Origin of the sequence: Methanobrevibacter sp., from assembly GCF_017431965.1 — an archaeon.
In the GTDB taxonomy this organism is placed as follows: Archaea; Methanobacteriota; Methanobacteria; order Methanobacteriales; family Methanobacteriaceae; genus Methanocatella.
Map to the genome: position 1 here is coordinate 1 of NZ_JAFRKB010000050.1, position 56,076 is coordinate 56,076.

Below are 56,076 nucleotides of genomic sequence, written 5' to 3' on the forward strand. Positions count from 1 at the left end.
TGAGGAAACATTTGAATTTTTTGAAAAATTAGCAAAAGAGCAACCAGATTTAATCAAATGTATGAGTACTAATGGACTTTTACTTCCAAAATATGCTGATAAACTTGCAGAACTTGGAGTAAACTCCGTCACTGTAACAATCAATGCAATCGATCCGGATATTGCTGTAGATATTTATTCTTTCATTAAGTATGAAGGAAAAATCTACAAGGGTTATGAAGCGGTTGAAATTTTAATTAAAAACCAATTGGATGGTGTTGAGAAAGCTGCCGCTAATGGAATGGTTGTTAAAGTTAATTCCGTTTTAATTCCGGGATTGAACGATGAGCATATTGTTGACATAGCTCGGGAAGTTGAAAAACGTGGCGCTTCTATGATGAATATCTTGCCATTGATTCCGCTTGCTAAAATGAAACATTATTCACGTCCGGACTGTTCCATGATGGAAAGTGTCAGAGAGCAAGTTGAAGAGATTATTCCTGTATTTAGGGCATGTACTCAATGCAGGGCCGATGCTTATGGAATCCCGGGTAAAAAAAGTGAAGACCATCATTTAGGGATGACTCCACAAAGTCATTACTAAATTTCTAAACTTTTTTTCTTTTTTAATATTCTGGATTTTATAAATCAAAAGTAACTGACTTTTAGCTTATCACAAAATTTAAGTTTTTTAAAATACATATTTTATTTGATAGTTATGCCCCATATAATTTTTAAAAGAGTAATTGACTACTGCATGTATAATAAAGCATTTTTTGCATTAATTGTTATTATATTGTTTATTTCGTCATTGTTTCAAAATTATGTTGCACATAATTCAAGTTTTTCAGTTTGGTTTTTACTCCAGATAGTGGTTTTTGTTTCTGTATCGGGTTATGGAATGTTAATTACCCGAAGCAGAATAAGACATGGTGTAAGATTACCTAAAATTGAAATTAAAAAGATTATTGTATTTGGAATCAAATCATCTATTGTTATGGGGATTTATTTTGCTTTTCAATCATTAATCTTGGGCTATGTAAGTAATCTTTTGGATTTTCCACCATTTGATTTTAAAGATATGCTGTTGGAGTTGCCAGAAACGCTGAATATGTTATACACCCATAATCCTGTAGATACAATAATTTTTGTTGTTGTGGGTACTATTATATTTTACACAACTACATTTTTCATGGAAATTGCTTTAGCCAAATTGGCAGATACAAAAAATTTGTCATCTGCTTTTGATTTAAAATCAATTAAAAGGAGCATTGATGTTATAGGGTGGAGAAATTATGCAAAAGAGTATACTATGATTATTTTTGTTATAGTGGCACTTTCATATTTAATTTCTTTTGATTCAGCTTTCTTAATTTTAGATTCAATTGTTGGCATGATTTTATCATTTCTGATATTTGTAACTCAATACTTGGGCATTGGGGCAGTTTATTGTAAAATAAAGGATTTGGAATCTGAGATGTCTTAATGTAATCGATTGTATTACAACTTCTTTTAGATAATTGCATATGCATACAGAAACGGATTTTAAATCTTTTTAAAATTATTTAATAATTAAATAAATCCTTAATTTTTATTAGTTTGTGGTTTAAGGTGCAAGTTGGTGCTTACAATCGAAAAACCTTATATATTGCCTTTAACTGATTTATTAGTAAGTGAATATCTAATGCACGAAAAGTTGTAGGAGAATTTAAAATGAAAATGCATAAGATTTGTCCAAGATGTGGGTCTAGAAATGTTGACTGGATTATCCCTCAAAATTGGTCACAATGTGTATGCAGGGATTGTGATTATACCGGACCAATCATTGAAGGAAACGACGAATTGGCTGAAGAAATTCATGAAGCTTATATGGAATCTTTAAAAGATAATGATGAATAAATTAATAAGGGTTGAGTAAGATGTTAGGCATTAATAAAAATCAATATGATGAAAATATTAAAAATCCTCCTAGTGATGATTCATATCCTATGATTTCAATATTGTTTGCAAAAAATAATCAGGTAAGTGTAAATGCATTATCACTCACCATACTTGATTTAATAAATAAAGACCAAATAAAATGTGATGTTGATTTGGATGATTCATATGAAGTGTCCAAAAAATTAACTCATCAAGATATGGAAGTTATGAAAAAGATAACTCTCAGAATTTCAAATAAAGGAGAGCTGAAAACTTCCGAAACATTAGCAATTAACTTGCTTAAGAACATGAATAAAAATAAGAAATTCAACTTAAAATTCATGGCAAAACAAAGCAACATTACTTCAATTGCCAATAAATTCGAAGAGGATTTTAAGGAATTCGTTAAAGCTATTAAAAATGAAAATGGATATGATGGGGAGTATTATAAAGATATCCTACAAGGTGCTAAATTAACAAGCAAAGGAAAAGAAATCAAAAAAGAATGGAAAGGCTTCCAGAATTATTTGAAATCAAAAGATTTAACAGAAAAATATCTTCCGGTGTCTGTTGAAGAAAATTCAACACAAATAATCTATGGGGCATGCTTTGACATTGAAAAAGATGCATTGGATATAAGAGAAAATAATGCTCCTCTAACAGATTTCATTGATAAAGACGGATATAAATTATTGAATATAATATTCAACAACGCATTACTTAATGTAAACACAAAAAGAAAAGGCACTGGTATATTTTATGGTGTAAACGATAAATATACCATTCCTGGTGGAGGATAATCCCTCCAATTATTTTTTTATCTTATGGTGCAAGAATACCTCAACTTCTTTTGAGTTGAGGCAGTTAAATTTTAAAAAATTCTTTTAAAACAGCCAAGATCTTCCCATTATTTTCTCCAACTAAAAGATTATGTTTGACATCATCGAAAACAATCAGTTTGGAATTCTTAATTTTTCTGTGCAGGTCTTTTTGCATATCCAAATGGGATATATCATCATACTTTCCTGCCAAAATTAATGTGGGAATGTTAATTTCTGACAAATGTTCTTCAAAATTGCAGTTTAAACAAACGTCAACAGCTTTGATATAGGCTTCGACATTGGCATTTTGAGATGCCATGTTCTTAATTAATTTTAATTCCTTTTCATTTTCATCAATGACCTCAGGGCATAATACCATTGGCAGAATTACATCATAAAATTTCTCAAATCCCTCATTTAAAGCATCTTTAAATTGATATAATGTATTTCTTATGTTATCATCCACTTTGTAAAAAGCAGACATCAATACCAGCGAATCTACTTTTTGAGGGTATCTGATTGCAAAATCAAGTGCAACATCACCACCAAGAGAAAAACCAACCAAATTAACTTTTGATATATTCAATTCATCTAAAAGATCATTCAAATCGTTTACATAGGCATCAATTGTAATTTCTTCATTTCCTAACTCAGATTCTCCATGGCCCCGAAGGTCAATTCTTAAAACTTGATAATCATGCTTTAGATTGCTGGCCAAGAACTCCCAATATGACAAGTTATCTGAAAGGCCGTGAATGAAAACTAATGTTTTTCCATTTCCTTCAAGCTTATGATTCATGGGATACATTCTATTAAAGATACTTTAAATAATTAAGTGCGGTTGTTATATCACATCTGGACACTTGATAATAGATTATCTGAATATTTTAAGCCTAGTTATGTAGAACAAATCTGATTATTCCTTAATCAAGAGCATAGGCATAGGAAATATAGTATATACAAACGAAAATAGATTTTTTGTGCTTAAAGGGGATTAAAAGGATTAAAATACATATTCAGTCATTGTATAAAAAACGGCCGAAATATTGAATTATATTTATATGATTAAAAATATAATTAAAAATATGAATGAGTTTAACAGTACTGATAAAAAAATTATGAGGGCCACATTTAGAATTCTTCAAAAAGAGGGGTTTGCCAAAGCAACCACTAAAAAAATAGCTGCAGAAGCAGAGGTAAATGAAGTAACCATTTTCAGAAAGTTTCAAAATAAGAACAATTTGGTTGAGACTACAAAGGAGTACTATCTCCAGATACTTCTTAAGCAATTGGAAGAAATTTTTGATTTCAATGAGGATGATGAAATTGATGATTATTTCCAAAAAAATTTTATTGAGCTTTTAGACCGCTCAGATAAAGATTTTCGTATTGTTAAAATCGCTTTAGAAGAGGTTAGGGAAATTCCTGATAAAAAACAGCTGATTTCAAGAATTACTGATACAGTCATCAATAAATTGGAGGACTTTTTCAAATTACAAATTGAAAAAGGAAAGATCAGGGCTGTTGATTCAAGGGTATTGGCGGGAATGTGTTTTAGTTTAACATTTCAGTCTGTTATCTTATGGAAGATATATGACAAAAGTCAGGATGTCGAATCGGACCAAATTGCTAGAGAGTTCTTAGACATATTATATAATGGTATTAAGGCTTAAATATCATTATTTTTTAAAATAAACTTTTTTTATTCTTTTTTTCATTGTTTAAGAGTGTAAGTGAGCACTTACATTCGAAAAACTTTATATATTTGGGGTTTCATATAATTACTTGTGTTTCGTGTTGATTTTTGAAAAATCAGAAGCAAATTAAAAATTAACCAGAGGTGAAAATATGAACTTTAAAAATATATTTCTATTATTATTTATTTCTTTACTTCTATTTGGTACAGTCTGTGCACAAAAAAACGTAAATGACTTTCAGGTAGGCGAATCCTATAAACATGCATATGATGGAAATCAATATTCATTGTATCTAAACGAAAAACAAGACTCCGGAATTACCATCTACAAATATTTAGCTGGTGATGTCGATGATGATAATGATGCTTATGATAATTTAATCCATGATGAGGGCAGAGATTATTTGACTTCCGATGATGATTTCAAAATTGACAAAAACTCTGACAATACCGCTAATTTCACAGATTATGATCATGCTGAACATGGTGTTGTTGAAGTGGTAAGCATCGATGGTGAAGACTTCGTCGTTGTATTCTGGGCAAAAGACACCAGCAATACAAATAATTCAGATTTAATTTCTCTATTAAACGAATTTAACAAGGATAACAATGTAAAAGCTGTTGCATTCTAGTTATCTTTTCTTCTTTTTTTTAATATTTTTTTGATGATTTTTGTTGTTTAATAGAGTTCGTCAACATCGTATTCATTCAGTTCGGATACCTCGTAATGGCCAGCAATTCCTATTTTATAATTTGTTATGTCGAATAGATTAAATTTCAAATTCTCACTATCATTTTTAAGTCTAATTTCATCTTCAACTATTATTTCAAAGCTATCTAGTTCTAAATTCATTCCAAGACCGGTATATTTCATGTAGCTTTCCTTTAAAACCCAGTATTTAAAGAATTCATCTGGCTTGTTTTCAGCAGTCATGATATTCTCATATTCGCTGTTGTGGAAGTAATGTCTGGCTATGTTTAAATCAATTTCATGGTCGATATATTCAACATCCGCTCCAACTTCCATATCCGATATTGCACACAAAACAATTTTGCCGGAATGGCTTAAATTAAAGTGAATGTTTTCATGATTGGATATGTATGCCTTGCCATATTCTTTGGTTTTGAAGATTGGATTTGTCACGTTTTCCTCGGATAATAATTTTTTTAAAAGAAGATATGCTCCACAGCTTAGTTTTTTATCTTTCTCAAATCTGTAAAAATCGATTTTTTCTTGTCGATTTTTGGAAACTAAGCTGTAAGCCTTTTTTAAATCCAAGTTTTCTATGTTGCAGTAGGCTACTTTAGTCATTTTTGATCTTTAAGCATAATAATGTCATGTCATCATACTGTTCTGCATCTTTAGTGAAATTATGAATGTCATTTAATAATGGGCTGATTGGTTCGTCGTCACTTTCAAATTCATTAAGGAAGTTTAAAAGCCTGTCTTCACCGTACATATCGTTATCCTTATTGTTTGCATCGGTAATTCCATCTGTATACAACAGTAGTTCATTAGTTAAGTTGGTTTCTTCCTGAACATATTTGAAGTCTTCCATAATCCCTAAAACAAGTCCAGATTCAATGTCCATATATTTAAATTCATCATTTTCTTTTATTAATGGAGGATTGTGTCCTGCATTGGAAAATGTCAGTTTTTTAGTTGTTTTGTTATAGATTCCAAGCCATAATGTAAGAAACATTGATTCCGTGTTGTTTTCGCATAACTGATTATTGAGAAGGTATAAAACTGTTTCTGGTTTTTTAGTGTGTTTTAACATTTCTTTGATATTTACTTGTGTAATCATTGAAACTAACGCGGCCGGAACACCTTTGCCTGATGCATCTCCTATTACCATAGCTAAATTATCATCATCCAGCATATAATAATCGAAAAAGTCTCCTCCAACCTCTTTCGCCGGTTTGGAATAACCATCTACAATAAAATCCTCATTTTCAATTTCTTTGGTTGGAAGGTTTGCCGCCTGGATTCTTGTTGCAACATTAAGTTCTGCTTCAATGCGTTCTTTTTCACCTTCAATTTCATGAATATTTTCAATATAACTGTTATTGTGATTAATTAATTCCGTGTATGAACAGGCAAGAGTCCCTATTTCATTCTTTTCATCGATGTATTCGGAGTAAATTTCCAACAGTCCTTCACTTTCGATTTTTTCATTTTCATTAATGAACTCTTCAATTTCTGAAAATGAGGAAATTGGTTTGACTACTTTATTTTCAATAAATCTTAAAATAATAATTCCAGGAACAAGGAATAAAATTATAATAACGTCAGTAATTATAAGGGAAGGCATTAGAAATATAAACATATTAAGGTTATCTATATTTGTAACAAAGTTATAGCTTAATATAGAAATCAATACCCCTATAATGGCTATTGACAATGTTATTATGAGAAAATTTTTTATAATATTTTCAGTTATTGTGTTTTCATAATTTGGCTGTATTTTATATTCAAATGGCTTTGTCAGATAAGCGAATAATGGAATTCCAATCAATATCAGTTCGCCCATCATGATTTGTGTATTTTGTTCTAAGAAAATGGATATTGATGTGAGAATGACTACAATCAGTAATGAATAAAACAATATTCGATATAATTTTTTGTTAACTGGCCTTTTTGACATTTTTGGGGTTACTATAAAATCTATTTTTTTAGAAAGCCAAATGCCCAATATTCCAAAGATAAATGAAATATTAATAAAGTTCAAGAAATAAATCATGAAGTGAATTTCATTCACCTCAGGGCTGACCATAATTCCCATTAAATTTCCGTGAATTGTTGAATAAACCATTCCGCATATTAATATGATTGCTAGGAATAGGTTAAGATGGTAAATGTTATCCAATCTAGGTTTTGTGACTCTGTCAGTTTTAAAACCAGAGTACCAGAGCTTGTATGCGAGATAGGAAACTCCAAAACTAAGAATTGCGGAAGGAATTATGTCTATAGGATGATACCCATACACTAAATCTAAAACAATATTTCCCAACACTGCGCCAAAAGAACCATATGGGCCTAAAAGTAATCCTAAAACAAATAATAATCCTACATGAGGATTTTCTATTCCTAAATTCCAAAATAAGTTTTCAGAAAGTAAAACATCAATTAATATCATTAATGTAAAGGATATTGCGATTATTTTTATTTTAGATTTCATTATTCCACTTTTTTAATTATTTTTAAGTGATTTTTACCATCTTTATAATGGTAATAAAGTTCATCAGCCATTTCTTTAGTTAAAAAAATACCTAACCCTCCAATTTGGGCTTCATCAATATTATCGGGCAGAGTCGGGTCTTCTTTTAAAAGAGGATTGAATTCGATTCCGTTGTCAATAAATTCAAGGGTTAATGTTTGATTGGAATAGTCCACATTGACGGTAATGAATTCTGTTTTTGAGTAATTGACAATATTGACAAATATCTCTTCAACAATTAGATTAACTTGAAGATTTTCATCAGAAAGTCTATTTAAAATAAACTCATTTAAATGATACAATTCACTCAATTTGGGTTTTAGGGTTATTGAAATCATTCTATCTTTAAAATTTTATCAAAACCGGACATTCTAAATATTTCACCAACGGTGGCATTGACATTTTTAATAACAAATGGAATATCATCCGCTTTTAATTTCTTTTGTGTTGCAATTAACACTCTAAGTCCTGCACTTGAAATGTATTCCAAGCCATCAATGTCCAAGGTTAATGATTCGAAATTCCCATATTCATCATCAATCTCTTTTTCCAAATCTTGAGCAGTGATTGTATCAATGCGGCCTGAAATTGTTAATAATAAATTTTTTTTATCATAATCCTTTGTTATTTCCATTTTAAATCACCTGAAAATCTTAAAATTTGTTCAATTTAAAAAAGAATATATAGTAATCTGATTATATATATTTATATGAACGTTATAGTACAAAAATATTATGATGATTTGATAAATTCTTTTGATTTTCCCACATCCATATCTCCTGATGTTAAGGGTAATCAAGTTCATTATGAATTAATGTCAATTCCGTATAATGCTGAAATCAAAGAATTAAAAAGAAAATATGATTTTTCAAGAAATAACTTATTCTTATCAATTTTTTTATTTAATCTAGTTAAATTCTCATTTTCAAAAGACATATTGGTTGGGTATAATAAACAGGCTGCAGGATATCATTTTAACACTGATTTGTCTGTAGAAGATTATATCTATGATTTCAAATCCCAATTTAAGGATTTTCCTGAATATGATGATTTGGATTTTGAAAGTGAAATATTGTTTACAAATAATGATTATGATAAAGAGGATTATAAATTCATCTTTTCATACGATTCTGAGGAAATAACTGTTGAATATGATTCCTCATATTATTCCAGGGAAATAATTGATGCGTTTTTAAATGCGTTCAATGTTTTAATTGGCAAGTTCAATGATGCTCCTGAAGAGTTATTGAAGAATGTTTCCATTGTCGAAAACCTTGATTTTGATGAGGGTTTTGAAGTTGAGCTGGCAAATGAAGGAATAATCAATAAGATATTTGAAAATGCGGTTAGTGAAAATCCTGATAAGTTGATTCTCTATACTGAAGATGGGGAATTCACATACTCACAACTCAATAAAAAGGCTAATAGGATTGCTAATGCATTACTTAAAAGGGGTCTTAAAGTTGAAGACAGAGTAATGCTTATGATGAGGCGTAACAGTGATTTAATTGCCAGTGTGCTTGGAACCGTTAAAGCGGGTGGTGCATTCATTCCTATTGACCCGAATTATCCTAAGCACAGAATTGATCAAATGCTTGAAGACAGTGACTCACAATTTGTCATAACCAATAAGGATGTTACATATGAAGGCGAAAACGGAGTTCATGTATCTGAACTGCTTGAAGAAAATGATGAATCTAATCCGAACGTTGAATTAACTCCGGATAACTTATGTTTCTTGATTTATACCTCAGGGTCCACCGGAAAACCGAAGGGGGTAATGATTACTCATAGGGGTATTTCAAATTATATTGCAAATCATCCGGAAAATGTTCCAATCTATGAACTCAATAGGAAATGTTCCAAATTCGTATCAATTTCCATGATTTCATTCATTGTGTTCTTAAGAGAAATCTTCGGAACAATTCTCAATGGATTGCCTGTTGTATTTACAAACGATGAGCAACTTGTAAATCCTTTGGAATTTTATAAGCTATTTAAAAAACACAATGCTGATGCATTCGGTGGAACTCCAACAAGACTGATTGAATATTTAAGCATTAAAGAAATTCAGGAATTGGTAAATAAATGTAAGGTCATAGTTGTTGGGGGAGAGGGTTTCCCTCCAATATTATATGATAGATTAAGGGAGTTCACCGATGCGGATATTTACAACTCTTATGGACCGACAGAAGTTACAATTGCTTCCCACTATAAGTTAATTGACAGCAATGTGATTACCGCAGGATGGAAGATGCTGAATGTTGTTGATAAGATAATGGACATTGACGGCAATCAGCTGCCCCCACATGTTCCTGGTGAAGTCTATGTTGGTGGAGCGGGAATAGCCAGAGGATACATCAACAATCCGGAACAGACAGCAAAAGTGTTCATGACTCTAAATGGAATTCCGTATTACAATACTGGGGATTTATGTAAAAAGGATGAACATGGTGAACTGTATGTTATGGGCCGTAATGATGGTCAAATCAAGCTTAGAGGATTGAGAATTGAACCTTCTGAAATCGAAACATTGATTGCAAGATTTGAAAACGTTTTAATTACAAAGGTATTGATTAAGAAGGTAAACAATACTGACTATCTTTGCGCTTATTTCACAGCAACAGAAGAAATCAACATTGAAGATTTAAAACAGCACTTATTGGATAGCTTGCCGGCATATATGCTGCCGTCATTCTTCATACAAATGGATGAATTCCCAAAAACACCAAATGGCAAGACTGACTTTAAGAATTTGCCTGATCCTCACATTGATTTGGATGCATTCGTAGAGCCTTCAAATGATATTGAACAGGGAATATTCGATATAGTTTCTGATTTGTTAGGTACAAGCGAGTTTGGAGTAAATACAGATTTATTTAAGGTTGGTTTGACTTCATTGTCTGTAGTGCAGCTGGTTTCAGCGGTTTATGAGAAATTCAACACTCAATTGATGGTTACTGAAGTAATGAAATACAAAAGCATTGATAATATCGCTAAGCAGATTACTTTTGATGAGGAAGAATCAGATGAGTTGCAGGAATTGTACCCATTAACCCAAAATCAACTGGGAGTGTATTTCGACTGTTTGAAAAATCCTGAAAAAGTCTCTTATAACCTTCCTAAAAAGATGGAGTTTTCATCTGCGATTGATGCAGAGAAACTTAAGGAGTCAATCTGCAAAGCTATTGACAATCACCCATATCTGAAAACAAAAATCGTGATGAATGAAGGTGAAGTCTATCAACAAAGAAGAGATGTAAAAATCGATGATTTAATTGAAATTGTTGATGATGTGGATATCGATGACTTTTTAAGACCATTCAACCTTGAAGAGGATTTCTTATTCAGATTTAAGATAGTCGATAATTCCATTTTAATTGCAAATTTCCACCATATACTTGTGGACGGAACTTCATTGAATATACTATTTGATGAGATTGCAAAAAGTTATGATGGTGTCGATTATGAGATAGAGGAAATTGATGGTTTTGAATATTCATTAAATGAAGTAAAAATAGAGGAATCTTCATTATATAAGGAATCAGAGCTATTTTTCTTTAATAAAATTAAAGAATTTGATGAAGCTACCTTAATGACTCCTGATTTAAGCGGGGATGAGGATATTGGTGTTGGTTTGGCGGAAAGTCTTTATTTGGATAAGGATGAAATTGACGGATACTGTAATAAATTATCAATCAGTCAAAATAATCTATTCTTAGCAACAACCGCTTTTGTATTGTCTAAATTTGCTTATAATAAGGATTTGTTAATTGCAACAATTACCAATGGTAGATTCAATCCAAATCAACAAAAAACATTGGCAATGATGGTTAAAACATTGCCCTTGGCTTTAAATCTAAATTCTGATTTGACTATTGCCGAATTCTTTGAGTATATCAATAAAGAATGGTTTGATGTATTGGCTCATTCATCATATCCTTTGACAAAAATTTCAGACGAATACGGCATTCTTCCGGAATTCTTCTACGCATATCACGGTAAGATAATCAATGATATTGAAATTAATGGCGAGACTGTCAAAAGGGAATCCTTCAATGAGGACAATCTTAAATTTAAAGTTAATTTAAATGTAGTTGAACATGATGGAAAATACGATGTTTCTGTGAGGTATAATGATCAGTTATATTCTCCGGAATTAATTCAAACATTTTTAAACAGCTTTTCTGTTGTTGTAGATAAATTTGCAAGTTTGAATCCTGAAACTCAATTAAAGAACATTTCCATTGTTGAAGAAAGCATGGAATTATCTGCGGATGATTTGCAATATGATGAAATAGAAGAGCACAGACTAAATAAGATATTTGAAAAACAAGTTGAACTCCATCATGATAAGGTTATTCTATATGCAACTGATGGACAGTTTACATATGGTGAATTAAACGAAAAAGCCAACAGAATAGCCCATAGTCTCATTAAAAAAGGTGTTGGTCCTGAAGATAGGGTAATGTTCATTTTGAACAGGGACAGCAATGTGATGGCATCAGTATTCGGTATTTTAAAATCTGGTGCAGCATTCATTCCGGTCGATTCGGAATATCCTGCAGAAAGGATTGAACATGTTTTAACTGATAGTGAGTCAAAATTCATAATTGTTGATGATGTAATCGATAAAAAGGGTATTGACTTATCAGAATATGAAGATAACTTATTGGATGTAAATGAGTTGCTTGAGGAGACAGATGTGTCTAATCCGGATCCGGATGTAAGTGCTGATAATATGGCGTATCTCATTTACACATCAGGTTCAACAGGACTTCCAAAAGGAGTAATTCTGGAGCATGGAAACATAGCAAACTTTGTTTACCCTGATCCTAGAAATGTTTGTACATATGAATTGGTGCACAATCTTGAAAAAGAGGATTATAAGGTATTGTCCACAACAACTGTGGCTTTTGATGTGTTCCAGCAGGAATTGATGGGTTCGCTGCTTAACGGTGTTCCATTGGTATTTGCAAATGATACTGAATATAAAGACCCAATTGAAATGATGGACTTAATTCATAGAAGTGGTGCGAATGTTTATATAGCCACTCCTTCACGTTTGCTGCAATATTTGGAAATTGAAGCAATGCAGGAAACAATGTATGGATTTAAAGCTTATATTTGTGCGGGAGAGCCATTCTCACCAAGATTATATGAATTGCTTTCACAGAATTCAAAGGGTAAAATCTTTAATATGTATGGGCCAACCGAGACAACCGTTTACTGTAATGGTGCTCTGCTTGAAAGCCCAGATATTTCCATCGGTAAGGAACTGTTTAATGTACATGAGTTTATTATGGATGCGGATTCAAATCCTTTGCCTCCAAATGTCATTGGTGAATTATTCATTGCAGGAAAAGGCGTTTCAAGAGAATATCTAAACCGCCCTGAGAAAAATGCCGAAAGCTATGAAATTATTAATGGAATTAGATGCTATCATTCAGGGGACTTTGCTAAAGTTACTGAAAACAGGGAATTCTATGTATTCGGCAGAATGGATAACCAGATTAAACTCAGAGGTTTAAGAATAGAAATCGGTGAAATAGAGGCAGGCATAGCCAAGTATCCTGGAATTAAATCTGTAGCAGTTGTTGTTCGCGAAATCAAAGGAAATGACCATTTATGCGCTTACTTTACAGTTAATGATAAGTATAGGGATAGAAATCGTGAAGAAAATGGATATTCCATTGATATTGAGGATTTAAAAGCAACATTGGCTGAAAAATTAGTATATTATATGGTTCCAACGGTTTATATGGAATTGGATGATATGCCTCAAACATTGAATGGAAAAACCGACTTGAGGAATTTGCCGGATCCTGTATTAATCACAGAATATGTTGCTCCGGAAAATGAAGTTGAAGCATTCTTTGCAAACCTATTTGCAGAAATTTTAGGTCTGGATGAGGTAAGCGTCACTGATAATTTCTTTGAAATTGGTGGTACTTCGTTACTCGTAACTAAAATAACAATGGAAGCCTTAAATAAGGAATATGAATTAAGTTATGGTGATGTCTTTAAAAATCCAACTCCAAGACTGCTTTCAGAATTCATTTCAGCCAGTGACATGTCTGAATCCAGTGATGAAATCAAATATGATTATTCAAAAATCAATAATATGCTAAAGAAAAACAATCTTGAATCTATGGTTAATGGAAATCTGGATGATGATTTGGGCAATATTTTATTAACAGGAGCAACAGGATTTTTAGGTATTCATGTTTTAAAGACTCTTTTACAAAGCGAAAAGGGAAAAATCTATTGTTTTATAAGATCTAGAGGTGATTTATCTGGTTTGGATAGACTTAAATCTTTAGGATTCTATTATTTTGCGGATATATTTAATGATAAGGTATTTGATGAAAGAATTGAAGTGATTGAAGGAGATATCACTGACTTCAAGTACTTTGAGGATATTATTTCCATCAACATTGACACTGTCATAAATTGTGCCGCAAATGTAAAGCATTTCTCCTCAGGAACCGATATTGAGGATATCAATTTTGGCGGAGTGCTTAACGGATTGAAATTTGCCAAAATGAAAAACGCGAAATATGTTCAGGTTTCAACATACAGTGTTGCAGGTGAAAGTATTAATAATTTCCCACCATTGGATGTTGGTTTTACTGAAAATGATTTGTTCATTGGTCAAGGAATCGATAATCAATATCTCAACAGTAAATTTTTAGCAGAGCGAGCAGTACTTGAAGCAGCCATAAATGATGATTTGGATGTAAAGATAATGAGGGTAGGTAACCTGATGGCCAGAAGCTCAGACAGTGAATTCCAAATCAATTTCGAATCTAACGGTTTCATCAACCGTTTAAAAGCATTCGTTACAATGGGCAAAATGCCATATGCTATGCTATCAAATAATGTGGAATTCAGTCAAATTGACATAACTGCAAAATCAATTGTTGAATTGGCTAAAACACCAAAAGAATGTGTTGTTTTCCACCCGTATAATTCCCATAATATTACTTTTGCAGATATAATTGAAATCATAAGGCCTTTAGGTTTAAATATAGAGCCTTGTGAAGATGATGAATATGAAATCGCTTTAAAAGAAGCATTGGCTGATAAATCTAAACAGGAAGGAGTTTCTGGATTAATTACTTCAATCGGTTCAGGTAAAGTTAAAAAGCAATGGATTTCTGTTGAAAATAAATACACTACTCAGGTCCTATATCGTTTAGGCATTAACTGGCCTTTGATTTCTGAAAAATACATATATGACTTTGTTAAATATTTACTTGACTTAGATTTCTTTAGTTAAAGAATATGATGAAAAGGTGATTTGATGGTAAAAGGATTTTATTTAATCAGTTCAACTAATAATGATGAAGAACAATTAAAAAGGAAAGAAAATGAAGTTGGATACTTTAAAAGAATGTACAAGGATGTCGACATTGAATTGATGTGTTTTGAAGACATCATTCCAATTGCTAAAAGTGATTTCAATGGCAAAATACTTTTAACTGATGGGGAAGTTGACTGTCCTGATTTTGTTTATGTGCGTGCATATGATTTGGGAGATAAGCAATATCACCTCAATGCAGTTTTGAACATGTTCAAAAGTTTGGGGGTATTATGTGTTAATGATGCCGAAACAAAGGCAATCACCTCAGATAAATTGTTGACAATGCATAAGGCAATGTCAGTCTGTAAGTTTATTAAAATACCTAAAACCATTCTTGTCACTCCTGAAATAAGTGCTTCAAAAATAGGTGAAATCATTGGTTTTCCAGTGGTTATAAAGGTCATGCACGGAAGTAAAGCGCAGGGAGTTACATTAATTAACACAGAAGAGGAATTGGAAAATCTATTGAATATTGTTTTTGCCGCACCGTTTGATGATCAAATAATGGCGCAGGAAGCCATACTGTCCTCTAAAGGCAGAGATTTAAGGCTGATATTCGGTTTCGGTAAATTGATTGTTAGTTATGTCAGGATTAATGAAGGCAGTTTCACTTCAAATCTGGCCACCGGAGGATACGCTGAAGAAGTTGACATTCCTGATGAATTACTTGAAGACGCATTAAGATTTGTAGAAGCCATTGACTTAAAATTCGGTAGTGTTGATTTCCTATTCGGAGAAAACGAAAATGAATTCTATTTATGTGAAGCAAATTCCACAATCGGTTTGGGCGGTATTGTGAGCGCCTTTGAAAATGATGATGAAGAGGATGAGTATCTTTTAAAATTTAAGGATGCTCTGCCATTTTAGATATGGGTGAATGAATGTTATATGAAGAAATATTGTCTTTAAGCGATAAGGAAGCGTTAATAAAATGGATTGAGTTGGGTTCTAAATGCGGCCAAACTCAAGAAGAAGTGTTAATGAGTATTCTGGATTATGCAAAAGATACAGAATACGGGAAAAAGCACGATTTTGAAAACATCAAATCAATTGAGGACTTTCAAAATAAAATCCCCTTCAATGAATATGGCGATCTTGAGGAATATATAGAAAGAATGGCCGACGGCGAAAAGGATATTCTATTTCAGGGAGTAACAGAGTTTTTCATATCTACTTCAGGAACAACCGGAAAATCCAAAAAGATTCCTGAAAGCCATGAAAGTTCCTTAGCCAAAAAAGCAGTTTTAAAACTGAGAAATGCATTTTTGGGAAAAACCCTTTTAGGAAATATTAGGGAATCTAAAAAGTTCATGAAATTGGTAAAAGATAAGGGGATTGATTTAACTGAGGGCAATATTTCCAGTATAATGGGTCATGTCCATTATTATTCAGTAACTTCAGCTATTCCGAATAGAAAAACAAAGGGTGGCATAGATATAGGATTTGCATCTGGAAAAACTTTTGAGACTTCTGAATTTACAAATTATTTATCTTATCCTAAAGAATTGATGGGATTGGCTGATGGTGAAGCAACAATGTATTTGACAATGCTTTTTTCTTTAAGATATGATGATGTTGTTTTAGTAACTTCAAATAATGCAGGACGCTTTTATGCTCGTGTTAAATATGCTCAGGAACATGCAGAAGAAATAATCAACGATTTAAAAAACGGAACCATTTCAGAAAGACTAAACATAAGTTCCAGTGAAAGGGAATTGTTTGAAAATTACATGGAACCCCATGTCGAAAGAGCTAATGAATTGGAAGATTTGCTTAATAGGGGACGAGAATATTTCATTCCCAAATATTACTGGCCATATCTGTTCATTGCCCGTTTTTGGTTATCCGGTTCTGTAGGAGTAAACGTTGATAAGGTAAGGCCTTATTTTGATGATGATGTGTTTTATTTCGATATTGGGTATGGTGCAAGTGAAGGGAAACTCAATATCCCGATGTCTAATGAAATGACTTATGGAACATTGGCCACCAGCTCCATATTCTTTGAATTCATCCCAGTTGGCAGTGATGAAGTATTAACTGCCGATGAACTGGAAGATGGAGGAGAATACGAAATAATTCTAACAAATTATGCGGGACTCTACAGATATCCTTTGCATGACATTGTTAAAGTTAAGGGATTCTTTGGAAACACTCCAAATATAGAATTCTTATCCAAATCCAGAGAAATATTAAATATCGCTCAAGAAAAGCTTCCGGCTTCACAGGTTCTGGATAATCTAAATGAATTTTTAACAGAAAATGGATATCGCTTGCGTCAGGCTCAGATTTATCCTAATAACGAACAGTTACATTATGACATTTTCATTGAGATGGAGGATTTAAAAATTGATGATATCAGCTTAACTGAACTTTCAGCCGATTTTGACAATTTGCTTCGTGAAGATGCCGAATTATATGACAGAAATAGAAAATTCGAATCATTAAACCAATTGCAATTATATTTGATGAAAGAGGGATGGCAAAGTCATTTATATGATTTAAGGGAAGAAAAGGGAGCTCCAAGATCTCAAATTAAATTGGATGCTGTAATAAAAGAAAAGCCCGAAGAGGAATGGTTAATTTAAGGTGATAACTTGAAAAGAGGATTTTTGTTGGTAGGAGATTATTCCGCATATGAAAAAGAAATGGCGATGGCAAAACAATTATTCGCTAAGTTAAACATTGATGTTGATTTTGTTAATTTTAACGACGTTAGTGTTGTGGCTAGCGATAATCCTAATGGAAAAATTGTTATTAACGGTGAAGAGGTGGATTATCCTGATTTTGTTTTAGTCAGCACTGTCGATGAACGTGATGATTATAAATTCCGTGCGGTTTTAAGAATGTTTGAAACCTTAGGAATCAATTGTATAAATACTGTTGATTCAATTGAAAAGGCAGGGGATAAAATTTACTCATTCCAGATTGCAAAGCAATTTGTCCAGGACATTAAATTGCCAAAAACAATACTGATCAGTCCAGATGTTTCCCTGGATTTCATTGAAAAGGAAATTGGTTTTCCATTGGTCTTAAAAATAATGGACGGTAATCAGGGAAGGGGTATTAGTTTAATTCAAACAAAAGAGGAATTGGATAATATATTGAATGTTGTTACTGCAAGCGAATTTGGCCAGGAACTCATGGTTCAGGAAGCGATTCTTTCTTCAAAAGGAAGGGATATAAGAGTAATCGTTGTTGGCGGTGAAGTAATCCATTCATTTGCAAGATATAATGAGAATGATTTCAAATCAAATTTACATCAGGGAGGTTCACTTGAGACTTTCAACGCCCCTCAATCTCTAATTGACAATTCCATCAAATTAGCCGATGCATTTGGATTGAAATTAGGAAGTATTGATTACCTGTTTGGTGAGAGTGAAGATGAATTCTATTTATGTGAAGTAAATTCAGTTCCAGGAATTTCTTATATATTCAATGCCCAGTCTAAAGGTGATAATGAACTTATTCAAAAAGTGTTATCCGCAATTTTAAGAATCACATCTAAGTAATTAATTAAAAAAGTTAGGTATTTCTATGTTAAAATTTATGAGAGATTATGTAAAACCTTATTGGAAGTATATCCTGATAACTCTTGCAGTAACCATTTTGCAGGTATATTTCCAATTGAACATCATGAAGATGACAAAGACCATAATCGATAATGGAATTCGCAATAGTGATATTAGTTTCATATATAATGCAGGAATATTGATGATTGTTCTTACAGTATTATATGGAATAACCATGATCGCTTCATCTTATTTGAGTTCCTACATTAGTGCAAGCGTTACTTGTGATGTGCGTGAAGGTTTATTTAATAAAATCGTTTCTTTTTCATTATATGACTTCAATAAATTTGGGGGTTCAAGTCTAATGACCCGTGCAACAGCGGATACAACAAGAATTCAAATATTCATGATTAATTTCTTGAGAAATGCAATTCTAGTTCCTGTTGTGATTATTGCACTGATTATTGCTACCGCTCAGATTAATCTTACCTTATGTGGCATTCTTGTGGTTTCATTTGTACTTACTCTTATATTCATGTTTATAAAAAGTAGGCAGAGTATTCCCATATTTAATGAAGTTCAATCTAAATTAGACTATTTGAATTTAAAATTCAAGGAAAAAATTGAAGGTGTCAGATCAATTAGGGCATTTGGCAAACAGGAATATGAAATAAATACTTTTAAAGAGTTAAATGAAGAATTTAATGAAGAAGCATTGAACGCTGATTTGAAATTATATTATTTGACTCCATTGGCTTTAATAATAATGAATTTGGCAGTTTTACTCATTTATTTTGTTGGTTCTATGCAATTAAAAGCTAAAATCGTATCAATTTCTGATTTGATTTTATTTTTCCAGTATGTAACCTATTTCATTTCATGTCTGGCAATTCTGCCATTTATTGTAACAACTCTACCTAAAACAATTGTGGCAACAGACCGTCTTGAGGCTGTTCTGTATTTGGAGGATAGCGTAAGGAATAATCCAAGTGAGCATGACTTTATTGACGACGGTAATGTTCCATTGATTGAATATAAAAATGTCATCTTCGGATATACCGGTGCTAAAGATGTTATTGCAGACATCAATTTCAAAGCTTATGAAGGAACAACAACCGCTTTTATAGGGGCTACCGGTTCGGGTAAAAGTACTGTCATGTACCTTCTAAATAGGTTATATGACCCAACATTTGGTGAAATACTTTATAAGGGAGTAAATATTAAGCAGATGGATATTGTTGAACTCAGGGAAAAAATTGCATATGCAAATCAGAAAACCCTTGTCTTAAATGATACTGTTTATGCAAACATTGCCATGAATAATCCTGATCTGTCACGAGAGAAGGCTCAGGAAATCTGTGATTTGTCAAGATTTTCAGAAGTATTTGAATTTTTGCCGGACGGACTTGATAGTGTAATGGCTAAAGGAGGAATGAACGTTTCCGGTGGACAGAAACAAAGATTATCAATCGGAAGAACTTTAGCCAAAGATGCTGAAATATATGTCTTTGACGATTGTTTCTCAGCTTTGGATTCTAAAACAGAATTTGCAGTCAGGCAAAATGTAAAGGAGTATCTGGAAGGCAAAACAATTTTCATGATTGCACAAAAAATCAGTACAATCAAGGATGCTGATAATATAATCGTGCTGGATAAGGGCTATATTGTTGCACAAGGAAGACATGAAGAGCTCTTAGAAAGTTGCGAATTATATCAGGAAATTTATGCTACTCAATCTTATTTAAAGGAGGATGAATTAAATGGCTAAAAAGAGAAAATATTCATATTCCCATCTTTTTAAAAGATTGGGTGGTTATCTTAGAAAAGACAAGTCCAAATTCATTCTTGCAATTTTCTTATTGATTGTCGGGAACTTTGCCCTATCAATCGCGCCTAAATTGGTGGGTAATGTGGTTGATTATTTATCCAAATACGTTTCCAATGGATATGTGGGATTGGATGTAAATTATTTGGCCTTATACCTTTTAGGAATCGCGGCACTGTATGTGTTTGGAAATGGTGCGACCATTGTTGCAAACAGGTTCACATTAATTATTTCAAGAAAGGTTTCAAAAGTATTGAGGAACAGACTATACTCCAAGCTAAATAGGGTGCCTATAAATTATCTGGACACTCACCCTTCCGGTGATATAATGGCTCGCCTCACTAATGATTTGATAACGTTTGAAACATTCATATCTTCTGATTTAACAGATTTTATTGTTCAGATATTGCTTTTAATATTAGTATTTATAATGATGATTCTAGTAAATCCTTATTTAACTATTATTTATGCGGTATTGCTTCCAATAGCATTTTTGATTACTGCATTACTCACTAAAAAGACAAAAAAACAATTTAAAATGCAACAATCTTCTGTTGGTGAGCTAAATGGATTTATGGGGGATATTTTCTCCAATCATACTTTAATTAAATCTTACAATATGGAAGAGCAGTCTATTGAAACATTCGACAGCATCAATCAAAAATTCCATAAGGCTTATGTAAAGGCCAAGTTTGTTTCAGGATTCATCCTTCCTATCAGTTTAATAATTAATAATCTGGGTTATATCGGCCTTACAATAATCGGATCAACATTTATTATTAATGGGCAATTGACAATCGGTGGATTTTTAGCATTCTTATTGTATGGACAAATGTTGAATGCCCCATTATCAAAGTTCGCAAGTTCAATGAATCAGGTGCAATCAGATTTAGCCTCTTTGGAGAGAATTTTTGAAATCATAGATGAGGAAGAGGAGTCTGATGAGTCTCACCTTGCAACTGTCGATTTGAATGAAGTTAAAGGTGAAATCGAATTCCAAAATGTTGAATTTGGATATGTTCCTGAAAAACAATTGTTCTTTGATGTTTCACTAAAATCAGAACCGGGTATGGTGATGGCTATAGTAGGGCCGTCAGGTGCCGGAAAAACTACATTAATTAATTTATTGATGAGATTTTATGACATTGATGGAGGAAAAATATTATTGGATGGAAAAGATATTAATGAAATTAATAGAAATGAATTAAGAAATGCATTTGGTATGGTATTGCAGGATTCTTGGGTCTTTGATGGAACTGTGGCTGAAAATATAGCTTATGGTAAACAAGATGCAACTATGGATGAAATCATTGAAGTTTCAAAGTTAATAGGTTGCGATTCATTTATAGATACATTGCCTGAAGGCTATAATACAATAATTAGTGAAGAGAATTCACAATTGTCTGTTGGCGAAAAACAGTTGTTGGTATTGGCCCGGACAGTATTGTCAAATCCAAAAATATTAATCTTGGATGAGGCAACATCTAATATGGATACAAGAACTGAAAATATGGTCACAAAAGCTATGGAAAACATGATGGAAGGAAAAACAACTTTCATAATTGCTCATAGATTGTTTACCATTAAAAATGCGGATAAAATCATCTTCATGAAAGATGGTGACATAAAAGAAGTCGGTTCTCATGAAGAACTGTTAAAGTTAGATGGTTTATATGCAGAGATGTATAGAAAGGCATCTTCATAATTATTTAATAAAATATTGGTTTAACTGGTGATATAATGGATATTGAAAAACAAATGGATGGAAAAAAATTGGTTGTTAAATTGATTGGAAGATTGGATACAGAGACTTCTCCTTTACTTTCAGATTCTTTGGATGAGGATTTGGATAATGTGGAAGATTTAACCTTTGATTTGTCCGAGTTGATTTATATTTCAAGTGCAGGTCTTAGAGTAATTTTATCCACCCAAAAAATAATGAACAAACAGGGAACTATGAAATTAATTAATGTGCAGGACATTGTACAGGAAGTATTCGATGCAACAGGACTTTCAACTATTTTGACTATTGAATAATTAATTATATGAATGCAATATGGTGAAAAAATGGATTTAAGTAATATTGACCCTTCAAAATTATCTTTTTCAGAAAAATTTTATCTCAAATGTATTCAGATGGGAGATAAAGTTCATCAATCCTTGGATGTGATGACAAAAAACCCTATGAAATATAACACGGATTTGCTGATGAAAATTCTTGAGGACAATAAGGATACCGAGTATGGTCAAAAATATGACTTTGCTAACATCAAAACAGTTGAGGATTATCAGGAAAAAGTTCCAATAACTGATTATGATAGTTATGCGGACTATATTTATAGAATGACTGAAAACGGTGAAAAAAATCTTTTGACAGTTTATCCGGTTGAACACTATGCAAAATCTTCAGGAACAATGGGAAACCCTAAAAGGATTCCGACTTCTGCATTAAATCAGGAAATAAACATGAAATATAATTTTGCTCATCTATTTAATTTATTTGCTAAAAAATCAGGAATAGGTTGGATTAAATATCCATTCTTAAATCTCGCCGAAATTTCAATTTCTGTTTTGAAATCTGGAGATACTTACGGATCCATTTCCGGAAGAATGCTGGGAGGTTTTGGAGACCAATTATCTGAATTAGTCACATCCCCAATCGAAGCATTAATGCCAAATGTCGAAACCGACACCCGTTATGTCCATGCAAGATTTGCTTTAGTTGAGAAAAATATTCCGTTCACTCTTACCAGTTTTGTTAGTTTGTTTTTAGAATCTTTACGTTATATTAAAGGAAATTGGGAATTGTTAGTTGAAGATATAGAAAATGGAACCATCAATGAAACAATTAGGATGCCAAGCGATGTTCGCGAAAGTTTGCTCAATAAAATCGAACCTATGCCTGAGCGTGCTCAGGAGCTTAGAAAAATATTTGAGGAAGGTTTTGATGAGCCTATCGTCCCTAAAATATGGCCTAATATGACTCTTCTTGTAGGTATTGGAACTGGCGGATTTTCAAATTATCTTAAAAAAATTAAAGAATTCACTGGACCTGATTTTAACTTTGCTTTGGTTGGATTGACAGCTTCTGAGGGAATGTTCTCAATCCCTATCGAATTGAATAATCCTGATGCGGTTCTTATACCTGACAGTATGTTTTATGAATTTTTGCCTCTTGATGCGAAGGGAGATTACAGTCAGGTTATTACACTGGATAAAATGGAAGTGGGTAAGGAATATGAAGTGATTACCACCAATTTGTCCGGATTTTATCGTTACAGAATGAAAGATGTTGTCAGATGCATAGGAAAACATAATGAAACTCCAATGATTGAGTTTTTATATAGGTTGGACCAATGTTTATGTTTAACAGGTGAAAAAGTAAATGAAGAGAACTTGAGGGCGGCAGCTTATAAAACTGAAAACGAGTTAGGATTTGATTTAATTGATTTTTCAGTATATGCGGATTCCGATTCATCTCCGATGAAGTATGTTTATTTGATGGAGGTGGCTGATTTGCCGGAAGATGTGACAAAGGAAATCTTACAGGATAAGTTAAATGAAAACTTCTGTGCAACTGATCCTGTTTTGGCATATAAAATTGAAAAAGGATTGCTCGGCAAAACAGACCTGAAGTTCTTGCAGCCTGAAACATACCTGTTCTATAAGGAACTGAGAGTTGCAAGAGGAACATCATCAGCCCAGGTAAAACCTCCTAGAATCTTAAGGGATGAACCGGATATGAGATTCTTCATGGTTTTATTGGATGATAAATTAAATTAAGAAAATCAAAATTTTGATTGGTCATGTCTAATAAGAAATCACTTGTTGCAAAAATAGAGGAATCCATTTTAAGGTCTACCAAACTTAAGTTCATGGATTCAAAAGAGAATGCAGATGATTTCTTAAATGATAAATTGGGTTCTCCAGACAAGCCTCCCAAAAGCATTTTCAAAAGTGTTGACTTTAATGGAACTCAGGTCTTCACTTTTGGAGATAAAAATGCCAAAAATACTATTTTATACATACATGGAGGGGCTTACGTTATGGAAATAAATTATCAGCATCTGTTATATTGCTTTTTCCTATCAAGAAAAGCGGATGCTTATGTATTGGCGCCCGTTTATCCGCTCGCCCCTAATCATAAAGCTGATGAAACATATGAAATAGTCCGGCAGTTGTATGAAATGCTGATTTTAAGGGATAATTTGATTTTGATGGGCGATTCCGCAGGCGGAGGATTTGTCCACTCATTCTGCCAATATCTAAATGTTGTAGATTTGCCTCAACCGAAAAAGATAATAACATTTTCGCCATGGGTTGACCTTTCAATGAGCAATCCTCCATATGACAGTGAAAATGATCCTATTTTAGGTGAAATTGGGCTTAAGGAAATGGGAAAATCATGGGCCGGTGAGTTAGACACTCAAGATTGGAAGGTAAGCCCTTTGTTTGGGGACAATACCAACTTGGCTCAAACGTTAATATTTGCGGGAGAAGATGAGATATTCTACAAAGACATTAAGAAATATGTGGAGAATCTTAAAAAAGAAGGTGTTGATGTAAGATTAATAACTGGCAGTGGATTGTTTCATATCTACCCATTATTCCCCATACCTGAGGCAAGAAGTGCATTTAAAGAAATAAAAAAAGAGATAATGGATTAATTATCTCATGTACAATATGTATTTTCCAAATCTAGGGATTCTATAAATGATTACAACGGTAATATAACTGAAGATTATTAACAGAATCCAAAGGATTATGGCTTTAACAGGTTCTGAGAAAGGCAATTGCACAACTAATGGGAGCAATGGCAATCTGAATATGTTATGCACTAAAAATACTGCAAATGAATATTTGGACAGGAATGTAACAGCAGGATACGCTTTAACTGTTTCCATCCTTGAACACAACTCAAATAATGCAAATGACCCTGTTAAAATAAATGGGAATTCATACCATAAGAAAAAGTTATAGCTTTTTGTAAATGCATAATACTGGAATAAAATACAAATTGCAAATGATATGACTGCAAGCAATCCTAATTTGCCGCTTGAAATATTTTTGAATTGTTCTTTTTTAACAAGATATCCCAGAATTATGTAAATTCCATAAATTCCTCCACTGAATCCAAGGCAATATTGGATATTTACATTTTGAATGCCGTGCATGTCCAGCAATAATGTGATAAATGGCAGTAGGAACGCCAAAAGCGAAAACACTACTGTTGCCTGCCAGATGGTGTCTGAGTCAAAGTGTTTCAGGGCACTGGCAACAAAAGGCATTGAAAGATACATTCCGATAATCATTGGCATATACCACATGTGGCTAAAGAATAGGTTTCCCGCTTCGGAAAAGTTCACTTGCCCGCTTCCAACAGTAATAAACTGCAAACAGATTGCATAAATTACTGCCCAAATGACAGTGACAATTATCAGGCCTTTACAGCTACTTTGCCAAAATTTACGAACACGGTCATCATCGTAGGTTCTGTCCAGCAAAAGATAACCTGTAATCATTAAAAAGAATGGAACACCAATACGGCCAATAAATAGTGATGCAAAATTGAATATTCTTGAATAAATGGTATAATTCATAATTGCATCTGATGAGATGATGTAAATCCCGTCGGTTGCATGAATGTACAAGACAGTCAGGATAGCTATTGCCCGTACAAAATCAATCCATTCAACTCTAGTTTTACCCATTTTTACTCTCCGATAATACTTTTATGGTTATATATTTAATTTTACTTTAAGATAAATATTTTGAAAGATTCTGTTTTGAGTAGGTGGCATCAACTATTATTTTCTGATTATCGCAATATTAAATATAGATGAAAAAGATAATTTAATAAGTAATATTAATTTTTAAGGAAAGGATAATATGGTTGAAACTTATGTTTTTGGACATAAAAGTCCAGATAGTGACTCAATTACATCAAGTCTAGTAATGACTAACTTAGAAAAAGAATTAGGTAACAGTGAAGCTAAAGCTTACAGATTAGGTAACATTAACAAAGAAACAGAATTTATTTTAAACTATTTAGGCATTGAAGCACCTGAACTTTTGGAAAGTGTTGAAGATGGCGCCAACGTTATTTTGGTTGATCACAACTCTCCTGCAGAGTCTGTAGATAACTTGGAAAATGCAAACATTCTAAAAGTTGTTGACCACCATAAATTGGCCTTGGAAACTTCATACCCTTTATTCTTAAGATTTGAACCTGTTGGTTGTACAGAAACAATTTTATGCAAATTATATGAAGAGAATGGCGTGGAAATTACAAAAGAGATTGCAACTTTGATGTTGTCTGCAATCATTTCAGACACTTTGCTTTTAAAGTCACCTACCACAACTGAAGATGATAAAAAAGCAGTAGAAAAACTCGCTGAAATTGCTGAAATCGATGCTGAAGAATATGGTTTGGAAATGCTTAAGGCAGGTACAGATTTAAGTAGCTTTTCAATTGATGAGATTTTGGCATTGGATGCAAAACAAATTGACTTTAAAGATGTCAAATCAATTGTAAATCAGGTCAATACTGCTGATATATGCGATGTCATGGCAATGAAAGAAGATTTGGAAGCGGGCATGAACAAAATTATCGAAGAGGAAAGCTTGGATTTATTCATGCTTTTAATCACTGATATTGTTAACAGCAACTCTCAAGTAATTGCACTTGGGAAAAATGCAAGTTTAGTTGAAAAGGCATATGGTGTTAAATTAGAAGATAACACAGTTTTACTTGAGGGAGTCGTTTCCCGTAAAAAACAGGTAGTGCCTATAATGACTGAAAATGCATAATTTTTAGGTTTTTCTAAAATCAAGCATATATTGTGTTATTCATATAAAGATTTATAAAGTAGTTTAGTAAAAGATATAATTAGATGTATTTTTAATACATCTCTAATCAATCCGTTTTGGATATTATTAGGCGGAGAGCATAATTAAAAAAATTGTCTAAAAATTGGACTTAGAAACTAACAATTAATTATGCTTTTCAACTTTTTTTATAATATTTTTTTAATTATAAGGGTGTTATAATGAAAACACTTGAATGGGAAGAAAATAAATTAAAACTTATTGATCAAACAAAACTTCCTGATGAACTTACTTATGTGTATTGTGATAATTATCAGGATGTAATTGTGGCTATTCGTGACATGATTGTTCGGGGTGCTCCTGCCATTGGTGTTTCTGCAGCATTTGGTATGGCTCTTGCGGATATTGAAGGTGTTGATTTGGAAAAAGCAGCGGCAGAAATTAAGGCTGCAAGGCCAACAGCAGTCAATTTATTCTGGGCTGTTGACAGAGTATTAAATAGCGATAATCCACTCGATGAAGCTTTAAAAATGTATGAAGAGGATATGGCAACAAACAGGGCCATTGGAAAATATGGTGCTGAAGTCATTGATGAAGGAGATACGATTTTAACTCATTGTAATGCGGGAGCTCTTGCATGCGTTGATTATGGAACTGCGTTAGGAGTTATAAGGGCAGCACATGAACAGGGGAAAAATATTAATGTAATTTGTGATGAGACTCGTCCCCGTGGACAGGGTGCTAGTTTGAGTGTGTGGGAAATGCAGCAGGAAAACATTCCTGTCAAACTGATTCCTGATGTCGCTTCAGGATTTTTAATGTCTCAAGGCAAAATTGATAAAGTGGTTATCGGTGCAGATCGAATAGCTAAAGGCGGTGTTGTAAATAAGGTTGGTTCGTTTATGGTTGCATTGGCCGCTAAATATCATAATATTCCATTTTATGTTGCAGCTCCATACTCCACATTTGACAATGAAATATCCATCTTTGATACTGTTATTGAAGAGAGGGATGGTGATGAAGTAAGGTACTATGGAGGGGCCAGAATCTGTCCTGAAGGAACTGAAGTAATCAATCCTGCATTTGATATCACTCCGAAAGAGTTTATTACAGGTATAATTACTGAAAAGGGAATCATTGACCCTATCTAGTTGATGTTTTGTTATATTTCAAAACATTGCTTTTTTTTATTTTTTCAAGTATTGACGCGATTCAGGTATTTTTAATTTTACCGTCAATCGCTATGTGCCATTCACCCGGTGATGTTGATTTTACTTTGTGTGCATTGATGATTTCGACTTCCTTGTTTTTCCTTAAACAAGCATCTTTCAGTCGTTTTATTCCGGTTTCATATGAATCAGAAAATTCATAATAATTGATTATTCCATCATCTTCAATCAAATCAACAGCAAGGTCAAGGAAAGTATAGGCAAGTCCTGGCAAGTTCATGATTATCCTATCAAATTTGCATTTAAAGCCTTTGCTCACTTCATTAATATCTCCGGTGTATGTTTCAATATGTCCTTTTAATTTATTGAGCTTAATATTTTCATTTAAATATCTGATTGCGGATTCATTAATATCAACAGCAACAATATCAGCATCTTTATTTCTTGCAATAACTATTGGAAATGGTCCGATTCCGCAGAACATGTCAAGTATTTTTTCACCATCTCTAACGCTTTCCATTACACGTTTCCTTTCAGTTGCAAGTCTTGGTGAAAAATAAACTTCACGGACATCCAATTTCAATCTTGCGCCATGCTCCCTGTGAATTGTAACGGAATCGTCAACTCCGGATAAAAATTCCAAATCACGCACACGTGTTGTTCCTTTGATTGCACTTCTTTTCATATAAATTGATCTTCTTTTGGTAAACTTCAGTGCAGCATCCCCGATAATCTGTTTTTTTGATTCTAAATTTTCAGGAATTTCTAAAATGACGATATCGCCTATTGTGTCGAAAGATGTCCTGAGGGTTTCTATTTCATCTGATGTTAATTCATCTTCGAGCAATTCAGAAAAGCTATGGGGCACCTTTTTAATTGGCTCAAGGGCAATGTCAACAATTTCGAAGCCATCAACATCATCATTAATGGGAATAAATCCATAATCCTTTTCAGCCTTTATTCGAAAGTCCATGTTCATTAGACCTTCTTCCATTAATTTTATACGAATATCATTCAATTGCTTTAATGGAACTTTTACACATTTCATAAGTTTTTTTATGTTTAAATTATTATTTAAGATATGTGTTAAATGGTGATGAGTAGGTATAAGTTCAAACTAGATAATTTTTAAGTTTAACATATATCTCAGCAAGTACAACAGAAGCAATAATAATCAATAATAAAACTGCAATTGCAATAAACAAATTGGTTTCAATAAATAGATAAGGATACAGATATGTTAAAGAAAGAATCAGTATCCATTGGATAATATAGATTATTGTAACGTTTCCGCTTGTTCTTTTAACAAGATTATTGATTGTTGACGAACATTTTTTGGATATGAAGTAAAAAATAGAAGTAATAAAAAGGGCAATTATAATTAAAATAAAAATGTCCGGTATTGATATATGCAGATATGCTAATTTTTCAGGAACTGTGCCTCCTGTAACGGAAAACATGCCTCTTAAAGATAAAAATCCTATAATTACCATTATTAAGGCCATAAGGCCTGAGACTTCGAAAATCTTTTTATATAATTTTTCTTTATTGTTGCATCTGATTAAATTCTCACCAAACAGCATTCCGCAAACAGGCAAAACAAGCCAATTAAATAAAGGAAAACAACTAACGATATAGTCGCCAATGGTTTCAAAAAAGTGACCCAACAGCTGATTTAGGTACATGTTGGCTATGGTAAAATCGGGAGTATAAGTTGCTATTAAAGATAATAAAATACTTATTATGAATATTTCAATGGTTCTCATATTTAATTTTTTAAAAATCCCCATCAGAATGAAAGTTATGCCTGCAAATTGCAAGATGTCATTTGCTAAAAAAGACAATAGGGCATATTCCATTGGAACTCCGGCACCATAGTTGGAAAGGAAATATAGTGTATTGACTATTAAACCAAGTAATAATAATTTGATTCCCCTAATAATAAACTTCTCGGTGAGCTGTGTCGGGTATATGCCATTCCGATTCCCATTGCAAACATGAAAATGGGAGCGGAACATTGGCATAATATGAACACTATGAGTATCTCTGTATCGTAGTCAATGTCACCAAATGTACAAAAAGCAAAATAATGAGTAACAATCATCAATATAATTGCAAAAACTTTTGCAAAATCCCATTCCATCTGTCTTCCAGGGTTTACCCATTACTGAAAATGTTTTCCATGATGATATTATGTCATTTTTATTATTTTAAGTTTGGTTTTGATTTCTGCTTGTAGGTTTCGGCGAAACTTCTTTTCAATAGGGAGATATGTTTTTAAATAGTGGGATTCTAAAAGCTTTATATAATTTTTCAATATATATAATAATATGTTTTATTTAGTGGGTTTAGGATTATTTGATGAAAAGGATATATCTTTAAAAGGTTTAGAATGCTTAAGAAATGTTGACAAGATTTATGCCGAATTTTTCACATCTAGATTATTCGGTTCCAGTTTTGAAGCTATTGAACAGTTAATAGGAAAAGAAATAGAAGTTTTAGTCAGGGGTGAAGTTGAAGAGGAATCCAAATTTATTGAAGAGGCTAAGACTTCTGATGTTGCTTTAATTACTGGTGGAGATCCGTTAATTGCCACAACCCACAGTGATTTCATTGTTCAGTGCTCTAAAAAGGGAATTGATTATGAAATTATTCATGGATCTTCAATATTATCTTCTGCACCGGCCATTTCAGGTCTTCAGGGATACAAATTCGGCAAGGTTACTACAATTCCATTTCCGGATTATAATTTTTATCCAAAATCCCCTTATGAGGCTATTGAAGAGAATCTGAAAATGGATTTACATACCCTTGTTTTGCTGGATATTCAGGCTCATAAAGACAGGTACATGACTGTCAATGAAGGCTTGGAATATTTGATTAGCATTAAAAACGATTTGGACCGTGAAGGACTAATTACAGAAGATACTTTAGCTATGGGCATTGCACGTGTCGGGTCTAGGGACGTTGTTGTAAAAGCAGGTAAAATTGAAGAATTAATAGACTATGATTTTGGAGGGCCTCTCCATTGTATTGTAATTCCATCCAAACTCCACATTGTTGAAGCTGAATATTTGGTTGAGATAGCCGGAGCTAATCCAGAAATTCTCAATGAAAATTAGTTTAAAGGGGGGAGTGGAAGTAGTAGTGTTTCTTTCTACTTCCTTTTTTTTAATGAAACATATTCTAAACATTTTTTGGAGATTATAAAATGGTTGACTGATGTTCACATTAGACATGAAATTTTATTCACATCGATTATTAGTTATATTTTTATTATATATAAAGGTTTTTATTTTATTTTACACCTTTTTTGCAATATTTTTATTGATTTGTTCATCAATATTTTTCCATTAAAGTTTTTGAATAATAAAAAATCATTTTTAATGCTTTATTTTTATTTTTTTCAATAATTTTTATACACTTCATGTATTCCTCATTTAGGCATTGATTTTTGGGGGCTTTGTCTAGTTGGATATTGTTACTAATTTTTTTTTAATCGGAAATATTTAATATGTTAAAGTGATAAATAGTTAATATGTAAGGTGGTGAATAAAATATCCGTTCATGAACGTTTACTGCTTCTTGAAAAAAGGAACAACAAATTGAAATCTTTATTGTTACATAGTAAATTGAAATATGGCAGTTATTCATATAAGCACCTTGAAGATAAAATATTACTTATTTTAAATGAATATAAATTTAATAAATCAATTGTATTATCTGCTTTTAACAATGGAATCGATCCTAGTTTGGCTATTAAGTGGTTTGTAGAGGGTCAAAAGGGAAATCCTAATTTTGAAACATTCTATTCTGGAATAAAAAGAGTTAATAAGTGGCCGGATGTTGAAGAAGAAATTGTTTATGAGAAAAAATATGATCTTGAGCATACGGGCAATAGCTGGGTTTATACCACATATGTTGATGATAAGAAGTTATCAATAATTTCCTCTGATTTGAATCATTTAAGGGAAAAAGTTTTGGACAAGGGGCTTCCGTTATAAATAATAGTTTGTGGCTATTTTTTTTATAAATGTGGATAAGAATAAATTAATTAAAAAGCTTTTTTTATTTTATATAAAAGCTTGTAGTACTATACTCTCCGAAGAAATCATCATCACCATTAAATTCACACTCGATTCGATGGGTCTCGGGGGATAAATGATAATTGATAAATCCAATAATGACATTTCCATAATCAGGGTAAGCTGATAATTATAGAAATGCTTAATATTTTAATTTTATACAAATATGTAATGAGGAAAAGATATTTTTGGAGGAAAAACATTTATGCTAAATAAAAAGATTATGATGCTTGCATTAGTTATTTTGAGTTTATTGGCAATATCAAACGTCAGTGCAAGTGAAATAACTGACGGTACATCGGATTTACTCAGTAGTAATAATGATGAGGCAATAATTGATTTAAATGAGGATAAAGGATTGTTTGAAAGTAATTCTGATGGGACATTTACAGATTTAGCTAATGAAATAGTTAATGCAACTGGTGAGTTGAATTTAACTAGAAATTATGTTTATCGTGATGATGATTCCGATTATAAAGAGGGAATAGTTATTGATAAAAAAATAACTATTAACGGAAACGGGTTTACAATAAACGGAAATAATCAAACAAGGATTTTTAATGTTACCTCTTCAAATGTAATCTTTAACAATATTTGCTTTATGAATTCTTACAGTTCAGGTTCTGGTGGTGCTATTTATGGTAAGGGTTCTTCTGCTGTGAATTGTACTTTTATTGGTAATTCTGCTGCTTCTGGTGGTGCTATTTATGGTAGGGGTTCTTCTGCTTTGAATTGTACTTTTATTGGTAATTCTGCTCTTAATCAGGGTGGTGGTGCCATGTCCAGCGGGTCTGCTGTGAATTGTACTTTTATTGGTAATTCTGCTCTTAATCAGGGTGGTGGTGCCATGTCCAGCGGGTCTGCTGTGAATTGTACTTTTATTGGCAATTCTGCAAGGTATGGCGGGGCCATGGCAGGTTATTCTGCTATTAATAGTACTTTTATTAATAATTCTGCATGGGATTATGGGGGTGCTTTCTCTGGTAAGGGTTCTTCTGCTGTGAACTGTACTTTCATTGGTAATTCTGCTGGGGATTATGGTGGCGCTATGGCTTATGTTTCTTCTGCTGATGGCTGTACTTTTATTAATAATTCTGCAGTTAGGTATGGAGGTGCTATGTATGACGGTTCTGCTGTTAACTCTATTTTTATTAATAATTCTGCTGGGGATTATGGTGGTGGAGCTATATTTAGCGGTTCTGCTGTGAGATGTACTTTTGTTAATAATGATGTTAGTGGTGTTGATTGTGTAAATTGTACTTTTATTCCTGTGGCAACTGTAATCAATGCTCCGGATTTAACTACTGTTTATGGCGCTTGTGAAAAATTAGTTATAACATTAACAGACATTGAGGGAAATGTGTTAAGTGGAGCGCAAATTACAGTATTATTAAATAACAAATCTTATGAAGAGTGCACTGATTCTAAAGGTGAAGTTTCAATTGCCATTCCCAATAATTTAAATCCAAGCAACTATGCAGCAACTATATCCTATGCTGGGGATGACATATACTTGCCTTCAAACTCCACAGCATATGTAATAGTAAACAAGGCAAAAACTAATCTTTCAATTGCCTATAATGCCGGTGAACTTGTTGCTACTTTAATTAACAATGTCACTGGTCAGTATATTAAGGGTGCTAATGTAATATTCACTGTTAATGGTGAGAAATACACTGCTAAAACTGATTTAAATGGTAAAGCTAAAGTAAGTATCTCCGGTTTGGCTCCTGGCACTTACGAAGCTGCTGTTTCCTATAATGGTAATAGCAAGTATTGTGCATCAAGCGGAACTTTCAATGTTGTTGTAAATAAAATATCAACAAGCATTTCACTTTATTATGATTCTGAAACTAGGGAACTGGTCGCTACACTAATCAACGCCGAAACGGGTATTGGCATTACTGGCGCTAATGTTGTGTTTAACATAAATGGTGTAAAAACAGTTTTAAAAACAAAAAATGGAAAAGCAAGGTTTTCAATTGGTGATGTGAATCCAAACACTTTCAATGGAGGTGTTTCATATGGGGGTAACAGTAAATACTTCAAGTCAACCGCTTCAATAAAGATTGTTGAAGGCAAAATGCCGACTGTCATATCCAATGTATATGATAAGTATGCTGGTGAGGTTGTTGCAACATTAATCAATTTTGAAAATGGTAATGCAATTAAAGGTGCTAATGTCGTGTTTAATGTGAATGGTGTGAAAACTGTTTTAAAAACTGATAAGTTAGGCCAAGTTAAAATTTCAGTTGTCGATTTTGATTCAGGAGTTTTGTCTGTTGGGAGCTCTTATGGCGGAAACAGTAAATATGGCGGATCGACTGCAGGCATAAACATTGTTAAAAGTTAAGGGAATTAAATTTTTCCTTTAAATTTATCATTATTCCATTTTTTAAAACTTATTTTAATATTGATATTCTGCTGTAGCTACAAATAATTATGTATTGATGCATATTTTTAAAAATAACTGATTGATATTCATTATTTTATCATTTAAACATGCAAGTGAGTACTTACATTCGATTAGCTTTATATATGGTCTCTTATAAATTAATAATTAATTGAAATAAACTTATTTATTTAAAAACAGTTTATAGGAAGACAAAATATGAAAAAAATACTTTTATCATTATTATGTTTGTTTATTATATCCTGCGGGATAAGTTGCGTTTGCGCTTCAAGTGATCTTGCAAATGCAACACAGAACCAAGACTTTTTACAAAATGACACTCAAAACGTAACTGTTGACAACACTACAATAGTCATAGATCAAAATGCAACTGCATCTGCAATCGAAAACATTACTGCAGATGATAATGGCACAGTTCAAAGCAATGAAACTTCAAATAATGCTACCAACAATAGCACTATCAAATTAGACATTAAAGGTCCTAATTTAAACGGTACTGATTTAAAAATTAAGGGTCCTAACGTTAGTAGCTTAGTCTTCAAAGGACCGTCTGATCAGTTTTTTATAACTAATTATGCCAAACTGTTCATGAGTCATCCTGATTGGGAAATCGATGAAATTGTTAAGGCTGTAGCTATGCACCGTCCTTGGAATAAAGTTCCAATGTTTGTTTCAAAAGCGTATGCTCTCGCATTACAAGTTAAAGGGGATGAAATGCTTTATAAAGATGGTATAACTCAGGAAGAGGTAGGAATTTTAATGACAAAACATCCTGACCGTGTATATCCTGACTATGAGGATTATCCTTTTTAAACTTTTCATCATTTCAACCGATTACCTGTTAAATCGGTGATTTGATTTTTATTTTTTTTTACAATAAATGAAATGAACAATTTTTCATGTTATATAAAAATCTGCACCACCATATTCTATAAAGAAATTGTCATCACCATCAAATTCACATTCAACCCGATGTTTTCCGGGGGATAAATGATAATTGACAAATCCAATAACGACATTTCCGTCATCCGGATAAACTGTAGTTATATATTCCTTATCCAAATAAATATCTGGGGGGCCATGAAAGTTGGGATCAAATGTGATTTCAAAGTATATGTCGTCATTTTGAGAGTAGATTCCCTCTGGATTATTCACAAAAAACACGTGAAAACGGGGATATTTTTTATCGAGGTAATTATGGTTTCTTAAATCAGTTGTATTATTAGCAGTTAAGTCAGCAGCATCATTTTCATCTTCATTTATCTCAGCTGAAATAACTGGAGATAAGCAGCAGATTAAAATTATCATTGAAAAGCAGATTATTTTTAGATATCTCATATTCTTCACAACTCAATTTGCAATTCGGATGGTATTGTTTGATAAACAATGATTATTTTAATCAATGTTTTATTATATAAATATTTCTAAAAATTAGTTAAAATGTATACTATTATGCAAAATTTAAATGTTTAATTATTTATCTGTATAAAAATTAATAATTAACAATAAACATAATTTAATTTCTGCAAACATGTAAATATTTTTTTTTAATAGAAATGCTTAATATTTGACTTGTATAAATTATGCAATGATGACAAGATATTTTTGGAAGAAAAGCATTAATGCTAAATAAAGAATATTATTATGCTAGTATTGATTATTTTGAGTTTAATGACAATATCGTTTCTGTGCAAGTGAAATAACTGATGATACATAGGAGTTATTGTAAAAAGGAGATTGATTTCTCCTTTAACTTTTTTTTATTTCATAATTTTATTAAAAAAATCCAATATTCATTTTCACACCTTAAAATGACCTCAAAAGACACTAAAACATTTATTAACTATTGTGAACAATCTATTTCTATGTCTAAAAACAAACGTGTTACAATCAGCATCAATAATGACATTGACTTGAATTTTCGCAGATTGGCCTCCTCCAAGATGCTGTTCAAGACAGGCTGGTATTCGAGAGCTATTGAAGAGGCGATGTTGTTGTGGATTGAAAATGAAGATAAATGATTAAAATTATTTTTTTTCTTTTTTTCTTTTTTTAGTATCAATAATAATTAACTATTTAAATTAAACTAATCTATTTATTAATATAGAGTGGTGTTTTAAATGGAAAGTGATGAATTTCGTACTGTTAGAGTTTATACTAAAAAGTATACTAGTAAAGATAAAGATGGAAATACTGTAGAAAAAGAGTCTCAGCAAAAACAGGTCAGCCTTAAAAAAGAGGACCAATTCGAAGATAACGAATTGGTGAAAGTTTTAGCGCAAAAAGAATATGAAGACTTAATCAACAATCAGTTTTCAGAAGAAAAACTTCAGGAATTTGATGAGATTATTCAGGAAAAGGATGATGAAATAGCAATATTGCAGGACCAAATTCAAACCCTTAAAGGTTCATTTTTTGATGATGTTGATTCTTTAAAAGAACAATTGACAGATAAGGAAGAACTCCTAAAGGCTAAGGATGAAATTCATGAGTTAAACAAAAAGATTACCAGAATCGATGATGAAAGAGTAGCTATTTTTAAGGAACTTGATTATAAAAATAAAATGATTTTAGCTTATAATGTTGAGCTTAACAAATCAATTTTAAATGCCATCAATGTTGTGATTGATGAAGCCCGTGACAACATCAACAGAAGAAACGCTTTGCTTGTCAAGGATTTGGAAAAATCCATCGAAAAATCAAAACATGATGTAAATGAGAAGAATAAAGCTATAGCATATGATATAAAAAGTACTGTCGAAGACATGAATGAGCAAATTAGAAACACAAGCACTCTTAAAATGATATTAAATAAACATAAGATTAATTTAAGGGTACCAACTGATGATTTGCTTAAACCGTTTGACTTTGACTTTGATGTTGAACAATTGCTTTCAGGACAGGCCTTAGAACTTGATGCAGCTGAAATTTTAAAAGAAGTAATGCCAAAACTTCCGGAACCATTTTCAAAATACATTGACACCATTGATGAAGCTCCTGAAACTATTGATATTGAATCAAAAAATGAGGACTAGTTCATGAGGACCTTCAACACAGGCAAAATCACTTTCGAATATCCTAATGAATGGGAAGTTGAAAAGGCAGATATCTTATCCAATCCTGACTGTATCGCTACTCTATCTAAAGGTCAGGATAATCTAATTAATGCAGTAATGTTTCCAACTGCAACCAATCTTGATGATTACAAAATATTTATGGAAGATGCTATTTCGGATGATGGTGGAGTCATTATCGCTTCTGACTTTGTCCAAATTGCAGGAAAGGATGCAATAAAGCTGCATGCAAATATGGATACTCCTGAAATCAACTTTGATATTCATACGTATGTCTTTATTGAAAAAGGGGATATCTTTATTTTTGAATTAAGAACATTGGATGTATCTGGTGAGTCTGAAAGACAATTTAAAAATATTATAGAATCATTTGAGATTTTAAAATAATTGTGAATATTCAAGCAGATAATCCATTTGTGTTCTATCGAGAATTTTTAGAGTTGAGATATTCTGAGGTGTTGTTCCAGATCTCTCTTCTACCAGATTTCTCAATGAATTGTTTTTCATGTGTGCATGGATTTCTTTAATTACAAACTCCATATTTTCTATATTTTTTTTCTCCAGTTCCTCTTGTGTGATATTTTCATAAATAGGATATTTGTTTAAGTCATAAGCTTTTGTTGGAGTTTGAAGGACATTTAAGTGGCTGTAATAGTTTGCTGAATCAGCCAAAAATCCATCGATTCCTATATATGTCAGGATAGGCATAAATGAAAGTTCTGTAAAGGAAAATATGAAGTAACTACTTTTTTGAGCTTCTTTTTTAAGAGAAACAACAATTTCAACTAGTTCTTTTGGATTGGTCAATAGTGCATCGCCATTGGCAATTATAAATCCATTATATCCAATCTCTTCGAGCTGTTTTAGGCATTCAATTCTTAAATCAGTATATTTGGAGCCTTGAATAACTGCAATATCCGCATCATTAACATGCTCTTTTGCTAATCTTAGTGTTTCTTTTACATTAAACTCAGCAATTTCACGGTCGATGTTATATGCAGACCCCTCATTTGGAGCAATTTTCAAATCCTCTTTGTGAAAGATTTTTGGTGTTAAATTTCCGTCAATTTTTCCAATTCTTCCAGGCCCATCATGTGATTTGATTTCAAATTTTTTCATCATTTACTTCTTTCCTAATCAGTTTTAATATATCATTTATTATTTTAGGTTTATAAAAATTTTTCATTAGGTGTAATCATTTAGATTACACTATCAAAAATTTTAGTAACCTTTATATATGTTCTTTTAAAGAATATAATTATAGATTTGAGGAAATTATCCTATGATTATCTGAGGTGTGTTTTCAATGTCTATATTAAATCGTCTTAAAACTCTATTCAAAGGAGAAAATGATACTGAGGAAGACATCAATGCCGATGTTTCAAACACATCTGATGATGTCGAAGTTACATCTTCACAAATTGTAAATGATGACGTCGTCTCTGGTACTAAAACTACTGTTCCTAAAGAGGAAATAGTAAAAGACGAACCAGTAGCTGACAAAAGTGACATCGAAACTTTAAAAGAAGAAGTTGTTGAGGAACTTCATACTATAAAGGAGACTCCTTTAGAAGAAAAAGTTGAAAAACTTCATGAATTTGAGGAAAAACCTTTAGAAGAAAAAGTTGAAAAGCTTCATGAGATCAAAGAAAAAGTTGAGGAAGCTGTTGAAATCATTGAAGAAGATGTTAAACAAAAAGTTGAAGAAAAATCAAATAAAGATACAAAAGGAGATAATATGACTTTATTAACTGATAAAGAATTATTAAATGATAGTAATCGTGACCCAGATTTCACTGCTGAGTTCATCGATGCTGGAATCGAAACTGTAAAACACTGTTTCCAATGTGGTACTTGTAGTGGAAGTTGTCCTTCTGGAAGAAGAACTCCATACAAAGTAAGACAAATTGTCAGAAAATGTTTATTAGGATTAAAAGAAGAAGTTATTTCTGATGATGCTTTATGGATGTGTACTACTTGTTACACTTGCCAAGAAAGATGTCTCAGAAGTGTTAAAATTGTTGAAATTATTAAAAAAGCACGTAACATCGCTGCTCACGCAGGATACATGGCAAAACCACACAAAATGACAGGTGTATTTGTAATGAACACTGGTCACGGTGTACCAATCAACGATGCTACCAAAGCTTTAAGAGTTAAAATCGGTCTTCCTGAAATTCCACCTACTACTCATGCTTATCCTGAAGCATTAGAAGAAGTACAAAAAATATGTAAAATTACAGGATTCGACGAATTAATCGGTTACGATGAAGCAACCGGCGGATTAAAAGAATAAATTAATTAGGAGAGTTATAATATGGAAATTGCATACTTCTTAGGTTGTATCATGAACAACCGTTATCCTGGTGTTGAAAAAGCTACCAGAAAATTATTCGAAGCATTAGATATTGAATTAAAAGACATGGAAGGAGCATCTTGTTGTCCTGCTCCTGGTGTATTTGGTTCTTTTGATGAAGAAACTTGGGCTACTATCGCAGCTCGTAACTTAACTCTTGCTGAAGACATTGGCGCTGACATTATGACCGAATGTAACGGATGTTTCGGTTCATTATTTGAATGTAACCACATGTTAAAAGAAGATGAAGCTAAAAAAGCAGAAATTAACGCTAACTTAGCTGAAATTGGCAGAGAATTCAAAGGTACTGTTGAAGTTAAACACTTCGCTCAAATCTTAAGAGACGATGTTGGATTTGAAAAATTAGCTTCATTAATTGAAAAACCTTTAGATTTAAATGTTGCTGTTCACTACGGATGCCACTTCTTAAAACCTACCAAAACTATTGGTATTGAAGATAACGCAGAAAACCCATCTATTTTAGATGATCTTGTAGAAATTACCGGTGCTAAATCTGTAGACTACAAAGATAAAATGATGTGCTGTGGTGCAGGTGGAGGTTTAAGATCTAGAGACCTTGATGTAACTACTAGTTTCACCAAAGAAAAACTCGATCACATGACCGAAGCTGGTGTAGATGCAATTGTTAACGTATGTCCATTCTGCCACTTACAATTTGACCAAGGTCAAACTGAAGTAAACGAAAAATACGGAACTGACTTTGCACTTCCTGTATTCCACTTAGCTCAATTATACGGATTAGCTATGGGATTATCACCTGAAGAATTAACATTCGATGCTCAAAAAATTGATGCAACTCCTGCTATCAAAAAAGCATTAGGTGAATAGATTTAAAGGATTTTTAATCCTTTATTTTTTTTTATTTTAGGCACTGAAAACACATTTCGGTTCTCGGTTATCTTTAGATAACCTTTTTTTTATTAAGAATTTTTTTGTTTGAATAGATACGAATAATTCGTAAGTACTTTTATATATGAGGATTTAGATAAAATTAATTAAAAATTATTAGAGGTGAATTATGTTTTTAGCAACCTTAGATGGTATATTCAAATATTCTGACCTTCCAGAAGAATACGAACCATATGTTCAATTTAAAGCAACTATTGAAAAAAGAGAATTAAAACAAAGTGATGAAATTGCAATACTAAATATTGCAGGTACTTCAACTCATCATGTATTATTTTTAGATTCTTATCAGAATGTTAGTGAAATAGAACAAGAATTAAAAGAAGCTGATGCTAAGATTAATCATACTACTTTAAAAATTATAGGTGGACATTTATGAGTTTGCCCTCTGAACAAAACTGGTTAGTTCTTCATCATCTCATTACAGATTTAAATCAAAAAGGATATGAGATACCTAGTGGAATTAACCCTGAGATGGGATTGATTAGATCTACGATTAGTTCATACAAAAGAGATCCCTCCCATCCTGATTTGATTAATGGTTTAGCGAAAGCCGAAATGTCTTTAAATAACATTCAAGGAACTCTTCTAACTATGGCTGAACAGGAAGGAGAGGAGTATGTTGATGAATGGATGGAGTTACTTAAAAAAGTAATGAGAGGCGAAAAAGTATTTGAATTCGCAGATTCAAAATCAACATTCCTTGTTAATGCCCCTCCAGGTTTGACTACTGGAAGAATTAATTTAAAAGTTCCTCTAGCCGAAGAAAGAGTTCAAGAAATTGCGGAATGGAATGGTCTCATTATCGAATTCAATGATGATGTTACAGTTGAGTTACATGGAGATAAGCCTGACCTTCAGGTAGGTTTAAAAGAAATGGGATCTTTCTTTTTAGAAGAATAATGGTGATAATATGACTAAAATTTTAGCAATAAGCGATGTTCACGGTGAAGAAAACGAAAATTTGTATACCTACTTAAATAATAATGACATTGATTTAGTTTTAATTTTGGGGGATATTACAGACTTTGGACCTTTAGACTTCGTTAGCACTTTTATTAATAAAGTAGCTGATTGCGGTGTTGACGTAATTGCAATTCCGGGAAATTGCGATCCAACAGGAATTTGCAATGCTATCAATGAGGTTTCATTCTGTCTTCACAATAATATTATTGCTTATGGGGATGCAATATTGTTTGGATTCGGCGGATCTAATCCTACTCCATTTGATACACCTGGTGAAATGGATGATGACAAGATTTATGCTGCTGTTTATGATTTATTAGCTAATTATGACTATGTTTACAATTCTGAAGTACCAAAAGTAAAAATATTGGTTACTCATGCACCGCCTTTTAATACTGATGCGGATAGAGTTGCAAATGGTGAGCATGTGGGAAGTCCTGGAATTCAAAAATCCATACATGAATTTGAGCCTGAAATAAATCTTTGCGGCCATATTCATGAAGCAAAATCAATTAGTAAAATAGGAAAAACTACTGAGGTAGCTAATCCTGGTATGCTCAAAGACAATGGGGCAGTTTTGATTGATATAAAAGATGGCTCTAATTATGATTTAAGCCTCATATCTTTAGATGAATAATTTTTATTCATTCTCTTTTTCTTTTTTTTGAAAAATCAAATAACAAATTTTATTTAACAATAACATACAATATTTAACCATATTTATTAATGCATGTGATTACTATGATTTGGGTTGTCGGTGATGTCGATGGTAAAAAATATAAAGAGCCTTTTTCCAAAGGAATATTGTCTCGATCACTTAATGTGGCGGATATTGGAACAGAAAGAGCTCACGATATTGCTAGTGATATTGAATCAGAATTAGTTAAGAATAACATTACAGAAATTCTTAGCTCTGATTTGGCGGATGTTGTTTTAAAGTATCTTGAAGGATTTGACCCAAAAATCGCAAATAAATATAAAAATTGGAGATCACTTAGAATTTCAAAAAAACCTTTAATTATATTAATCGGTGGCGCTTCAGGAGTTGGTACTTCATCTATGGCTTTTGAGCTTGCAAATAGGTTAAGATTAAAAAATATTATAGGAACTGATATGATTCGGGAAGTCATGAGAAAAATAGTCTCTAAAGAATTAAGTCCTGTTATTCACAAGTCAAGCTTTGATGCACATGAAAGTATTAGAACTCCTTCCATTAGGGTAGACTCTGTTATTGAAGGATTCATTAGTCATGTTGATGTTGTAAATGTGGGTATTGAAGCGATTATTGAAAGATCAGCTAAAGAGGGCATAAGTACAATTATTGAAGGAGTTCATGTTGTTCCTGGATTTATTAGAAAAGATTTAATGGAAAATAATAATATCATAGTTTTTACTTTAATAGTGGCTGATGAAGAATCCCATAAACAAAGATTTTATTCAAGATGCCGCCAGCCATGGGTTAAAAGGTCTCTTGAGAGATATATGGATAATTTTGATACTATCAGAAAAACTCAAAGCTTTTTAATAGAACAAGCCAAAATTCATGATTCACACATTATTGATAATGTGGATATTAACGAAACAATTGATATCATGATAAATGATATTTTAGATAAATTTGGAGGAATAGATAATGTTGAACAAGAAAGTGAAAGATATAATGACCACTGATGTGATTACAACCACTTCAGATACAGACGTTGTTTATGCTTTTGAAAAACTGATGAAACATAAAATAAGTTCTCTTCCGGTTGTAGATGATGATAACTTGATTGGTATTATTACTGCTACTGATGTGGGTCATAATCTAATTCTTGACAAGTATGAGTTGGGAACTAGTGTGGATGAAATTATGATTAAGCCTGTCGTTACTGTTTCACCTGAAGACAGTCTTGAAGATGCAGTTAAAATAATGAAAGAAGGTGTTTCTTCTTCAGGCATTTTAAATCAGCTTCCTGTTGTTGAAGAGGGTAAATTAGTTGGAATTATATCTGATGGAGATATTATTCAAGAAATATTATAATTTATCCTATTTTTCTTTATTTAATTTCATTTTTAGAAATTTTTAAACAGTTACTATAATTATTTATTTTTCTAGAAAATCTTTTTTTTATTTATTTAATTTATTATTTTTGAGGGCATTTGGTATTTTTTGCTAACATTTATATAATATTAAAATCAAATATTAATCTTGGCTAGACTGGAGGGTTAGGGGTCCTCTGTAAGCACACACCCCCTTTGGTGCAGTTGAAGTTCAGAAGGCGGCTTTTTAAGAGAGTATAAGCCTAGAAAAAACAGCATAGAAACCTCGTCCTGCAGGATTGGTGGTGGTGAGATTTTTACTGGAGGGTAAAAATTAGTCACCTTCGATATGGGAATGGGTCAGGCCCGGAAGGGAGCAGCTCTACTGTTAACATGCGATGCTTGTAGAATCCCGGGGTGGAGTTGGGTTTTTTAGATCACTTATATTTTTGAGATTAGTCCACTTCTGAACATGCCGTTTATATAAATAATTAAGTTTATAAATAAGTTTTGACATATAACTTATTATAATTGTTTTTTAGTTGTCGGGATGGCCCAGCCTGGTACGGCGTCGGACTGCTAATCCGATGATCTTATGATCACCGGGGTTCAAATCCCCGTCCCGGCGTTTTCAATATTATTCATCTATTTCTTGGGTATGGTTGTATTCTAATCCGAGAGGGCATGCATGCACCATAACATATTTTACTTCAGGAATCTCTTTCATGATGTTATTTTCAACAGCATGTACAATTTCATGTGTTTCATCTAAAGTGATGTTTCCATCAAGCTGTATATGTAATGAGACTGTTGCATAGGAACCCAAATAATCTACTTTGATGTTATGCGCATTTTGAGCAGGTGGTGTGTTATTAGCAACATCTCTTATTTTGTCAATGAATTCTTTTGAGGGAACTTTTCCCATGATGTTGTCAATATTTTCTTTCCCTATTTCATATGCAGTTTTTAGAATTAAAAATCCGATGACTAGTCCTATAATTGGATCCAATATTGGATAACCCATATTTGAAACAGCAACACCGACTAAAACTGCTATTGATGAAAAAATGTCTGTTTTTTGATGTTTTCCATCAGCAATAATTACCGGGCTGTTTATTTCTTCACCGATTCCTATAATATATTGGCTAACGGAATAGTTTATAAATATTCCTATGACTGCCATTATTGCTGCAAACACATCTGGTGTAGTAATCAATGAAGGATTAAATAATTTTTCAATTGCACCCCCCATAATCTCCCATGCCACTATTGCCAAAAATAGAACTATAAATAATCCTCCTATTGCTTCTGCACGGCCATGTCCTATGGGGTGTTCATCATCTGCAGGTTTTTGGCCTATTTTGAATCCAGTATAGGCTACAATTGTAGTTACCATATCTGAAAGAGTATGCGCCCCTTCGGATATTAATGCATAACTTCCGGACATTACTCCAACAATTATATTAAACACGGTCAAAAAGCAATTTGCAATGAGTGCAACTATAGCTGCTTTTTTCCCGGCTTTACTTCTAAACTCATCCATTAACTACACTCTCTTCTAAGATATTCATAGCTTTTTCAATATTTTCATAGGAGTTTGCATATGACATTCTCACATGTTTTTCTCCATTTGATCCAAATGCAGCTCCTGGAACTGTAATCACGCCTGCTTTCGCTGCTTTTTGAACAAAGTCTTCATCTTCAATTTTTGGGAATACATAAAATGCCCCTTCGGCATTAACTGTTTCATATCCCATTTCATTTAAACGGCTGACTATCAGGTCACGTCTTCTTTTAAATTCGTTAACCATTTTAACGACTTCATCTTGCGGTCCGGTTAATGCTTCATAAGCTCCTTTTTGAGCTGTAGTGCTGGCACAAGCTATGTTATATTGGTGAATTTTAAGTAGATTTTCAATATTGTCCTCATTTGAGGTCAGGTAACCTATTCTTAAACCGGTCATTGCATAAGTTTTTGAAAATCCGTTCAATGTAATTACATTATCGCTGTGTTTTGCGGGTGAGTAATGTTTTTTATCATAAATTATTTTTTCATAAATTTCATCGGAAATTACTAAAAAGTCATGGTCCATTGACAAATCGGCAATTGCTTTTATGTCTTCTTTGTCCATTACTGCCCCGGTCGGATTAGATGGTGAATTTAACATGATAGCCTTCGTATCCTTTGATATTTTTTCCACAACATCATCTGATTTTAATTTAAATTCATTATCCATGGAACAGTCAACGGGAACTATTTTTGCACCGGACAGATTTATGCATGCTTCATAAGATAAAAAACTAGGATTTGGTAGAATTATTTCATCTCCGGCTTCAAAAAATGCTTGTGTGCACATGAACAATCCTTCACTGGCTCCGGCTGTAACGATGATATCTTCAGGATTAGTTTTTATCCCATTGTCTTTTTTGAATTTATCGACAATAGCTTCTCTTAATTCAATTATTCCTTTATTTGAAGTATAATGTGTTTCATTATTATCAATTGAATTTTTCATTGCAAGTTTGATGTTTTCAGGGACATTAAAATCAGGTTCTCCAATACCCAGATTTATCGCATCGGGATTTGTCACTTCAAACATTTTTCGTATTTGTGATAATTCAATTGAATTTGTTCTTTTTGCAGGGTTTACCATATTTTTTCCTCTCTTAATATTTTTATTATTTTTATTATTATTGTAAATTATTTTTTTTCCAGTAACTATTTTTCGCATGCTCCACAATTATAGCATGGGGATGTTTCACACCAGGGAGTTTGCTTTAAGTTTTTCAGTCTTTTGTTTTCTATTTTTAAGAATTTTTCGCTTATCCCAACATCAATATTGCTCCAAGGCAGTTCATCGTTGATGTCATAATGTGGAAGCAGTTCCCTCCATTCTTTTAATGTGGGCTGATTTGTTAAAGATTTTTCAATAAGTTCACCAACTTGCCTATTTCCACAGGATAATATATATTGAATCATACATTTTTTAGGACTTTCACATTTTATGTTATATTTTCGCATTTCCTTTTTAAGAAATCGGGTTTTATTTTTTATATCCTTGAAATCATATCCTTCCCATTGAAGTGGAGTATGAGGTTTTGGAATAATCGGGTTCACACTGAATTTTACATTTTTGATACTTTTATGCATTCCAGCTATTTTTTTCATATACTCGGCAAGATCTTTAATATCATCTTTATTTTCGCCAGGTATTCCGATTAAAAAATATAATTTAATTTTAAAATCAAGGTCAACCGCATCTTTTATAACAGAAAATATTTTTTCATCTGAAATTTCCTTATTGATTACTTTTCTGAGTCTTTCAATAGATTCTGGAGCAAGCGTGATTGTTTTCAGTCCACTTTTTTTTAGAGTTTCCAAAGTTTTTCTAGAAACGGACTCTATTCTTAGAGAAGGTGTTGAAATTTGAAAACCCTCTTTTTCAAGGTTTTCTGTAAGCAAATCCAAATTACTGTAATCTGACACTGCAGCTCCAATCAATGTTATTTTGTTAAGACCGGTATTTTGCCTATTTTTTATAGCAATATTCAATAATGTTTTATAATCCGTTTCACGTGTAGGTCTGTAAAGATAGCTTGCCATGCAAAATCTGCAGCCTCTGGTGCATCCTCTCGAAACGTTTAACATAATTGTATTGTTAAAAATGGTTTGATAATCCTCATCATCACTTCTGCTTATGATGGGTTCTGTAATGTGATATGCGTTATCCATATCATTGACTAGAACAATCTTGGTTTTGTTGTTATACTCGGGAATATAAACTCCAGGAACATCTAAAAATTTTTTTAAGTTGCTGTTTGGACTTTCGAGATATTTATCTAAAAGATTGTTTATTATCTCTTCTCCTTCACCAATTATGAAAATGTCAATATAATCAGATAATGGAAGTGGGTTTGCTGTTGCACAGGGGCCTCCGGCTATAATCAATGGATCATTTTCGTTTCTGTCCTTTCGTTTAAGAGGAATTTCAGCATTTTTCAACATTTCCAATACATTGAAGTAGTCCTCTTCAAACTGCAAAGTAAAGCTTATTATATCAAAATATCTGCTGGGAGTATTTGATTCGATTGAGTTTGTATTTGGATAGATTATTCTCTCACACCATGTATCATCACGTTCATTTATATGATTATATAAAATATTGTAGCCTAATGATGACATAGCGGTTTTGTAGATATTAGGATATGCCAATCCGAAGTGTATGTCAATCTTTTCATAGTTTTTTTGAAAAGCATTTTTTTCATATATCATATAAATCAACTTTTATTATTTTTTTATTTATCTTCCTATAATAATTATGTATTATATATCATTAAAATTATCTACTTTTTTCATTAATCCCCGTATTAAATAGCTAATAATTTATAATAGTTTTAATAAAAATTTAATTAACAAGCTATTAGGACAATATTATGAATTCTAAAAAATATTCAAAAGTGGCTGTTGGAGGAACCTTTGATAAATTTCATGATGGTCATAAAAAATTATTATCAACCGCATTTGAAATTGGGCAACGTGTGGAGATTGGCGTTACTTCAGATGCATTTGGTGGTTTAAAAGGTGATATTGATTCTTGTGAGGAAAGAATGAAAAATCTTAAGTATTTCTTTTCAGATAAATCCGATTTTACTATTGTTCCTTTGGAAGATTCTTATGGGACCACTATTTATGATGGTGATTTTGAAGCGATTGTTGTAAGTGAAGAGACCGAACCTACAGCACTTGAAATAAATGATATTAGAATTTCTAAAGGTATGAAACCTCTTGATATTGTTGTAGTAAGTTTTGTGTTGGCTTACGATGGCATTCCTATTTCCTCAACACGAATTAGGCGAGGCGAAATTAATCAAAATGGGAATTTCATCAAATAATCGAAAAAATAATCGACATGTTTATATATTCATTTCGAGAAATATTTAAACAGCGTATCAATTATTTTTTTAATAGTTATATGTAATTATTGAGGTGGAAAATATGGCAGTAAAAATAGACCCTGATGCATGTGGTCACATTGATAATTGTCCTGTACAAGGATTATGTATTAAACTTTGTGAACAAGGTGCAATCATTGAAGAGGATGGAGATGTAAAAATAGTCCCTGAAAATTGTGATGACTGTGATTTATGCATCCAAAATTGTCCAAATCAAGCTATTTCAAAAGCATGAGGTATTTTTATGTTTAGTATAGAGCGTGTTGGAGAAGAGCATCGTAAATTAGCTTATGATGATGCTAAATGTGTTGGATGCGGAATTTGTGTAGACACTTGTCCTACTTCTTCATTAAGATTAGGACCTTTAGTTCCAATTGCAAGAGGATTAATCGAAATGGATTTAATTTCTGTTAGTGATTCCTGTGTATTCTGTGGATTATGTTCTGTGGCATGTCCATTTGATTCATTGTCATTAACCATTGATGGTGAAGATATCAAAGAATCAGAGTCATACCCATCATGGGAAGTTGAATCTAAAATTGACGATGAAGAATGTATGTATTGTGGAAGATGTTATTCAGTATGTCCTAGAGATTCAATCATATTCGAAAGAACATTACCTGAAGTTTCATCATTAGTTAAAGGAGAAATCAGTTTCGATCAAGACAAATGTATATACTGTTCATTCTGTGCGGATTTATGTCCTGCTGAAGCTATTACTCTTAGCAATATTGCAACATCAAGTGTTGATAAATTAAATAACAATATTGAAGTTGACACTTCTAAATGTATCTACTGTGGAGTATGTAAAAGAATCTGTCCGGAAGATGCAATTAGAGAAGTTTGTGCTACATGTATGTATGCTGATGAAATTGAGATTCCTGAAGTTACAGGTGATGTTTTCATTCTTGAAGACACCTGTGTAAACTGTTCATGGTGTGCTGAAACTTGTCCTGTTGATGCAATTACAATAACAAAACCATTTGAAGGAACTCTTGAAATTGTGGAAGATGAAGCTGAAGAAAAAATATGTAAAGGCGAATCTTGCCATGCATGTCAAGATGTTTGCCCATGTAATGCAGTAGAAATTGTTGACGGTAAGGCTGTCACCAATTTGGACTTCTGTAATTTATGTGGTGCTTGTATTACCGCATGTCCACAAAATATCAGAGTATTAAACAGAACTAGTATGAAATTGAACAATATTAATTCTGAATCATGGAACGAAATCTTAAACGCATTAATTAGTGGAAAATAGGGTTTCCCCTATTTTCAAATTTTATTTATTAAAAAATCTCTTTCTTGTTTTAGCAAACCCTTTAGGTTAGCTTGTGTTTTATTAGTTATATCAGATATATAACTGCCTACTAGAAGTATTATCACAAGTAATCCTCCGATTATCAGGATTAACTCGGCACTTCCTTGTCCCTTGATGTCTAATTTTTTTCTATACATGAGTCCTGTTGTCAAGTATTGTGTTTCTGACATCTATGATGTCATCTTTTGCCTTTAAACTTCTGTCACTAGTTTCCATATATGATCGATAGATTGTCAATGCTAACAGGGCAATAACAATTACTCCACCGAACAATAATATGTATTCTGCAGCCCCTTGGCCGGAGTTTTCTTTGAGGAGTGTTTTCATTTTTTTCATTTTTTTCACCAATTAATATTATGATTTTTTATTATATTAATATTACTATTTTATAAAAAAGTAATACTTTTTTACTTTTTTGCATTGATTTTTCCTATTTTTTCCATTAGGTTTATTAATGGGGTCGTAGATAAAATATAATTAGTTAAATATAGAGTGATTAAAATTGATAAGGGTGAAATCGTGGGAAGTACATTAAAATTAGTTTCAGGTTTTATTTTATTTGTAGTAGGTATTCTCATAGCATATGAGACTAGTGTGTATAATTTATTGGATATTTTATTAATGGTTGGTCTTATCATAGCAATTTTTGGAATAATATTAATTATCAGCTATTTTGTCGATTCCAATGCGGATAGGACTACTAATGCCATAAAAGAGTTTATTAACTCTAATGAGTTTAATCCCCAAGCGTTTAATAGGTTTGAAAGAAAACCTGCAAAAAAAAGTCAACCTTTAAATGTTCGTAGGGATTTAAATGAATATGATGATGTTGATTATGAGGAATTAGTTCTTGATGATTATCCTGAATCTCAATCTGGTGGTTATTATAGGGATTCCTTTGAAGATAATCCTAAAGCTGTTTTGAATGTTATGCCATTAGAAGAAAAAGAGGTCGATTTTGACAGACAGCTTGATTTCACACCTTCTTATGATAAGCCATTAAAAGTTACCAGAACCCCTAAAAAGAGGGAGGAAGATTATTTCACTAAGGATGTTCCTGAGTTTATTGTTGAAACAGATAAATCCGAAGAAATTAAAAGGGCATTATCTCAAGAAGAACCTGTTGAAGAGATTATTGTTGAACATCCAACTCCTGTCGTTGAAGAGGTTAGTGCGCCTAGAGACATTAAAATCGATATTAATAATCCTGAAAGTCTCCCTATTCCAACAAATCTTAACAGTTATGTAATTCATAATGAAGGATTGGTAACTTCTCAGGATGCTTTTGAAGAGTTGGCAGTGAATGTAAATAAAGAAATAATGCTGGAGATTCCTTCATTAAATGATTTATCTGACAGGGTTTTATCTCAGGTTCCAACTATATATTCAAGAGTAATCATTGATGAATTTGATGTTTCAGACATGTCTTACATGTTTTTAATTTCTTCACTCTTAAAACAAGGAGTTCACATCAGGACTGTTCCAAAAGTTCATACTGTAAACCTAATTACTGACGACTCCCATGCAATGATTATTTCAGATAACCAAAATGGTGTGGAATATGGAGCTATCTACGATGATAGAAATTCAATTTCAAGCATCAGGGCAGACTTTGAGAAAACATGGGATATTGCTTCTAGTTTAGATGAAAGTATCATAATGGGCAGTGTTGGGGGAACCGCTTAATGGAAATAAGATGGTTGGGTCATTCTGCATTTGAAATTATTAGTGATGATAATGTTAGAATTCTGATAGACCCTTTTATCAGCAATAATCCATCTTGCCAAGTTCCAGTCGAGGAATTAAACCCGGATATTATTCTACTTACTCACGGACATTCTGATCATTTTGGTGATGCTTTGGAAATATCTAATAGTACTAATGCCCCAATAGCTTGTATCCACGAAATTTCACTCTTTTTGGCTAAACAGGGTATTAGAAATATTAGTGCTAACATCGGCGGTTCATTTATATTTCGAAATATTAAATTCACAATGCTGGAAGCAAAGCATTCTTCAGACATTGATGTGGTTGAGGATACTGTTCCGGGTGGAGTTCCTGCAAGTTTCTTGATAACTTTTGAAGACGGCACTAAAATATTCCATGCCGGTGATACTGGTTTATTTGGTGACATGAAAACTATTATTGGCGAAATTTATAAGCCGGACATTGTTTTAATTCCTATAGGCGATAAATTCACTATGGGTCCTTTCGAAGCGGCATTGGCTTCAATGTGGTTAAATCCGAAAGTCGTAATACCGATGCATTACAACACATTCCCGCCAATAGAGCAAGACCCGGCAATTTTTGCAAATTTTGTCAGTCAGTTTAATCCCAACATTGACATTGTGGTAATGAATCCGGATGAATATTTCGAATTTAATCCTGAAGATTATCAGGATTAACTTTTTTCATATTTTTTTCTTTGATGATACTCTTCATCGATATCGCATTTTCCAGACGGCAGCACTCTTATGATATCATCCAGGTTTATCAGGTCATTTTCATTAATTTTATTTATAATTTTTTTGGCAATAGCTTCTTTTTTTGTAAAACCCGGTTTTAATACAACGAAATTTTCACAATGTGCCTCGAGTGCTTCAATAGGACCGGCCATAATGCGTTTGCCCTCATAGTCTACAATTCCAATAGCTAATTTTACCCTTGCACCGCGGATATAATTTCGATGTCCCCTTATGACAAACGATCCTTTCGGTAAAAATTCTCCTGCTTCAGGTGTTTTTGATACCTGTTCCGGATGGATCCAAAATACGTCCTGAGATGTGAAACCTTTTGACCAAGCAGATGAAAAGGATGCTGCAAACTCACCAGATTCTTTAAGTAGCTGGTCATTTAATTCACTGCCATTTAATTTTATTGCAGTTGATGTTGCACCATGTATATCTGCATGTAAATAAATATCATTTGGTTCCAAATATTTTTTCACTACACCCTCATTGGAGTTTGCATCACGCCCTCCAATAACTAAAGTGCCTTGTGAGCTTACAAACCACCTTAATTTTTCAAACCATTTGAGATTTTTCTTGACTCTCTTTTTCGGCACGGACATGTTTTCCATTGCAATATCCTTTTTAGCTTTTATATCTTCAAGCTGTCTTTTGGTGTTTTCAATAGCTATCAGTGCACCTTTTGTTTTTCTTTTTGCTTTTTTAGCTTTTTCATAATAGACTTCAGCATTTTCGGGAATAGTTAATTTGGGATCGATGTTTATCTTTGTATTTTCAATATCTAATGTCAGAACTCCTAACTTGTCGATTGATTCATAAATTTGAGCTTCTTTTATCCCATCGTCTTTTGCTTTTTTAAGTGTTTTTCCAATTTCCTTAAAGGAGTAGTCTTTACTTCTTGCCGCATTAACAACATTAATCATGTTTTCGATAATGGTGTAATTGGAATAGATTACCTCTCCCTTATGTTGGCTGTCGGCGATGGTCCTTTCAAAATTATCAAGTGTTTCTTGCTGTAAATTTAATCTTTTTTCAAACTTGCCTACCTTTTTATTCCATGCAGCTTCCTTAATATCTTTTATGTCAGTATTTACTTTTTGGGAATAGAATTCATCACAGGCTTCATTAAATGAGTCATAGTGTGTTTTTTCATAATCCTCATACTTCACCAAATCGAGAGGAACAACATCCTCTTTGGAATCATTTTTTACAATTTGAGGTTTGATAGACTCATTTTTCAGATTGTCAAACAGGTTTTTGAATCCTTCATATAATGCGTCAAGCTGTTCTTCGGTTATTTCGCTGTTTAAAGTATTTTTATCGGTAGCCACAATTTTATTTGCTCTTGCTATGATTTCTTCGGCATATAAGCTTCCAAGCCCGTTTCTTGCAAGTGTTCTGACAATGTCACTTTCATTATTTTCAAACAGTTCTTTAAACTCTTCGGAAGTTATTGTGATTGGGTTTATTCCTTTTTCTTCAGGGAACAGATATTCCCTTTTAGAGCTTATATCTCTGGTGCTCCAATGTTTTCTTTTAAGAGGCAATATAATGTTATTTTCATCATCCAATAGAATTATATTTCCTTTATCAAAAAGCTCAACAATAATGGTGTAATACTTGTCTTTTTTCACTTTGATTTCAACTACGCGGTCAAAATTGTGTTGCTTTATGCTTTCAACATGAGCTCCCTTAATCCTTTTTCTCAAAAGCATTGGGAATGTTGGTGGATTAGTTGGATTTTCAAGTGGATACTGGCTTGTATGTATTCTGGAACCGCATTGAATCACTAAATCAACCCTTCCGGTTCCTGGAACGTGGAATCTCATCACAACTATATCTTTGGTTGGCTGGAATGATTTATCCACTCTTGCACCGCTCAATAATTTGTTTAATTCATCACTAATTGTATAAATGTCAACATTGGACATTGTTTTCATACTAACACCTTTTATTATTTAACAATACTTTAATATATTATAATCACTAAAATTATATTAATATATTTAATTATGGAGGATATAAATGGACACAACTATTAAAGTTACAACTATTCATATAATAGCAGGTCTCATTTCAGCTATAATTTCCACCGCTTTGACTCTAGGATGGCTTGGATTTAAAAATGAAATTTTTGCAGGATTTATTGCATTGATTATATTATATTTCGTCGGCCAATTCTGTCAAAAAATTGCTGAAGATGAGATTTCCGGATTTTCCCAATGGTTATGGGATGGAATATCACCATTCTTCTTTACATGGGTTATTGCATATACATTATTTGTAATGTATTTATAATCCCCCAAAGAATATCCAAATAAATGCTATTATCAATGAAGTTATCAATAAAACTGGAGCTATAATTTTACTGACAGCCACAACTGAACTGATTGTTGAAATTAGTTCTGTTGAATTTTTTGGACCGAATGTTTTAAGATTTCTAATTTTTTCAGTTCCAGTTCCAACTTCAACTTTTTCTAAATCGTCTATTGCTTCTATAATGCTTGCTTTAACATATTCAATTATTTCAGGTCTTTTAACGATTCCAACAGGATTATAACCTCTTGAAATTGTATTGACTGTATGGGTATCGGTGGTCATCACTTCTATTTCATCTATTTCCAGATTGCTGACCGCGTCAATAATCTCCTGTCTGAATCCGATTTCCATATTGTTTGAATCGAATAGGACGTATGCTGTTCTTTGATTGTCGACTTCAATTATCATGGTCTTCAGACCGCTTTCACCGATTCCCTCCTGTTTGTCAAAGTTTCCAAGGGAATTATATGAACATCCAACTTTCAGGTCATTTTTGGCTTGATTAGGATCTATCTTATCAATCACGTCTATTAAATGGAATACCTCTGCATTTCCAGGCAACACTTCGCCGCTTTCAGGTTCAAAAGAGTTGTGGCAGTCCACAATAACTGAATCCTCAACGTTGCATTTGCTTCTACTTTGGGCCATCATTGTTAGCCCGACACCAAATTCAATGTCGTCGCTGCCTTCAGGCGCAAAGGTGGACAGTATAACCATACCATTATTGAAGAACTGCACTCCAATATTGGCCTTTTCTGAGTTATATCTTATGAATTTACTAGCAGCAGGGGAATACTCAACTCTTTTTAATCCTCTTTTAACAGCATCTTCGATTTTATCA

At 32.6% G+C, this 56,076-nt stretch carries 55 protein-coding genes, 1 tRNA gene and 1 other RNA gene; 39 read left to right on the forward strand and 18 right to left on the reverse strand.

What is annotated here, in order from left to right; all coding sequences use genetic code 11:
* From IJI93_RS07300 to IJI93_RS07315, 4 genes are all read left to right on the forward strand, one after another.
* Positions 1 to 583, forward strand: a 583-nt coding sequence (locus IJI93_RS07300) for a radical SAM protein (protein ID WP_292821701.1), incomplete at its 5' end; no start/stop codon positions are given.
* Positions 584 to 736: 153 nt separating this feature from the next.
* On the forward strand, positions 737 to 1,465 hold the full coding sequence (locus IJI93_RS07305; RefSeq protein WP_292821703.1) for a DUF4013 domain-containing protein: 729 nt from the start codon (positions 737 to 739) through the stop codon (positions 1,463 to 1,465).
* Positions 1,466 to 1,692: 227 nt separating this feature from the next.
* Positions 1,693 to 1,878, forward strand: coding sequence for a hypothetical protein (locus IJI93_RS07310; protein ID WP_292821705.1), 186 nt, complete (start codon positions 1,693 to 1,695; stop codon positions 1,876 to 1,878).
* Positions 1,879 to 1,898: 20 nt separating this feature from the next.
* Positions 1,899 to 2,699 carry a DUF2207 family protein gene (locus IJI93_RS07315; RefSeq protein ID WP_292821707.1) on the forward strand — a complete coding sequence of 267 codons (801 nt, stop codon included), beginning with the start codon at positions 1,899 to 1,901 and terminating at the stop codon, positions 2,697 to 2,699.
* Positions 2,700 to 2,763: 64 nt separating this feature from the next.
* Here the strand turns inward: IJI93_RS07315 and IJI93_RS07320 are convergent, their stop codons facing one another.
* On the reverse strand, positions 2,764 to 3,519 hold the full coding sequence (locus IJI93_RS07320; protein ID WP_292821709.1) for an alpha/beta fold hydrolase: 756 nt from the start codon (positions 3,517 to 3,519) through the stop codon (positions 2,764 to 2,766).
* 286 nt (positions 3,520 to 3,805) lie between these two features.
* Here IJI93_RS07320 and IJI93_RS07325 point away from each other — a divergent pair, with 286 nt between their 5' ends.
* Positions 3,806 to 4,393, forward strand: a complete 588-nt coding sequence (locus IJI93_RS07325; protein WP_292821711.1) for a TetR/AcrR family transcriptional regulator — start codon at positions 3,806 to 3,808, stop codon at positions 4,391 to 4,393.
* 175 nt (positions 4,394 to 4,568) lie between these two features.
* Positions 4,569 to 5,048 carry a hypothetical protein gene (locus IJI93_RS07330; RefSeq protein WP_292821713.1) on the forward strand — a complete coding sequence of 160 codons (480 nt, stop codon included), beginning with the start codon at positions 4,569 to 4,571 and terminating at the stop codon, positions 5,046 to 5,048.
* 47 nt (positions 5,049 to 5,095) lie between these two features.
* On the opposite strand, the gene IJI93_RS07335 is transcribed toward IJI93_RS07330, so the two are convergent.
* Genes IJI93_RS07335 through IJI93_RS07350 form a run of 4 tightly spaced genes read right to left on the reverse strand, consistent with a single transcriptional unit; the run spans position 5,096 to position 8,271 of the window.
* Positions 5,096 to 5,728 (reverse strand): 4'-phosphopantetheinyl transferase superfamily protein, encoded by a 633-nt coding sequence (locus IJI93_RS07335; RefSeq protein ID WP_292821715.1) that lies wholly within the window; start codon positions 5,726 to 5,728, stop codon positions 5,096 to 5,098.
* Positions 5,721 to 7,598 (reverse strand): PP2C family protein-serine/threonine phosphatase, encoded by a 1,878-nt coding sequence (locus IJI93_RS07340; protein WP_292821717.1) that lies wholly within the window; start codon positions 7,596 to 7,598, stop codon positions 5,721 to 5,723. The genes IJI93_RS07335 and IJI93_RS07340 overlap by 8 nt, the downstream gene beginning before the upstream one ends.
* Positions 7,598 to 7,948, reverse strand: a complete 351-nt coding sequence (locus IJI93_RS07345; RefSeq protein ID WP_292821720.1) for an ATP-binding protein — start codon at positions 7,946 to 7,948, stop codon at positions 7,598 to 7,600. Before IJI93_RS07345 ends, IJI93_RS07340 begins: the two co-directional genes overlap by 1 nt.
* 23 nt (positions 7,949 to 7,971) lie before the next feature.
* Positions 7,972 to 8,271, reverse strand: a complete 300-nt coding sequence (locus IJI93_RS07350; protein WP_292821722.1) for an STAS domain-containing protein — start codon at positions 8,269 to 8,271, stop codon at positions 7,972 to 7,974.
* Positions 8,272 to 8,346: 75 nt separating this feature from the next.
* Between IJI93_RS07350 and IJI93_RS07355 the strand changes: the two genes are divergently transcribed.
* Genes IJI93_RS07355 through IJI93_RS07395 form a run of 9 tightly spaced genes read left to right on the forward strand, consistent with a single transcriptional unit; the run spans position 8,347 to position 25,004 of the window.
* The gene (locus IJI93_RS07355; RefSeq protein WP_292821724.1) at positions 8,347 to 14,919 is read left to right on the forward strand and encodes a non-ribosomal peptide synthetase; all 6,573 of its coding nucleotides are present in this window, start codon (positions 8,347 to 8,349) and stop codon (positions 14,917 to 14,919) included.
* A gap of 24 nt (positions 14,920 to 14,943) precedes the next feature.
* A complete protein-coding gene (locus IJI93_RS07360) occupies positions 14,944 to 15,870 on the forward strand; it encodes a RimK family alpha-L-glutamate ligase (protein WP_292821726.1) in 927 nt (308 codons plus the stop codon).
* 14 nt (positions 15,871 to 15,884) lie between these two features.
* Entirely contained in the window at positions 15,885 to 17,588 is a 1,704-nt protein-coding gene (locus tag IJI93_RS07365) for a GH3 auxin-responsive promoter family protein (RefSeq protein WP_292821728.1), read from the forward strand.
* A gap of 9 nt (positions 17,589 to 17,597) precedes the next feature.
* Positions 17,598 to 18,512 carry a RimK family alpha-L-glutamate ligase gene (locus IJI93_RS07370; protein WP_292821730.1) on the forward strand — a complete coding sequence of 305 codons (915 nt, stop codon included), beginning with the start codon at positions 17,598 to 17,600 and terminating at the stop codon, positions 18,510 to 18,512.
* 25 nt (positions 18,513 to 18,537) lie between these two features.
* Positions 18,538 to 20,280, forward strand: a complete 1,743-nt coding sequence (locus tag IJI93_RS07375; protein ID WP_292821732.1) for an ABC transporter ATP-binding protein — start codon at positions 18,538 to 18,540, stop codon at positions 20,278 to 20,280.
* Positions 20,273 to 22,042 carry an ABC transporter ATP-binding protein gene (locus IJI93_RS07380; protein ID WP_292821734.1) on the forward strand — a complete coding sequence of 590 codons (1,770 nt, stop codon included), beginning with the start codon at positions 20,273 to 20,275 and terminating at the stop codon, positions 22,040 to 22,042. The genes IJI93_RS07375 and IJI93_RS07380 overlap by 8 nt, the downstream gene beginning before the upstream one ends.
* A gap of 35 nt (positions 22,043 to 22,077) precedes the next feature.
* Positions 22,078 to 22,374, forward strand: a complete 297-nt coding sequence (locus IJI93_RS07385; protein ID WP_292821736.1) for an STAS domain-containing protein — start codon at positions 22,078 to 22,080, stop codon at positions 22,372 to 22,374.
* A 30-nt stretch (positions 22,375 to 22,404) separates the two neighbouring features.
* Complete coding sequence (locus IJI93_RS07390; protein WP_292821738.1) at positions 22,405 to 24,120, forward strand: GH3 auxin-responsive promoter family protein; 1,716 nt, start codon at positions 22,405 to 22,407, stop codon at positions 24,118 to 24,120.
* Positions 24,121 to 24,143: 23 nt separating this feature from the next.
* Complete coding sequence (locus IJI93_RS07395; RefSeq protein WP_292821740.1) at positions 24,144 to 25,004, forward strand: alpha/beta hydrolase fold domain-containing protein; 861 nt, start codon at positions 24,144 to 24,146, stop codon at positions 25,002 to 25,004.
* Here the strand turns inward: IJI93_RS07395 and IJI93_RS07400 are convergent, their stop codons facing one another.
* On the reverse strand, positions 25,005 to 26,048 hold the full coding sequence (locus tag IJI93_RS07400) for an acyltransferase (protein WP_292821742.1): 1,044 nt from the start codon (positions 26,046 to 26,048) through the stop codon (positions 25,005 to 25,007).
* 178 nt (positions 26,049 to 26,226) lie between these two features.
* Between IJI93_RS07400 and IJI93_RS07405 the strand changes: the two genes are divergently transcribed.
* A complete protein-coding gene (locus IJI93_RS07405) occupies positions 26,227 to 27,147 on the forward strand; it encodes a manganese-dependent inorganic pyrophosphatase (RefSeq protein ID WP_292821744.1) in 921 nt (306 codons plus the stop codon).
* A 239-nt stretch (positions 27,148 to 27,386) separates the two neighbouring features.
* A complete protein-coding gene (mtnA, locus tag IJI93_RS07410; protein WP_292821746.1) occupies positions 27,387 to 28,316 on the forward strand; it encodes an S-methyl-5-thioribose-1-phosphate isomerase in 930 nt (309 codons plus the stop codon).
* A gap of 61 nt (positions 28,317 to 28,377) precedes the next feature.
* Here the strand turns inward: mtnA and IJI93_RS07415 are convergent, their stop codons facing one another.
* The 3 genes from IJI93_RS07415 to IJI93_RS07425 form a co-directional block, all read right to left on the reverse strand.
* Positions 28,378 to 29,382, reverse strand: a complete 1,005-nt coding sequence (locus tag IJI93_RS07415) for a class I SAM-dependent methyltransferase family protein (RefSeq protein ID WP_292821748.1) — start codon at positions 29,380 to 29,382, stop codon at positions 28,378 to 28,380.
* A gap of 64 nt (positions 29,383 to 29,446) precedes the next feature.
* On the reverse strand, positions 29,447 to 30,193 hold the full coding sequence (locus IJI93_RS07420; protein WP_292821750.1) for a hypothetical protein: 747 nt from the start codon (positions 30,191 to 30,193) through the stop codon (positions 29,447 to 29,449).
* Between the two features lie 47 nt (positions 30,194 to 30,240).
* A complete protein-coding gene (locus tag IJI93_RS07425; protein WP_292821752.1) occupies positions 30,241 to 30,477 on the reverse strand; it encodes a heparan-alpha-glucosaminide N-acetyltransferase domain-containing protein in 237 nt (78 codons plus the stop codon).
* 187 nt (positions 30,478 to 30,664) lie between these two features.
* Here IJI93_RS07425 and dph5 point away from each other — a divergent pair, with 187 nt between their 5' ends.
* The 4 genes from dph5 to IJI93_RS07445 all read left to right on the forward strand — a co-directional run bounded on the left by dph5 (position 30,665) and on the right by IJI93_RS07445 (position 35,645).
* Positions 30,665 to 31,456, forward strand: a complete 792-nt coding sequence (dph5, locus tag IJI93_RS07430) for a diphthine synthase (protein WP_292821754.1) — start codon at positions 30,665 to 30,667, stop codon at positions 31,454 to 31,456.
* A 426-nt stretch (positions 31,457 to 31,882) separates the two neighbouring features.
* Positions 31,883 to 32,338 carry a hypothetical protein gene (locus IJI93_RS07435; RefSeq protein ID WP_292821756.1) on the forward strand — a complete coding sequence of 152 codons (456 nt, stop codon included), beginning with the start codon at positions 31,883 to 31,885 and terminating at the stop codon, positions 32,336 to 32,338.
* 286 nt (positions 32,339 to 32,624) lie between these two features.
* The gene (locus IJI93_RS07440) at positions 32,625 to 34,772 is read left to right on the forward strand and encodes an Ig-like domain-containing protein (protein ID WP_292821758.1); all 2,148 of its coding nucleotides are present in this window, start codon (positions 32,625 to 32,627) and stop codon (positions 34,770 to 34,772) included.
* A gap of 258 nt (positions 34,773 to 35,030) precedes the next feature.
* The gene (locus tag IJI93_RS07445) at positions 35,031 to 35,645 is read left to right on the forward strand and encodes a hypothetical protein (protein ID WP_292821760.1); all 615 of its coding nucleotides are present in this window, start codon (positions 35,031 to 35,033) and stop codon (positions 35,643 to 35,645) included.
* An 84-nt stretch (positions 35,646 to 35,729) separates the two neighbouring features.
* On the opposite strand, the gene IJI93_RS07450 is transcribed toward IJI93_RS07445, so the two are convergent.
* Entirely contained in the window at positions 35,730 to 36,170 is a 441-nt protein-coding gene (locus IJI93_RS07450) for a hypothetical protein (RefSeq protein WP_292821762.1), read from the reverse strand.
* 527 nt (positions 36,171 to 36,697) lie between these two features.
* Here IJI93_RS07450 and IJI93_RS07455 point away from each other — a divergent pair.
* The 3 genes from IJI93_RS07455 to IJI93_RS07465 all read left to right on the forward strand — a co-directional run bounded on the left by IJI93_RS07455 (position 36,698) and on the right by IJI93_RS07465 (position 38,293).
* On the forward strand, positions 36,698 to 36,853 hold the full coding sequence (locus IJI93_RS07455; RefSeq protein WP_292821764.1) for a hypothetical protein: 156 nt from the start codon (positions 36,698 to 36,700) through the stop codon (positions 36,851 to 36,853).
* 99 nt (positions 36,854 to 36,952) lie between these two features.
* Positions 36,953 to 37,867, forward strand: coding sequence for a hypothetical protein (locus tag IJI93_RS07460; protein ID WP_292821766.1), 915 nt, complete (start codon positions 36,953 to 36,955; stop codon positions 37,865 to 37,867).
* Positions 37,868 to 37,870: 3 nt separating this feature from the next.
* Entirely contained in the window at positions 37,871 to 38,293 is a 423-nt protein-coding gene (locus tag IJI93_RS07465; RefSeq protein ID WP_292821768.1) for a hypothetical protein, read from the forward strand.
* Here IJI93_RS07465 and IJI93_RS07470 read toward each other — a convergent pair.
* On the reverse strand, positions 38,285 to 39,028 hold the full coding sequence (locus tag IJI93_RS07470; protein ID WP_292821770.1) for an archaeosine tRNA-ribosyltransferase: 744 nt from the start codon (positions 39,026 to 39,028) through the stop codon (positions 38,285 to 38,287). The genes IJI93_RS07465 and IJI93_RS07470 overlap by 9 nt on opposite strands.
* A gap of 184 nt (positions 39,029 to 39,212) precedes the next feature.
* On the opposite strand from IJI93_RS07470, the gene hdrC reads away from it, so the two are divergent.
* The 9 genes from hdrC to IJI93_RS07515 all read left to right on the forward strand — a co-directional run bounded on the left by hdrC (position 39,213) and on the right by IJI93_RS07515 (position 44,805).
* Positions 39,213 to 40,202 (forward strand): CoB--CoM heterodisulfide reductase subunit C, encoded by a 990-nt coding sequence (hdrC, locus tag IJI93_RS07475; RefSeq protein ID WP_292821771.1) that lies wholly within the window; start codon positions 39,213 to 39,215, stop codon positions 40,200 to 40,202.
* Positions 40,203 to 40,223: 21 nt separating this feature from the next.
* The gene (gene hdrB / locus IJI93_RS07480) at positions 40,224 to 41,111 is read left to right on the forward strand and encodes a CoB--CoM heterodisulfide reductase subunit B (RefSeq protein WP_292821773.1); all 888 of its coding nucleotides are present in this window, start codon (positions 40,224 to 40,226) and stop codon (positions 41,109 to 41,111) included.
* A 190-nt stretch (positions 41,112 to 41,301) separates the two neighbouring features.
* Positions 41,302 to 41,568 (forward strand): DUF749 domain-containing protein, encoded by a 267-nt coding sequence (locus IJI93_RS07485; RefSeq protein WP_292821775.1) that lies wholly within the window; start codon positions 41,302 to 41,304, stop codon positions 41,566 to 41,568.
* On the forward strand, positions 41,565 to 42,092 hold the full coding sequence (locus IJI93_RS07490; protein WP_292821777.1) for a DUF2096 domain-containing protein: 528 nt from the start codon (positions 41,565 to 41,567) through the stop codon (positions 42,090 to 42,092). The genes IJI93_RS07485 and IJI93_RS07490 overlap by 4 nt, the downstream gene beginning before the upstream one ends.
* Before the next feature lie 10 nt (positions 42,093 to 42,102).
* Positions 42,103 to 42,792, forward strand: a complete 690-nt coding sequence (locus IJI93_RS07495) for a metallophosphoesterase (protein ID WP_292821778.1) — start codon at positions 42,103 to 42,105, stop codon at positions 42,790 to 42,792.
* A 104-nt stretch (positions 42,793 to 42,896) separates the two neighbouring features.
* Positions 42,897 to 43,826 carry a 2-phosphoglycerate kinase gene (locus tag IJI93_RS07500; RefSeq protein ID WP_292821780.1) on the forward strand — a complete coding sequence of 310 codons (930 nt, stop codon included), beginning with the start codon at positions 42,897 to 42,899 and terminating at the stop codon, positions 43,824 to 43,826.
* Positions 43,786 to 44,178, forward strand: coding sequence for a CBS domain-containing protein (locus tag IJI93_RS07505; protein WP_292821806.1), 393 nt, complete (start codon positions 43,786 to 43,788; stop codon positions 44,176 to 44,178). The genes IJI93_RS07500 and IJI93_RS07505 overlap by 41 nt, the downstream gene beginning before the upstream one ends.
* Positions 44,179 to 44,343: 165 nt before the next feature.
* Positions 44,344 to 44,657, forward strand: an RNA gene (gene ffs, locus IJI93_RS07510) — signal recognition particle sRNA.
* A gap of 64 nt (positions 44,658 to 44,721) precedes the next feature.
* Positions 44,722 to 44,805 (forward strand) — tRNA-Ser (locus tag IJI93_RS07515).
* Between the two features lie 9 nt (positions 44,806 to 44,814).
* On the opposite strand, the gene IJI93_RS07520 is transcribed toward IJI93_RS07515, so the two are convergent.
* The 3 genes from IJI93_RS07520 to IJI93_RS07530 form a co-directional block, all read right to left on the reverse strand.
* Positions 44,815 to 45,720 (reverse strand): cation diffusion facilitator family transporter, encoded by a 906-nt coding sequence (locus IJI93_RS07520; RefSeq protein ID WP_292821782.1) that lies wholly within the window; start codon positions 45,718 to 45,720, stop codon positions 44,815 to 44,817.
* A complete protein-coding gene (locus IJI93_RS07525) occupies positions 45,713 to 46,831 on the reverse strand; it encodes a pyridoxal phosphate-dependent aminotransferase (protein ID WP_292821784.1) in 1,119 nt (372 codons plus the stop codon). Before IJI93_RS07525 ends, IJI93_RS07520 begins: the two co-directional genes overlap by 8 nt.
* Before the next feature lie 65 nt (positions 46,832 to 46,896).
* Positions 46,897 to 48,450, reverse strand: a complete 1,554-nt coding sequence (locus tag IJI93_RS07530; RefSeq protein WP_292821786.1) for a radical SAM protein — start codon at positions 48,448 to 48,450, stop codon at positions 46,897 to 46,899.
* A 161-nt stretch (positions 48,451 to 48,611) separates the two neighbouring features.
* Here IJI93_RS07530 and IJI93_RS07535 point away from each other — a divergent pair, with 161 nt between their 5' ends.
* From IJI93_RS07535 to fwdF, 3 genes are all read left to right on the forward strand, one after another.
* A complete protein-coding gene (locus IJI93_RS07535) occupies positions 48,612 to 49,070 on the forward strand; it encodes a phosphopantetheine adenylyltransferase (protein WP_292821788.1) in 459 nt (152 codons plus the stop codon).
* A gap of 103 nt (positions 49,071 to 49,173) precedes the next feature.
* Positions 49,174 to 49,365, forward strand: a complete 192-nt coding sequence (locus IJI93_RS07540; protein WP_292821790.1) for a 4Fe-4S binding protein — start codon at positions 49,174 to 49,176, stop codon at positions 49,363 to 49,365.
* A gap of 9 nt (positions 49,366 to 49,374) precedes the next feature.
* Positions 49,375 to 50,388, forward strand: a complete 1,014-nt coding sequence (fwdF, locus tag IJI93_RS07545) for a tungsten-dependent formylmethanofuran dehydrogenase subunit FwdF (RefSeq protein ID WP_292821792.1) — start codon at positions 49,375 to 49,377, stop codon at positions 50,386 to 50,388.
* 14 nt (positions 50,389 to 50,402) lie between these two features.
* Here the strand turns inward: fwdF and IJI93_RS07550 are convergent, their stop codons facing one another.
* Both IJI93_RS07550 and IJI93_RS07555 read right to left on the reverse strand, forming a co-directional pair.
* Positions 50,403 to 50,618: a class III signal peptide-containing protein gene (locus IJI93_RS07550; RefSeq protein ID WP_366513290.1), complete on the reverse strand. Its 216-nt coding sequence runs from the start codon at positions 50,616 to 50,618 to the stop codon at positions 50,403 to 50,405.
* Positions 50,578 to 50,784, reverse strand: coding sequence for a class III signal peptide-containing protein (locus tag IJI93_RS07555; RefSeq protein ID WP_292821796.1), 207 nt, complete (start codon positions 50,782 to 50,784; stop codon positions 50,578 to 50,580). Before IJI93_RS07555 ends, IJI93_RS07550 begins: the two co-directional genes overlap by 41 nt.
* A gap of 183 nt (positions 50,785 to 50,967) precedes the next feature.
* On the opposite strand from IJI93_RS07555, the gene IJI93_RS07560 reads away from it, so the two are divergent.
* Together IJI93_RS07560 and IJI93_RS07565 are read left to right on the forward strand one after the other, a co-directional pair.
* Entirely contained in the window at positions 50,968 to 52,134 is a 1,167-nt protein-coding gene (locus tag IJI93_RS07560) for a hypothetical protein (protein WP_292821798.1), read from the forward strand.
* Positions 52,134 to 52,853 carry a metal-dependent hydrolase gene (locus tag IJI93_RS07565; RefSeq protein WP_292821799.1) on the forward strand — a complete coding sequence of 240 codons (720 nt, stop codon included), beginning with the start codon at positions 52,134 to 52,136 and terminating at the stop codon, positions 52,851 to 52,853. The genes IJI93_RS07560 and IJI93_RS07565 overlap by 1 nt, the downstream gene beginning before the upstream one ends.
* Here the strand turns inward: IJI93_RS07565 and rqcH are convergent.
* Positions 52,850 to 54,856, reverse strand: coding sequence for a ribosome rescue protein RqcH (rqcH, locus tag IJI93_RS07570; RefSeq protein ID WP_292821800.1), 2,007 nt, complete (start codon positions 54,854 to 54,856; stop codon positions 52,850 to 52,852). The genes IJI93_RS07565 and rqcH overlap by 4 nt on opposite strands.
* Before the next feature lie 85 nt (positions 54,857 to 54,941).
* Here rqcH and IJI93_RS07575 point away from each other — a divergent pair, with 85 nt between their 5' ends.
* Positions 54,942 to 55,214 carry a hypothetical protein gene (locus IJI93_RS07575; protein WP_292821802.1) on the forward strand — a complete coding sequence of 91 codons (273 nt, stop codon included), beginning with the start codon at positions 54,942 to 54,944 and terminating at the stop codon, positions 55,212 to 55,214.
* On the opposite strand, the gene IJI93_RS07580 is transcribed toward IJI93_RS07575, so the two are convergent.
* Positions 55,209 to 56,076, reverse strand: an 868-nt coding sequence (locus IJI93_RS07580) for a DUF2070 family protein (RefSeq protein ID WP_292821804.1), incomplete at its 5' end; no start/stop codon positions are given. The genes IJI93_RS07575 and IJI93_RS07580 overlap by 6 nt on opposite strands.

What these genes read in the sequence shown, in the direction of transcription:
- IJI93_RS07550 (WP_366513290.1), bottom strand. Translation starts at nt 50,618, where the DNA reads ATGTCAGAAACACAATACTTGACAACAGGACTCATGTATAGAAAAAAA.
- hdrC (WP_292821771.1), top strand. Translation starts at nt 39,213, where the DNA reads ATGTCTATATTAAATCGTCTTAAAACTCTATTCAAAGGAGAAAATGAT.
- IJI93_RS07395 (WP_292821740.1), top strand. Translation starts at nt 24,144, where the DNA reads ATGTCTAATAAGAAATCACTTGTTGCAAAAATAGAGGAATCCATTTTA.
- fwdF (WP_292821792.1), top strand. Translation starts at nt 49,375, where the DNA reads ATGTTTAGTATAGAGCGTGTTGGAGAAGAGCATCGTAAATTAGCTTAT.
- IJI93_RS07445 (WP_292821760.1), top strand. Translation starts at nt 35,031, where the DNA reads ATGAAAAAAATACTTTTATCATTATTATGTTTGTTTATTATATCCTGC.
- IJI93_RS07310 (WP_292821705.1), top strand. Translation starts at nt 1,693, where the DNA reads ATGAAAATGCATAAGATTTGTCCAAGATGTGGGTCTAGAAATGTTGAC.
- IJI93_RS07360 (WP_292821726.1), top strand. Translation starts at nt 14,944, where the DNA reads ATGGTAAAAGGATTTTATTTAATCAGTTCAACTAATAATGATGAAGAA.
- IJI93_RS07425 (WP_292821752.1), bottom strand. Translation starts at nt 30,477, where the DNA reads ATGGAATGGGATTTTGCAAAAGTTTTTGCAATTATATTGATGATTGTT.
- IJI93_RS07485 (WP_292821775.1), top strand. Translation starts at nt 41,302, where the DNA reads ATGTTTTTAGCAACCTTAGATGGTATATTCAAATATTCTGACCTTCCA.
- IJI93_RS07380 (WP_292821734.1), top strand. Translation starts at nt 20,273, where the DNA reads ATGGCTAAAAAGAGAAAATATTCATATTCCCATCTTTTTAAAAGATTG.
- IJI93_RS07320 (WP_292821709.1), bottom strand. Translation starts at nt 3,519, where the DNA reads ATGAATCATAAGCTTGAAGGAAATGGAAAAACATTAGTTTTCATTCAC.
- IJI93_RS07420 (WP_292821750.1), bottom strand. Translation starts at nt 30,193, where the DNA reads ATGGAATATGCCCTATTGTCTTTTTTAGCAAATGACATCTTGCAATTT.
- IJI93_RS07465 (WP_292821768.1), top strand. Translation starts at nt 37,871, where the DNA reads ATGAGGACCTTCAACACAGGCAAAATCACTTTCGAATATCCTAATGAA.
- IJI93_RS07490 (WP_292821777.1), top strand. Translation starts at nt 41,565, where the DNA reads ATGAGTTTGCCCTCTGAACAAAACTGGTTAGTTCTTCATCATCTCATT.
- IJI93_RS07530 (WP_292821786.1), bottom strand. Translation starts at nt 48,450, where the DNA reads ATGATATATGAAAAAAATGCTTTTCAAAAAAACTATGAAAAGATTGAC.
- IJI93_RS07400 (WP_292821742.1), bottom strand. Translation starts at nt 26,048, where the DNA reads ATGGGTAAAACTAGAGTTGAATGGATTGATTTTGTACGGGCAATAGCT.
- IJI93_RS07450 (WP_292821762.1), bottom strand. Translation starts at nt 36,170, where the DNA reads ATGAGATATCTAAAAATAATCTGCTTTTCAATGATAATTTTAATCTGC.
- IJI93_RS07525 (WP_292821784.1), bottom strand. Translation starts at nt 46,831, where the DNA reads ATGGTAAACCCTGCAAAAAGAACAAATTCAATTGAATTATCACAAATA.
- IJI93_RS07565 (WP_292821799.1), top strand. Translation starts at nt 52,134, where the DNA reads ATGGAAATAAGATGGTTGGGTCATTCTGCATTTGAAATTATTAGTGAT.
- IJI93_RS07470 (WP_292821770.1), bottom strand. Translation starts at nt 39,028, where the DNA reads ATGATGAAAAAATTTGAAATCAAATCACATGATGGGCCTGGAAGAATT.
- IJI93_RS07315 (WP_292821707.1), top strand. Translation starts at nt 1,899, where the DNA reads ATGTTAGGCATTAATAAAAATCAATATGATGAAAATATTAAAAATCCT.
- IJI93_RS07405 (WP_292821744.1), top strand. Translation starts at nt 26,227, where the DNA reads ATGGTTGAAACTTATGTTTTTGGACATAAAAGTCCAGATAGTGACTCA.
- IJI93_RS07520 (WP_292821782.1), bottom strand. Translation starts at nt 45,720, where the DNA reads ATGGATGAGTTTAGAAGTAAAGCCGGGAAAAAAGCAGCTATAGTTGCA.
- IJI93_RS07355 (WP_292821724.1), top strand. Translation starts at nt 8,347, where the DNA reads ATGAACGTTATAGTACAAAAATATTATGATGATTTGATAAATTCTTTT.
- IJI93_RS07325 (WP_292821711.1), top strand. Translation starts at nt 3,806, where the DNA reads ATGAATGAGTTTAACAGTACTGATAAAAAAATTATGAGGGCCACATTT.
- IJI93_RS07340 (WP_292821717.1), bottom strand. Translation starts at nt 7,598, where the DNA reads ATGAAATCTAAAATAAAAATAATCGCAATATCCTTTACATTAATGATA.
- rqcH (WP_292821800.1), bottom strand. Translation starts at nt 54,856, where the DNA reads ATGAAAACAATGTCCAATGTTGACATTTATACAATTAGTGATGAATTA.
- IJI93_RS07385 (WP_292821736.1), top strand. Translation starts at nt 22,078, where the DNA reads ATGGATATTGAAAAACAAATGGATGGAAAAAAATTGGTTGTTAAATTG.
- IJI93_RS07555 (WP_292821796.1), bottom strand. Translation starts at nt 50,784, where the DNA reads ATGAAAAAAATGAAAACACTCCTCAAAGAAAACTCCGGCCAAGGGGCT.
- IJI93_RS07330 (WP_292821713.1), top strand. Translation starts at nt 4,569, where the DNA reads ATGAACTTTAAAAATATATTTCTATTATTATTTATTTCTTTACTTCTA.
- mtnA (WP_292821746.1), top strand. Translation starts at nt 27,387, where the DNA reads ATGAAAACACTTGAATGGGAAGAAAATAAATTAAAACTTATTGATCAA.
- hdrB (WP_292821773.1), top strand. Translation starts at nt 40,224, where the DNA reads ATGGAAATTGCATACTTCTTAGGTTGTATCATGAACAACCGTTATCCT.
- IJI93_RS07375 (WP_292821732.1), top strand. Translation starts at nt 18,538, where the DNA reads ATGTTAAAATTTATGAGAGATTATGTAAAACCTTATTGGAAGTATATC.
- IJI93_RS07495 (WP_292821778.1), top strand. Translation starts at nt 42,103, where the DNA reads ATGACTAAAATTTTAGCAATAAGCGATGTTCACGGTGAAGAAAACGAA.
- IJI93_RS07455 (WP_292821764.1), top strand. Translation starts at nt 36,698, where the DNA reads ATGTCTAAAAACAAACGTGTTACAATCAGCATCAATAATGACATTGAC.
- IJI93_RS07390 (WP_292821738.1), top strand. Translation starts at nt 22,405, where the DNA reads ATGGATTTAAGTAATATTGACCCTTCAAAATTATCTTTTTCAGAAAAA.
- IJI93_RS07540 (WP_292821790.1), top strand. Translation starts at nt 49,174, where the DNA reads ATGGCAGTAAAAATAGACCCTGATGCATGTGGTCACATTGATAATTGT.
- IJI93_RS07535 (WP_292821788.1), top strand. Translation starts at nt 48,612, where the DNA reads ATGAATTCTAAAAAATATTCAAAAGTGGCTGTTGGAGGAACCTTTGAT.
- IJI93_RS07440 (WP_292821758.1), top strand. Translation starts at nt 32,625, where the DNA reads ATGCTAAATAAAAAGATTATGATGCTTGCATTAGTTATTTTGAGTTTA.
- IJI93_RS07575 (WP_292821802.1), top strand. Translation starts at nt 54,942, where the DNA reads ATGGACACAACTATTAAAGTTACAACTATTCATATAATAGCAGGTCTC.
- IJI93_RS07500 (WP_292821780.1), top strand. Translation starts at nt 42,897, where the DNA reads ATGATTTGGGTTGTCGGTGATGTCGATGGTAAAAAATATAAAGAGCCT.
- IJI93_RS07415 (WP_292821748.1), bottom strand. Translation starts at nt 29,382, where the DNA reads ATGAAATGTGTAAAAGTTCCATTAAAGCAATTGAATGATATTCGTATA.
- IJI93_RS07365 (WP_292821728.1), top strand. Translation starts at nt 15,885, where the DNA reads ATGTTATATGAAGAAATATTGTCTTTAAGCGATAAGGAAGCGTTAATA.
- IJI93_RS07350 (WP_292821722.1), bottom strand. Translation starts at nt 8,271, where the DNA reads ATGGAAATAACAAAGGATTATGATAAAAAAAATTTATTATTAACAATT.
- IJI93_RS07305 (WP_292821703.1), top strand. Translation starts at nt 737, where the DNA reads ATGTATAATAAAGCATTTTTTGCATTAATTGTTATTATATTGTTTATT.
- IJI93_RS07335 (WP_292821715.1), bottom strand. Translation starts at nt 5,728, where the DNA reads ATGACTAAAGTAGCCTACTGCAACATAGAAAACTTGGATTTAAAAAAG.
- dph5 (WP_292821754.1), top strand. Translation starts at nt 30,665, where the DNA reads ATGTTTTATTTAGTGGGTTTAGGATTATTTGATGAAAAGGATATATCT.
- IJI93_RS07460 (WP_292821766.1), top strand. Translation starts at nt 36,953, where the DNA reads ATGGAAAGTGATGAATTTCGTACTGTTAGAGTTTATACTAAAAAGTAT.